Origin of the sequence: Loigolactobacillus bifermentans DSM 20003, assembly GCF_001434575.1 — a bacterium.
In the GTDB taxonomy this organism is placed as follows: domain Bacteria; phylum Bacillota; class Bacilli; order Lactobacillales; family Lactobacillaceae; genus Loigolactobacillus; species Loigolactobacillus bifermentans.
On record NZ_AZDA01000003.1, the window covers coordinates 1 to 56,166 of the forward strand.

Below are 56,166 nucleotides of genomic sequence, written 5' to 3' on the forward strand. Positions count from 1 at the left end.
CTCCGAAATTAGATTTTGCGATAGCAAAATAGACCTTAGAGAACCTAGGAGGTGCCGTTATGCTTGAAAAAAAACGTCAAATTTTAGTTGCCGTTGATGGCTCACCGCAGGCGCAACGCGCGTTTGTAAAAGGCGTCCAAATCGCACGTCAAAGTCAAGGGCAATTACATTTACTCGCCGTACTTGATATTTGGAACCGCGATTATCAATATGACTTTCATCACGATCAAAATCGCGATGATTTTACCACGCAACTGGTTCAGCGAACTGAAAAACAGTTACAACAATTACAAGCTGATGCCCATGATCTGGGGTTAGCTGATTGCGCTTATCACATTCGCTTTGGCAATCCCCGAACGGTGATCGCCCATGATTTTGTGCAAGATCATCAAATCGATTTAATTCTGGTCGGCGCCACTGGAAAAGGTGCTGTGACACGGATGCTGATTGGCTCCACTGCAAATTACATCACGCGTGCCGCGCCTTGTGACGTTTTAGTGGTGCATTCAGCCCTTTAAAAAAGACTGTCAAGCAAAATTACTTGAAAGAATTCTATTGCATTCCGGCAGGCTTTATGCTAAATTTATTCAAGTAAGTGTTTCTTAAGGTGACATTTAAAAGTAATGGCAAGGGAGGCATTTTCGTGGCTAAAGATTATTTAACTGGTCAAGGCACAACTTTTGGTAACAAGCGTTCACACGCCTTGAACCACAGTCGTCGTAGCTGGAAAGCCAACTTACAAAAAGTTCGGATCTTAGTTGACGGCAAACCAAAACGCGTTTGGGTATCCGCACGGACTTTAAAATCCGGTAAAGTTACACGCGTTTAAAACACGAAATAAAAAAAGAGCTAAGCAAAATTTGCTTAGCTCTTTTTTTAGGCGTTTAAATCACAACTTTGAATCACTGCAACCACCCCACTGTTAAAGGAGAACGTCGCACTTTTTTTAGTAAATTGATTACTCGCATACATAATCGGTGCCGCATAATCTTGCAACCATAAATGGTACTTGGTATCGTACAACGTTAGCTTTTCAACCGCTGTCATTGGTGCAAAGCCCACATAGTGCATGCCAGGTGCCTGAACAATCGTGTGCGTCCCAGGTAAATACAGTTGCAACAAGTTTTGTTGATCGACAATTTGGATGCGCGGCACAAATGGCCGAAAATCAGCACGCAATAACATAAAAAGATTATCTAAGAAATGATCCAACCGACCACCTGTTGCACCGTAAATCACGACTTGTGTCGCATGATAGTGATTTAAGGCTAAATGTAACGCTAATTCTGTATCCGTTTCATCTTTATCGGCTACCGCCCATTGCATGTCAGGTACTTGTTGTGCAACCGTCTGCCGCTCCACTGCAGTTAGCGAGTCAAAGTCACCAATCGCGGCTAACGGCTGTAAACCTAATTTTAATAACCATAATGCCCCACGATCAGCCGCTAACCACTGCCCTGGAATCGTTGCTGGGTGTTCTTTTAAAACTGTAGGCCAAAACTGCTTTGGCCCACCCACTAAAATATTAATGCGCGTCATGTTTTGTCACCAAATGGCGCAACGTGGCTAGCTGACGGGCCGGCTCCCCAGCAAAGGTGTAAGAACCTGCCACAAAAACATTGGCCCCTGCTTGTGCACAAGCTGTCGCTGTTTGTTCATTGACGCCACCATCTACTTCAATATTAAAATGGTAATTTTCATTAGTTTGCCGTAATTGATCTAAGCGCTTGACCTTGGTCAACATATCTGGCAAGAAGCTTTGGCCGCCAAAGCCCGGGTTGACGGTCATTACCAGTACTTGATCCACCATTGGCAACACATTTTTAATCGCCTCAAGTGGCGTGCCTGGGTTTAACACAACACCTGCTTGTATGTTAGCCGCCTTAATTTGCTGGATCACACGATAAATATGTGGTGTGCTTTCAACGTGCACTGTTAAAATGTCGGCACCTGCTTTGGCAAAATCAGCAACATAACGTTCTGGTTCAACGATCATCAAATGACAATCCAACGTTAATTTGGTGATTGGCCGTAACGCTGCCACCATCCCGGGGCCAAACGTAATGTTAGGTACAAACTGACCATCCATAATATCAACGTGTAAATAGTCAGCGCCTGCTTGCTCAACCATCTTAACATCATGTTCCAAATTCATAAAATCTGCACTTAAAATTGATGGTGCTAATTTCATTTCGACCGTCCCTCTTTCATATAAACTGGTTTTTCAGCTTTTTTCTCAGTTCGGAATTGTAAATAGTTCTCATAACGACTGGCTAACAGCTCACCCGCTGTTACGGCTGCCTTAACCGCACAACCTGGCTCATGATCATGTTGGCACCCACGATATTTACATTGATCCGCCAACGCCACAAAATCTGGAAAAAGATTGCCTAGGGTATTCAAATCAAGATCCGTTAACGCCAATGACGAAAAGCCCGGTGTATCGGCCACTAAACCATCTGCTAACGGCCACAACTCAACGTGACGTGTGGTATGCTTCCCACGAGAAAGGCTTTCCGATACAGCCGCTGTTTGTAACTGTAGTTCTGGTGCAATATGGTTGATCAAAGTAGATTTGCCTGCCCCAGATTGACCGGTTAATACCGTTAGGCGGTCCTTAAAATGACGGATCAACGCAGCAATATTATCCGCTTGGTAAGGATCAGGTGCCATAAAAACAGGATAACCGATTTTTTGATAATAAGCCAAAGTTGTGGTTAACTTGGCCAATGCCGCTTCATCCAACAAATCTGTTTTCGTTAAATAAATCAACGGTTGAATTTCTTTTGCCTCTAAGATCACCAAAAAACGATCCAATAAGTTACTATTAAAATCCGGTTTTACTGCTGATGTCACCACCACGGCTTGATCAACATTGGCGACTGGTGGCCGCTTTAACTGATTGTGCCGTTTTTGAATCGCTAAAATATAACCATCCGTTGGACTGGTGCTTGAAAACTCCACCCGATCACCAACCAAAGGTGCTAAGCGTCGTTTTCGAAAATTTCCGCGTGCGCGCGTTTGATAAAGCGCGTCACCAGATTTCACATAATAAAAACCACTTAATGCTTTTCTAATTTGGCCAATTGCCACAAGCTAACCCACTTTCTAAGTCTATTCCAATGTTCTAATGCTTAATTATCGCCGATTGCCCCTTTGGAGATCGTTACCGTCACCTGATCTCCTGGTTGGACGTAACTACCAGCAGTCGGTTTTTGCGACATTACCGATCCAGACCGAACGGTATCCGAATAATCGCTTTTAAGCGTCAATTTCAACCCGGTACTATTGGTATATTCGCTGACACTGGCTTGTGACCAGTTGATCATGTTGCGGAAACTAAAGGCATTTGCCCCTGCACCGACTTCTAATTTTAACGTTGTTTGACGCGGAATCACTTCAATCCCTGCTGCCAGACTTTGACGGACGATCTGATTACGGGTTGCGGTGTCCGACATGATCAATTTTCGTTTAACCGTAAACCCTTGCTGTCGTAATTGCTGTGCCACAGCTGTGTAATCCTGGCCCTGATAATCTTTCAGTTTGTACGTGGCTTGTCCTGAGCTCACCACCACCGCAACAGACTGTTGTTTTTTGATTTTTTGACCGGACGTTGGTGTCGAACGGATCACTTTGCCCTTCGCCACAGTGGCACTACTTTTACGGGTTACTTTTCCCAGCTTCAACTGTTGCTGTCGCAGCTGCTTCTGGGCTTGATGGGTGGTTAAATGGCTTAGGCGAGGCACCGTTACCGGCTGTTGTGTTTGCCAAAAAGCAAAGCCGCCACCACCAATTGCCACAACCAACCCCACCGCCAGTACGATCAACAGCCAAGGGGAATGGCGGTGATCTTTTTGTTGCTGTAAGGCTTGATCAGGCTTAATTTCTGGCATCACCGCTGTTTGAGACGTTGCTGTCACTGCTGGTTGTGACGTTTCTGGTGGCTTGATCGGCGCAATGATCTTTGTTTCTTCATCGTCTACTTGCGGACGATATTTCGTTTCACCGACCCGTTCTGGCTGCAAAACAGTTCGCAGATCAGTGGCCATTTCTGCCACAGAACGATAGCGGTCGATTGGTGCTTTAGCTGTCGCTTTTAGCACCACGTTTTCCAAGGCCTGGGGGATCTTAGGGTCGATTTTGCGAACCGAAGGAATATCACTTTGAAAATGTTTTAAGGCAATGCTTACCGCTGTTTCACCTTCAAAGGGCACTTTGCTGGTCAACATTTCATATAAAATAATTCCCAACGCATAAATATCAGACTGCTTCGTCGCCACACTGCCCCGCGCCTGTTCAGGTGACAAATAATGAACTGACCCTAACAATGAATTGGTTTGCGTCAGTGAATTTTCAGACAAAGCAACTGCAATGCCGAAATCCGTAATTTTAATGTGTCCTGATTCATTGACTAAAATATTCTGTGGTTTCAAATCACGATGAATAATGCCATGGGCGTGGGCCTGATTCACAGCCGACAAAATCTCATTCATAATATTGATCACGCTTTGGTAAGGCATCGGATAGTGGGCTGCAATGTATTGCTTCAGGTCCATCCCTTTCACATATTCCATTGCAATGTACTGGATACCATGATCCTCACCTACATCGTAAACCGCCACAATATGCGGGTGGACGAGTTCAGTTGATGCCAACTCTTCTCGTTGAAAGCGCCGCATCGTAGCCGGATCATGCTGTAAGTCTAACCGCAAAATTTTGATGGCAACATCACGGTCTAAAATCAAGTCGTGCGCTAAATAGACGTTGGCCATCCCACCTTCGCCAATTGAGCGCATAATGCGATAGCGGCCATCTAATTTATAACCGATTTCCATCATTTTGCGGCCACCTCACGATCTTCATATAATAGTAGTGCCGTAATATTATCCAAGCCACCGGCCGTATTGGCCATTTGAATCAAATGCTCACACTTACCCGCCAAACTCAGTTGCTGATTGTTGAGAATCGTTGCAATTTCAGTATCGGACACCATATTCGTCAAGCCATCTGTGCACAGCAAAATATAATCCCCATATTGTGAACGGCGCACGGTTACATCGGCATTCGCCTCCGCAGAAACCCCAAGTGTACGGGTGATCACATTTTTCTGGGGATGATGCCGGGCATCTTCAGGACTTAACGCGCCTTGCTTGACCAGTTCATTGACCAATGAATGGTCTTCCGTTAATTGTGTTAGCACTTGCTGCCGCATTAAATAGGCCCGACTATCCCCAATGTTGGCAATAATAAACTCATTTTGAAAATAGATCACCGCCACAAATGTGGTCCCCATTCCGGATAGATCCGGATATTGTTTCGACTTTTTCAAAATGTGTTGATTTTCTTTTTGTAATTCTGTCACCAACCAAGAAATAATCGGTTCAACTTTTTCAAAATTGGTATGCTCAAAATCATGGCCAATGTGTAAGACGGCCATTGCCGACGCAACATCGCCACCTAAGTGCCCGCCCATCCCATCTGCAACAATGGCAAACCGCACCCCTGCTGCATTTTGATAGATGCCCACATAATCTTCATTTTTTGGACGGCGTTGACCGACGTTAGTCCGATACGCAAACTTCATGACTGTTACCCCATTTTTCGTTGCAAACAACAAATAAAGAAACCATCTGTGCCATAATCATCCGGATATAACCGTAAGTATGGTGCGGTTGGCACCTTTAAAGGTTGCTTGGTTTTCACTGTAATCGTTGTAAATTCTGGATGCTGTGCTAAAAATTGTGCCACCACATCCTTATTTTCCTCATCCACAATGGTACACGTACTATAAGTTAAAATGCCCCCAGGCTTCACCTTGCTGGCCACGCTATTTAAAAGCGTCAATTGCACTTTGGCCAAATTTAAAATATCTGCTGGTTGCCGTGCATAACGAATCTCCGGTTTACGTCGTAACAACCCTAAGCCAGAACAAGGCGCATCCACCAGCACCCGATCAAATTGACCGTCTGCAAAAACAGTGGCTACCTGTCGTGCATCTAAGGCCTGCGCCTGAACGACATCCGAAACACCTAAACGTTTGGCATTTTGCCGAATCAACTTCACCTTATGTGGGTGCAGATCCAGCGCCACGACTTGACCCCCAGCAGCCGCTGACAAATAAGTGGCAATATGCGTGGTTTTTCCACCCGGTGCGGCACAAGCATCTAACACCTGAGTAGCTGGTTGTAGCTGTAAACTTGGCGCCACTAACATCGAACTTTCATCTTGAATGGTATATTGACCAGCCGCAAATGCAGGGGTTCCTGCCAAGAAACCGTTACTGGCCACCAAAGCGTCAGGTGTTAATTGGCTGGCTTCAACATCAATTCCTTGTTGCTTTAAATTATCGGCTAACTGTGGCACCGTTGTCAATCGCTGATTCACACGAATTGAAGCCCGTGGTGGTTCATTGATAGCCGTTAGTAAATGACGCGTTTTGGTTTCGCCTAGCTGTTGCAATAATTTTGTTACCAGCCATTCTGGCACACTGGCGGTTAAGCTTAATTGTTTTGCCAGCGGTTGAACTTGCGTGAGGTCCGCCACGCCAACCCGCTGAATTTGTCGTAAAATAGCGGTGACTAAGCCAGCGACCCCACGATTACCACGTTTTTTGGCAATTTCAGTGGTTTCAAAGAAAATTGCCCGCGCCGGTACACGATCTAAGTATTCCAATTGATACAATGCGGTTTGTAACAAAAGGCGCACCCAATGTTCCATTTTTTTCGGTTTTTTAATAAAAGGTGTTAACCAATAGTCCAGGGTCAATTGATGTTGCATGGTGCCATAAACAATATTGGTCAACAGCCCTGCATCTCGTGGTGCAAGTGATGCTTGCTTTAATAATTGATCAAGTGCGACATTTAAATAACTGCCTTGATCGGTTACCCGTTCCAGTAGCGTTACAGCCAGTGCCCTTGGATTTGTACTCTGCTTATTGCCCATCAAATAATAATTGTCCTTCCTTTAAAGCGTGACCCATCCCATTCAGGTAAGCCGTGATCGTCATCCGTGCCTTGCCAGCAGGCTGTAATTCATCAATTGCAAAAATCGTACCATCACCTGCTGCTACCTGCAAGACGTGCTTACCACGCACCACAATGGTCCCTGGTGTCGCCGTTGTCGTCCCTGCTACCGGTGTAACAGCCCACAATTTTACCCGTTGCCCTTGATGCTTAACGTAAGCGCCTGGTAATGGCCGCAATGCCCGCACCTTTTGATCAATTGCAACCGCAGTGGTATTCAGATTGATCACTTCTTCATCGGGTTTAATATTTGCTGAAAAAGTCACTTGTGCTGGATCCTGAGGTTGTGGCGTGATTTCACCTGCTAATAACCGCGGCAGGGTTGCCACCAACAATTCCTCACCAACTTTGCTTAACCGATCAAATAAGGTGCCATTGTCATCCGTTGGTGTAATTGCAAGGGTTTGTTGCGCTAAAATATCGCCTGCATCCATTTTCTTCACCATTTCCATAATGGTGACACCTGTTTCAGCATCACCATTTAAAATGGCGTATTGAATCGGCGCACCACCACGATACTTCGGCAACAATGAGGCGTGGACGTTTAAGGCCCATTTTTGCGCTGCAGCTAACACATTTGTAGGTAAGAATTGGCCAAATGCAGCTGTGATCAATAAATCCGGTTTTAACGCGATGATCTCATCTGCTTCTGGACTACCACTTAATTTTTCAGGCTGTAAAACCTTTAAGTTGTGGGCCAATGCCACTGCTTTAACTGGTGAAGGCGTTAAGCGGTGCTTCCGGCCAACTGGTCGGTCGGGTTGGGTCACAACCGCTAAAACGTCATAACCTTCCTTTAATAAACGTTCTAAAATTGGTGCCGAAAAGGCAGGTGTTCCCATAAATATAACTGATGTCATGTCATCACTACTTTCTTCAATTAAGGCTTAAATAAAATTCAACGGTTCGCGGTCGATCATCACTTGAACGGCCTTGCTACCGCTAGCCTGATTTTGTTGCAAAATCGCTGTTAAGGTTTGCATTAACCGTGGTTCATGACGATATTTAATGACCAACTGATAATAATACCGCCGTTTCATGCGGGCAATCGCACGCGGCGTCGGGCCTAACATAATCGCCTGATCCGACAAAACTGGTTTCAACGTTTGCTGCAGTTCAAAGATTTTTTTAGCCGCTACTGTTTCGTCTTCATCACTGGTGGTGAGCTTAATGGTGAAGTAATATGGCGGGTACTGACCTTGGTGGCGCAACGTCATTTCACGCCGATAAAAACCTTCATAATCATGTTGTCGGGCCAACCGAATGGCATAATGTTCCGGATTATAAGTTTGAATGATCACTTCACCAGGCTTATCCGCCCGGCCCGCCCGACCAGAGACCTGGGTTAACAATTGAAAAGTCCGCTCACTGGCGCGAAAATCAGGCAAGCCCAAGGACGTATCGGCGTTTAGAACCCCAACCAGCGTAACGTCTGGAAAATCTAATCCTTTGGCAATCATTTGTGTGCCCAATAAAATATCACCTTCATGGCGGCCAAATGCTGACAACAAGCGTTCATGCGCGCCTTTTCGCCGGGTCGTGTCAACATCCATCCGAATCACACGAGCTTCTGGTAAGCACTGCTGTAATTCAGCTTCAACTTTTTCTGTTCCGGTGCCATAATACCGAATTTTACGTTGATGACAATTGGGGCAAATTTTAGGAATCGCTTCTTCATGACCACAATAATGACATTTCATCGAGTGTGTCGCCATATGCAACGTTAACGAAATATCACAGTTTGGACACTTCAAAACAAAACCACAATCTCGACACATAACAAAGGCCGAAAAGCCGCGGCGATTCAGCAACAACACACTTTGTTCATGATGAATGACCCGCTGCCGCAATGCCGCCAATAACGGTGCCGAAAAATTGCTTTCTTGTGTCTTTTTTAATTCTTGCTTCATATCGATCACCGTTACAGGTGGCAATGGACGCTGATTGGCCCGTTGCGTCAACCGAATCAATTGATAAACCTTTTTTTGTGCCCGGGCCCGTGACTCCAGTGATGGTGTCGCACTGCCTAAAATCAAGGGGCAGTGATGATAAGCACTCCGCCACTGGGCAACATCCCGTGCATGATACCGGGGCATTTCATCTTGTTTATAGCTACTTTCATGCTCTTCATCCATAATAATCAGGCCAATATGGTGTAACGGGGCAAAAATCGCCGACCGTGCGCCGACAACCACATCTGCTTCTTGACGTTCGATGCGTTGCCATTCGTCGTACTTTTCACCATTCGATAAACCGCTGTGCAAAATCGCCACTTTACTGCCAAAACGCCCTTTGACCCGTTTCACCATTTGCGGTGTCAGGGCAATTTCTGGTACTAACATTAAAGCCGTTTGCTGTTGTTGCAAAACAGCTGCAATCGACTGTAAGTAAACCTCTGTTTTACCACTACCTGTGACCCCTTCAATCAGAAAAGTACGATTTTCATGCGCTTGGGCTGCGACTAAAATTTGTTGAACCGCCGTTTGCTGTTCCGATGTTAACGTTAAGGGCTGCGTTCGCGTAATCTGTTCACCGGCAGTGGGATCGCGATATTCTGCAATGGTCGTCGCCGTTAGCCAACCCTTTTCAATCGCTGCATTTACCACGGCACGAGATACACCGGCCTGCTGGGCTACAGCTGTGATTGGTTGTGGAAGCGTTGGCCGTTGGTCGAGCAAATAAGCTAATAATTGTTGTTGCTTTTTAGCCCGCCCCCCTAATTGTGCCGGTAATGTAGCAAGTTGTGCATATGATTGCGCCAGTTGTACCCCTTGCACCGTTTTCGCATGGTCGCGTTGTTTCACTTGATATTGGATCTGAATGGCCTGTTGCCGTTGTAATTGCCCCAATTGATGCTGCTGCTCTGGGGTTTTAAAATGCTCATACGGCAAGACTGTGGCCTGTTGAAAAACTTGTTGCGCCAACGGGTTTTCAGGTGCCACCAGTACCACATTTTTACTGTAACTGGCCCGCATTAAGCTGGGTAACATGGTTTGAAAACAACTGATTTGAAACGCAAAGGTCGTATCGGATAACCATTGTCCTAACGCCAACAACTCAGGATTCAACACCGGGGTGAGATCCGTTAACCGTAATAAGGTCTTCAGTTTGCCTTGATAATCAGCTTGATCGAAAACAGCCACAATAAATCCTTGGACAGCCCGATTTCCTTTTCCAAATGGGACGACAACCCGCATGCCAGGCATAACTTGATCTTGTAACGCTGGCGGAACGGCGTAATCATACGGCCGATTCGTTTGCAGCGTCGGAACATCAACAATCACTTTAACGAATTCAGCCATTTTAATTCCTACTTTCTCAATGATTCATTTAAGCATTAAAGCGCATTTGCCGAATAATTTCCATAATTTGTTGGGCGATCACGGTTTTACTCGCTAATGGCAATTTTAAAGGCGCTTCTTGTGGCCGCAAAATTGTCACTGCATTGGTATCATAGTCAAAGCCAACATTTGCAGCCGCCACATCATTGGCAATCAGCATATCAGCCTGTTTACGTGCTAATTTTTGAGCCGCATTATCTAATAAATGTTGGGTTTCAGCCGCAAAACCAATCACCAGCTGGTGCTGTTTCGTTTGACCTAATTGCGCCAAAATATCCGGTGTTTCAGTTAAAGTCAATACCAGTTCTTGATGACCTGCCTGTTTTTTAATTTTTTCAGTGGCCGGTTGCACCGGACGATAATCCGAAATCGCAGCTGCCATGATCACCACATCACTGGCTTGAAACCGATCAAAAACTTGTTGCGCCATTTCCTCCGCAGAAGGGGCTTGAACGACCGTCATCCCAAATGGGTTCGGTAAATCAGAGGCTGTGATCAAGGTCACTTTGGCGCCAAGATCACGTGCTGCCACCGCCAAAGCGTAGCCCATTTTACCGGATGATTTATTGGTAATATAGCGGACTGGATCAATTTTTTCCTGTGTCCCCCCTGCAGTGATCACAAATTGTTTGCCTGCAAACGGCAAATTCGGTGCTTGTTGAAGCAAAGCCACTTCCACAAAGTCCGCAATCGTTTCAGGCTCTGGCAACCGGCCCTTTCCTTCATAACCTTCTGCTAAAAAGCCTGTTTCAGGGTCGATCAAGGTCACGCCGTCTGCTTGCAACTGCTTTAAATTGCGCTGAACGGCTGCACTGGCAAGCATATGATTATTCATAGCAGGTGCCACAAATTTCGGTGCTGTGGTCGCCAACAATGCCGTGGTGACAAAATCATCAGTAATGCCATTGGCCATTTTACCAATAACATCCGCTGTTGCAGGTGCCACAATAGCAAGATCACTCCAATCGGCAAGGTCAATGTGTGCCACGTGTTCAGCATCAAATTGTTTAAAGCGGTCTGTATAAACGTCATGTTTGCTGAGTGTTTGAAAGGTTAAGGGTGTCACAAATGCGGTTGCCCCTTGTGTTAACGCCACACGAACCTCCGCCCCACGTTTGATCAACGTGCGTACCAAAGTTGCAGCCTTATAAACAGCAATGCCGCCACTCACATAAAGTGCAATATGCTTTCCCGTTAACAAAAAAACGTCCCCCTTGAGACAAAAATCATGTCATTTTTGATTTAATTTTGTTCAAAAAATAAAGTTATCTTCTCTATTTTATCAAAAAAAACCAGGCCTGTCTGTTATCTCGCCATTGTTTCCACATTCAGTATGGCTGGCTATTTAAGCCGCTACAACAACCTGACTGATCGCGTTAAAAAAAGCCAGGTTTCCCTGACTTTTCAAATCACACTTATTCTTCGTGTTTGTTTTCAGCATCGATTGCTTCGGCTTCACGTTCGGTCATTAAGGATGTTGGATCAATGACCACATCACCCTCAGCAATTTCCTCTAAGGCTTCACCGACGGTTTGTGATGATTTATAGTCGGATAACATTTTTAAAGCACCGGCTTCGATCTCATGAGCCCGCTTAGCTGACAAAACAGCCAGTGAATAACGCGAGTCAACTTTGTCTAATAACTTATCAATTGATGGGTATAAAATCATTAAGCTTGCACTCCAATCATTTTTTCATACTGTGACATCACCCGTTGAACGCGTAAATGTTCGCTTTCAATAATGTTTTGAATGCGTTCAACTGCTAATGGCACCTTATCGTTTACAACAGCATAATCATAATTCTGCATCATTTTAATTTCTTCACGTGCTTGAACCAAACGTTTATCGATCACGCTACTGGCCTCAGAGCCACGCCCCTCTAGCCGTTGACGCAATGCCCCTAAATCAGGCGGGGTTAAGAAAATGAAAACACCATTCGGACATTTTTCGCGAACTTGCATCGCACCATTGACTTCAATTTCAAGAAAAACATCTTTGCCAGAATCCAGTGTTTGATTCACATACTTCAAAGGGGTGCCATAATAGTTGTCAACGTACTGCGCGTATTCTAACATGCCCCCTGTTTTAATTTCATGTTCAAACTCGTCACGGGTTCTAAAATAATAATCCACACCATCAACCTCACCAGGCCGTGGTTTCCGAGTCGTCATTGAAATTGAATAAACAAAGTCCCGTTCTTCATTTGCAAACATGGCTTTCCGAACGGTTCCTTTACCGACACCAGATGGCCCTGAAAGCACAATTAACATTCCACGCGTTGTCATTCACTAAATTCTCCCTTTTACGTATAGATATTACGCTATATTTTGCACTTTTTTTCTGACTTTTTCAAGTCAGTTTGTCTGCATTTTAATCAAGGTCTCACGTAACTGATCTAATTCGTCATTTGAAAGGGTAATGCCCTTCCCCATTTTCGCGTGGTCTGGGGCCCAATCGCGTAGATCAAATTTAGGTGCTCGGCCGTTCCAGCTCACCAAGTTCAACTCTTTCGTCCAACCACTTTTGTTTGTGCTTAATACACCGATGGTCTCAACAATGTCAAATTGTAATGCTGCCATTTTAAATCCCCCCTGTTTCATCATCATACCAGCGTAATGCAAGTTGCGTTAACGCATCTGATCGTTGCCGTAATTGTTTGAATCGTCGCGGCTGTTGCTGAACCGCTTGTAGCAAGGTTTGCGGTGTGTATGCTTGCGTTGGCGTCACCTGGACGGCATGCGCCAAATATTCTAAAATACCAATCAACTGACCCGTAGGTGTTAACTGCCGAACGCGACAAAATCGGCACAACTGACGATACCAACGCTGATTTGACGTTTGCTGGCGCTGAAGCCGCCACGTTTGTTGCCAAGTGATAGGTATTGGCCTCGTCCAAGTGTACCAGTAGCCAAACCAATCCGACCGCAATGCACGCTGCATTTCTAACGCGCCTAATTTTAAATTAACAGCCGCCTGTGTTGCTTGATATTGCGTAAAACCACCTAACGACCAGCGCGATCGTAACCGCAACAAATGTTGGCCTGGTTGGACCCGATAGGCTGGCACCGGGCCCAGGCCCTGACAATCAATGGCAATCAACTGGCGCCCACGTAGCTGTGTTGCCAGTCGAATCGCCAAATCATTGCGGACGCCGCCATCTAAATAAGTGACGCCTGCAATTTTTGTCGGTGTCATGACAGGAAAAAAGCTCGCGGACGCCTGCAACCATTTGGGATTAGCTGGGTCATCAAGCCGTAACAAGTGCGTGACCGAGCGCAAGCCGGCAAATCGGGTGGCTGTCACGGCAACCGCTGTGGTGCGTTGCTGGTAGCGTTTAGGCTGCCAGTACTGCTGAATAAGCTGTGCCAAAGGGGCCGTATCATACGGAAAATAGCGTGGCTGTGGTCGTGTTTGCTGTGCCGGTAGCGTCACAATATTGTGCCAACTCATCTGTTGCCAAAGGACTTGCGCTTGTTGCGAACTCGTGGTTAAATATAACACGCTGTTCAATGCACCGACTGAACTTCCAATGATCAGATCTGGTTGCCACCCTGTTGCGCGTAAAACCTGTAAGGCGCCCCACTGATAACTGCCATGTGCACCACCACCGCCTAAAATCAAAATCTTTTGACGGTAGCAGCAATACCGATAGCGGTAGCCTGCTGCCAATTTTGTTTCACTAAATTTAAAAGAAGTTAAGCTAAAAACGCGCTGTTTGGTCTCAAATTCGATATACTTAAAGTGACCTTTTAAAAGTGTTGCTTGCATTTTAGGCCATGCATGTCGCCAAACTAGTTGCGAAAGACCTTGGTATTGGCCTAGCCAGCACACTTGAAACGTATGTCCCTGGACTTGCCCTGCCACTAACAACCGTGGTGTCGGGCCAGCGCCCCACCCAAAATATTGCAAGGGTTGTGTGTGACGCTTAACCGGCATGATCTGATATTGGTTGCGCCAATGAGCTGGTAGCTGAAAAAGTTGTTTAAATGGCATGGCAATTCTCCCATCACTGGACTTGCATTTTGAAACAAACGTTCGTATAATAAAATAGCAAACAAACGTTCGGAGGCGACATTATGGAATTAAAACGGCATTCAAATCAAATCATTTATCATATCAATCGACCGACATTAGCAACTGTCACAACGCCGGTCACTGTTGCCTCTGAACCGCAACAGTTGACCGTTCAGCCACAGATGCCCGGCTTTCAAATTGACTACTATTTAGAACAAGCGATTGACCGTCACTTTTTAGTCACCGTTCAATTTAACGACTTTGATCACGGAGGACACAACAAGTTGACTGGCTTTTTTGAACGTCATGGTCAAACCGTGATCTTTAAAGCGCAAAAAAGTCATTTGATCCACTTAGTCATGGATCAAGCCATTCGCTATATTCAGCGGGTGGCTGCGTAAAGGCTGTGAAGTTCATCACAGTCTTTTTTGTTGCGCTATTTTGATGACGGCTGTTTAGCAGCCAACCGTTTTTTCTCAGATTTTGCTAAAACTAATAATTCATGGGCATGCTCACGGGTTAACTTTGTGACGGTCGTCCCGGATAGCATCCGTGCCAATTCATCAATTCGTTCAGGTGTTTTCAAGACTTTCAAGCTGGTTCGAGTGCGCTGTTGGACCACTTGTTTCTGAATAAAGAAATGATGGTCACTCATGGCAGCAACCTGTGGTAAATGGGTAATACAGAGTACTTGTGAAAAACGGGCAATGCCACTGATCTTATCTGCAATCGCTTGGGCAACACGCCCACTGACACCGGTATCTACTTCATCAAAAATAATGCTGGTAATGCCTTGACTGCGCATAAAAATCGTTTTAAGTGCCAACATGATCCGAGACAGCTCGCCACCAGAAGCCGTTTTCGCCAGCGGTTTGGCGGTTTCCCCTGGGTTGGTTTGAATGTAAAATTCGACTTCATCCAAACCGGTTTCAAAAAAATGGGGTGTGCCTGTGGTTTTAAAATGAACACTAAAAACCGTTTTCGCCATGTATAAATCTTTTAATTGCTGATGGATGGCCTGGACCAGCTGTTGCGCAGCTGTCTGGCGCTTTTGTGATAGTTTTTGGCCGCTGGTTAACGCCTGCTCACGGGCCGCTGCCACTTGATCAGCTAAATCTGCGGCGTTACTTTCCGTATTTTCCATTTCAGTCAATTCTCGTTTGATTTTTTGACCATATGCTAAAATTTGCGCTTCACTATCGCCATATTTACGTTGCAATTGGTGAATCATTTCCAAGCGCTTTTCAATCTCATCTAACCGGTTTTCATCCCACTCCAACAGATCGGCCTGCTGTAAAATATCCGATGCTGCATCCTGTAACGTATAGTACGCTGACTGAACACTTTCTGACAATGTGCGATACGCCGGTGCTAGATCTGCAATTTGTTGCAATTCGTTCATCGCCCGCCCGATTTGGTCCAAAGGTGCGGTTTCGCCTTCACTGATTGCGGCATAGCTGGTCGCCAAAGCTTGATTGATCCGTTGAAAATTACTAAGCTGTAATTTTTCTTCGGTTAATTGATGGACTTCATCTGGCTGAAGCTGGGCTGTTTCAATTTCCTTAACTTGAAAACGCAACATATCTAAGCGCTGGGCCCATTCTTTTTCATTTGCCAAACGTTTTTCATAAGTTTGGTGCAGCTTTTTATAGTGCTGATACGCTGTTTGGTACTGTGTGCGTAAGGGCACGATCTCATGATGCGCAAACTCATCTAATAAAGCCAAATGCTTTTCGGGATGCATTAATTCTTGGTGCTCATTTTGACCGTGAATATCCACGATCGTCTCCCCAATTTCTTTTAAGGTCAGCGTATTGACCAACTGACCATTGACCCGACAAACATTGCGACCATTACGATGAAGCTCACGTTGTAATAAAACATCTTGATCGGCATAAGCGATGCCATATTGATCTAACAACGCAAAAGTTGGTGCAGCGGCTGGCAAATGAAATTGGCCTTGTAAAACAGCTTTGCTGGCACCTGTTCGAATAAATTCTTGCGAACCACGACCGCCAGCCAACAAACCGACTGCATCAATAATAATCGATTTACCTGCGCCAGTTTCACCAGTTAAAACGGTCATTCCGGCTTCAAATTCAACATTTAAATCCTCAATAATCGCAAAATCATGAATTGCCAACTCTTGTAACAAAGTCCTGCCTCATTTCTCTTATGTTTATCATCGAAAAAGCCTGCTTAATCGTTAAGCAGGCTCGTCATTTTTTCATAAACGGTTTGCGCATCCGCCGGTGACTTCGCAATCATCAAAACGGTATCATCGCCACCGATTGTGCCAAATAAACCGGTCAAATTCAGTTGATCGACTAATGTGGCAATCGCTTGACCATTACCAGGAAGCGCCTTTAAGACAATAAAATAATCTTGAATGGCAATCGAAACATACGCATCATAAAGGGTGCGTTTTAATTTCTTTTCTGTATCGAGTTTCTTTTTAACCGGTAAACTATAACGATAACCACCACTTGGGGCTGGTACCTTGATCAGTTGCATATCTTTAATGTCGCGTGAAATTGTCGCCTGCGTCACAGGGACATTTTGTTCAGCGAGTAAGGTCACAAAATCCTCTTGTTTTTGAATATCGTGTTCAGTTAACAATTGACGGATCAACTGTTGTCGTTCTGACTTACGCATCCCAGCCACCTCTTCAACGTCTCTTTAAAAACTATGATAGCGTATTTTTAAGTGAAGTTAAAGTCAGAACTTTAAGCTTTGGCACTATTTAGCGATTGATAGGCCTTCGTCAAGGTGTCTTCAATGGACACAGTAGGGGCAATAGCCCCTACTTCAGTGGTGGCTAACTGCAAATGGGTAATAAACTCAATATTCCCCTCACCACCGTGTTCGCCACCTTTGATCGGTGAAAAATCAAGGTCTAACACGTTGTAATGGTGTTGACTGGCAAACGTTAAAATCTTGTCGAGCACGGCAACGTGTACTTTGCGATCTCGCACAATACCACCTTTTCCGACATTTGCGGGACCCGCTTCAAATTGCGGCTTGATCAGCGCCACCACATCGCCACCTGACGCTAAAATGGTCGCCAAGTTAGGCAAAATTAATTCTAATGAAATAAATGACACATCAATTGTTGCAAAATCTGGTTGTCCAGCGGTGAAATCAGCTAATTTTGAATACCGAAAATTAGTTTGTTCCATGACGATCACCCGTGGGTCCTCACGTAATTTCCAAACCAATTGGTTCGTGCCAACATCTAAAGCATAACTTTTAGTGGCCCCATTTTGTAAAACAACGTCCGTAAAACCACCAGTAGAAGACCCAATATCCAACACCGTTTTAGCCGTAACATCTAGTTTAAAAACTTTTAAAGCCTTTGCTAACTTCAGACCACCACGACTCACATAAGGCAGATGCTTTCCCTTTAAATGGAACAACGTATCCGCCGGCACTTTACTACCTGGCTTGTCATAACGTTGATCTTTTTCATCATAAACTTCACCGGCCATCACTGAACGCTTTGCCTGTTCTCTAGAATCAAATAGGCCTTGTTGCGTTAATAAAACATCAATTCGTTCTTTCTTCACGCGCATATCCTCATTTTTCTAACCAATCAATAAAATCGTTTAATAATGTTGTATCCGTGCCAACGACCAATTGGCCTAAAGCCTGACGCGCACCGGCTAACGCATCAGTCAGCGCCTGACGCGCACCTTCTAAGCCTAATAAGCCTGGATACGTATTTTTCTCAGCCGCTTGATCTTGATGCGCTGGCTTACCCAGTTCGGCGGTTGTGGCAGTCACATCTAAAATATCATCGCGAATTTGAAACGCCAACCCAAATTGCGTCGCAAACGTGGTCAACGCCGCAGTACGTTGTTCATTGACCGCCGCAACCTTAGCCCCCATTAAGACACTGGCTTTGATCAAAGCCCCTGTTTTACGCCGATGAAGGTCTTGCAGTTCAGGTAATGACAATGTTTTGCCTTGGTTCAACATGTCTAATGACTGGCCGGCAACCATGCCCATTGGTCCAGCTTGAACAGCCAAGGTTTGGACCAAATCAATTCGGGTTTCAGCTGGCAACTGGCTTTCTGCAAGCCACTGAAAGGCCAGTGTCAGTAACCCATCACCAGCTAAAATTGCTTGTGCTTCACCGAACTTTTTATGATTCGTTGGCAACCCACGCCGCAAATCATCGTTATCCATTGCCGGTAAATCATCATGGATCAATGAATACGTGTGCAAGAGTTCAATCGCTGCAGCAGCTGGTAACGCCTGTGGGATAGCTTGCGGCTTAAAAGTTTGGACGACCGCTAACATTAATAATGGTCGTAGCCGCTTGCCACCTGCCATCACAGAATAGGTCATGGCTGCTGGTAAAACAGCTGTATCTGTGGTGCGCTTTAAACGCATTTGTAAAAAACTATCCAAGGCAGGGACCATTTCGGCACGTAATTGCGCTAATTTAGTTGTCATGATTTGCGCCAGCCTTATCGTCAGATTCAAACGGTTGCACTTGGCCTTGATCATCCATCATTTTGGCAAGGGTGGTCTCTGCTTTGCTTAAGGTTCCCTGTAATTTTTGACTTAATTTAACACCTTTTTGAAATTCTGCTAAAGCGGCTTCTAACGGGACATCCCCTTGTTCAAGATCGGTGACGATTTGCGTTAACTGCGCTAAATTTTCTTCAAAAGTTGGTTCAGCTTGTGCTGCCATATTATTCCTCTTCTCTTGATTGCGGCTGAACAGACTTGACGGTTGCTTGAATCGTCGCATCCGCTACGTGAAGTGTTACCAATTGTGCCGGTTTAAAATCTGAAGCCTGCTTCAACACATTTTGCTGTTGATCGGTGACATAACTATAGCCTCGCGCCATGATCTTCAACGGGCTTAAATGATCCAACGATTGAACGGCCTGCTGGACCTGTTGCTGCTGATGCTGCATGTGTTGCTGCATGGCTTGTTGCAATTGTTGCTGTAACATGGCGACCTGCGTCTGCAACTGTTGCAGACGATGATCCGGTGTTTGCTGTTGCAAGCGATTTTGCACTTGTAACAGTTGCTGTTGCTGCCGCTGCACTTGTTGTTGAAAAGCAGTGTGTAATCGTAATTTCAATTGATCCACATTTTGCAAATACCCATCATAAAGCCGTTGCGGTTGGCGGAAAACATAGGACTGTTGTAAATATTCCACTTGTTTGGTCGCCAGATCAATTTTACTTTGCAACGCTTGATACAGGCGCGTTTGGGCTTGCTGTAATTGCAACAATTCATCACGAAGCACGGGTACTGCTAGTTCTGCTGCGGCAGTTGGCGTTGCCGCACGAACATCCGCCACTAAATCGGCGATGGTCGTATCTGTTTCATGACCAACAGATGAGATTGTCGGTATCTGTGAAGCGGCAATGGCCCGGGCAACGATTTCTTCGTTAAACGGCCACAGATCTTCAATTGAGCCGCCGCCACGCCCAATGATCAGTGTATCAAAATCCGAAAATTGATTGACTTGTTGGATCTTGGCCACAATATCAGCTGCTGCCGAATCACCTTGTACCAGTGTTGGAAATAAAATAATCTGTGCAATTGGATAACGGCGCCGGGCTGTGGTAATAATATCCCGAATAACAGCGCCACTCGGACTTGTGATCACCGCAATTTTCTTTGGAAACTTAACCAACGGCCGCTTGGTTTGCTGAAATAAGCCTTCAGCCGCCAATTTCTTTTTCAACTGCTCATAGGCTTGGTAAAAGGCCCCGACGCCATCTGGTTCCATGCGCTCAATATAAATTTGATAGTTTCCTGTCGGTTCATATAACGAGATCCGGCCAACAACCAGCACCTTCATCCCTTCTTCAGGCGTAAATTTAACCTTATCAAAGGCCGAACGAAACATAATCGCACTGATTTTAGCATGATCATCTTTCAAACTAAAGTATTGATGGGCATGCGGCCGCAACCGGAAGTTTGAAATTTCGCCGGTTAGAAAAACCCGATCTAAATAGGGATCGTGTTCAAACTTGGCCTTTAAATACTTGGTTAAGGTCGTAACCGTTAAATAATCGGTTTTAGGCATTGGCTTGGCTTCCTTCTGCTAAGGCAACGATCTGTGTCATTAACATCACATTGGTCATGGGACCAACGCCACCGGGTACCGGTGTGATGGCCCCAGCTTTAGCGGCAACATCATCATAAGCAACGTCCCCCACTAATTGACCTGCTGCATTTTGATTCATGCCCACATCGATCACCACGGCACCTGCTTTCACAGCATTGGCATGTAACCATTCTGGTTGTCCTGTTGCGGCAACGATTAAATCAGCTTGTTGCAATAATCCTGTCAAGTCTTTGGTACGACTATGGGCAAGGGTCACGGTGGCATGCTGATTGGTTAACAACGCTGCAATGGGCTTGCCCACAATGGTACTGCGCCCAACCACTACAGCATTGGCGCCGACTAACGGAATTTGATAAGCCTGCAGCAATTGCATAATGCCATAAGGCGTGTTAGGCAATAAACCAGGCTGCCCTGTTAAAATACGGCCTAAATTTAGGGGATGAATGCCATCAGCATCTTTTGCTGGATCAATGGCCGCAATAATGGTTTGACTGTCTAATTGTTTTGGCAGCGGCATTTCTAACATAATGGCATGAATGGCCGCATCTTGATTCAATTGTTGAATTTGTTGAATCAGTGTTGTGGCAGTCACATTAGCCGGAAAACGAAAAACAGCGACTTCAATCCCTAACCGTTCGGCCCGCCGAACTTTATTCCGCAAATAAATTTCACTGGCAGGATCAGTGCCTGCAATGATCACTGCAAATTTAGGTTGAATCTGCTGTTGCTGTAATGCTGCCACCCGTTGTTTCAAGGTCGTTGTCATTTTTTTTGCTAAAGTTTTACCATCTAAAATCGTCACCAAAGAAAAACCACCTTTTTGATTGAAAAAGAGCGACCCTTGCCACTACGGCTGTACCATAACACCTTACAGTACGGGGTCCACTCTCTCAACGCCTTATTATTCTGAATCAGATGTTGTTTGTTCGCGTAAAACAGCTGATAAAACGCCATTAATAAAGCGACGTGAACGCTCATCACTATATTCTTTTGCCAACTCTAACGCTTCGTTGACAGCTACTTTGCCTGGTACATTATCAACATCAAGCATTTCAAAAATAGCCATTCTTAAAATGGTCACATCTGTTTTCGCCAAACGTTTTAAGGACCAGTTTTGATTTAAATGTTGTGCGATTAAATCATCTAACGTTGCTTGTTTCGCGCAAACACCTTGCACTAACGTTTCTAAATAAACCGGAAGTGCTGTGTCGTCCTCAGTTCCTAATAAAGAATGCATGAGGTTTGCCTGATCAACATCCGGATTTGCGGCAACCGCAAATAAGGTTTGAAAAGCCAACTCTCGAATTTTATGCCGTGTTACTGCCACTATTTGTCACCATCTTCTTTGTCGCCAAATAAATTATCTGGATCAACAACATTTTCCATTTTTTCAGGGACGATGCCCACTACATGAATATTGACTGCAGCCAATTCTAAATCAGTCATAAATAACAACTGCTCCCGAATCGTTGTTTGCATTTTCAAAGCTACCTGCGGTACAGCAACACCATAGTTCAGGTAAGCGTAAACGTCTGCTGTGATTTGGTCATCGCTGACGCTGATTTTAACACCCTTGCCTTGATTTTGGCGACCAAATAAGGCGTTGATACTGGACGTTAATGTCCCGCGCATTTGGTAGACGCCATCCACTTTACGCGCTGCGATCCCTAAAATGATCTCAATCACTTCAGGTGCGATCTCAATGCGTCCTAAGGTTGGTTGTGCTTCATTTGTTAAAACAATATTGGTATCCTCTGCCATATTCAGATCCCCTTTATTCTAAGTTAAGCCCGTGACACGTAAGAACCATCTTGCGTACTAATAATTAATGTTTCGCCTTCATTAACGAAAAATGGTACTTGTACGCTTAAACCAGTTTCCATTTTAGCAGGTTTTGAACCACCTGATTGTGTATCGCCGCGAATCCCGGGCTCTGTTTCAGCCACTTTCAATTCAACTGTGTTTGGCAAGTTGATGCCAATCGTTTCGCTACCATACATCATAATGCTGACTTCCATATTTTCCTTCAAGTAATTCAATTCATCTCGAATTTTATCACCTGGTAAGGATAATTGTTCATAAGTATTCATGTCCATGAACACATAGTTGTCACCATCTTGGTAAAGGTATTGCATTTTTTTGTTGTCAATCTGTGCTTTATTGACCTTTTTCCCTGCCTGGAATGTTTTTTCTTGAACGGCACCGGTCCGAATGTTTTTTAATTTAGAACGGACAAATGCACTGCCTTTACCAGGTTTAACATGCTGAAACTCAACCACACGCCAAAGTTCACCTTCAACTTCAATGGTCAAGCCGGTTTTAAAGTCGTTTACAGAAATCATTTTAAAAAGAAACCCCCTGTTTCAGTCACCACACGCTTTGATACCAGCGGATGCGACTTCATTCCTCATTGGCGGACTAACTCACTCGGTCCCCAATATCATCTTAAATTATAGTTAATGATAGCAATAATACCAGGTGTTTGACAAGCCAGAACCTAAAGACTGATCAATTGTCGTTTTGGTGCCTGTGTCAAATTTTGGCAGCCCGTCACAGTGACCAATAAGTCATCAGCGATTCGCACGCCACCTAATCCTGGTAAATAAATCCCTGGTGCAATGGTGACAATATTCCCCGGCACCAATTGCGCCTGTTCGCCGGCTTGGATCAACGGCCCTTCTTGCGCCGTTAACCCAACACCAAATCCGGTGAGTGGGCCAAACTCTGGGCTATAACCTGATTTGGTCACCACTTGCCGAGCAATTTGATCTAATGCCATTCCTGTCAAACCCGGTTTTAAATTGGCAATTACATCAAGTTGCGCCTCTAACACGATCCCATAAACCTCTTGCAACTGTTGCTCCGGCAACCCAATCGCAAACGTCCGCGTTAAACGCGCAACATAGCCTTGATAGCGACAGCCAAAGTCAACGGTAAGCAGTTCCTGGCCACCGATGATGCGCTGACTGGTCGTCCCTTGTGCTAATGCTGAACGTGTACCACTTAATAACCGCATTGGCAGTGGAAAATCAGTCACACCTTGTTGTCGCATTTCATATTCCAGTTGGTTGACCACTTCAAATTCGGTCATCCCAGGATGAACAATCTTTAACAAACGCTGGTAACCCCAGTCTGCTAATTTTGCCGCCTGCGCCAAGCTGTCGATCTCATCTGTGTCTTTCACTTCTCGTAATGCTTCGATCATCCCTGTAACCGGAATTAACCCGATATCAAATAAATCAGCCAATTCATCATAAAGGTTAAACGACACATCACTGGCCTCAAAACCCAAATTTGTTAAATTTTTAGGTGCGACAAGTTGTTGCACCTTTTCAAAAAGCGATGGTTTGCCCTCAAGTACAATAAAATGCTGTGGCGTAACCTGTTGTTGCGCCTGACGCATTAATTGCGCATTGGTAACAAAGAAAGCTTCTGTACGCGTAATCAACGCCACGCCAGTGGACCCTGTAAAGGCCGTTAAGTAACGTAAATTATCAGACTGGGTGACCAATAAACCATCTAATTCAATGGCCGCCATCCGTTCACGCAGACGCCGTAATCGATCTGCCAAAGACTCACCCCGCATTCGTGATTTCTTAAAAAGCTAAGCCTATTATAACAAACTTACGGCCTATCTGAAATATCACAGTCATTTTGTCAACCAGACAACACCCTGGCTAACCACTACGATCACTGATCCGTGCATTAAAAAAGACCGGGGAATCCCCGGCCTATCAAAATAGCCTATTTAGCTGCTGCTTCAGCAGGATAAACAGAAACTTTTTTATCTTTCTTGCCTAAACGTTCGAAACGAACAACACCATTTGCCTTTGCAAATAAAGTATCGTCGCCACCGATGCCAACGTTTTCGCCAGGATGAATCTTAGTACCGCGTTGGCGGTATAAAATTTGACCTGCTGTAACGGTTTGACCATCAGCACGTTTGCTTCCCAAACGCCGACCAGCAGAGTTACGACCGTTTGAAGTCGAACCACCACCTTTATGGTGAGAGAAGAATTGTAAGTTCATTTTCAACATAATCCGTGTACCTCCTGTTTAGAATGGGGTCACTGACTCATCGATTGTCACCGTTAAATATTTTGCATAGGTTTGCGCAATATCTTGTAATGATAATCGTAAGCTTGCTAATAATAATTGGGCTTTGTCAAATTGTGTCTGGGTTAAATGATCACTTAACCAAAACTCAATATGACCACCGTTTTCTTCATCCAAAGTCACTTTGGGGTCAAAATCGGCTAAAGCCTCAATACTATTCAACGCGCCAATCGTAACCGCTGAAACAGCGGCACAAACGATATCACTGCCATAAGGACCTGAATCAGCATGACCCGTTAAACGAAAATAACGAATCACTTGCGCTGAATCTTGCTTAAAAACGGCTTTAATCATGAGCTCACTCGCCTTTAATTATGCATTGATTGCATCAATTTTTACCCGTGTGTATGGTTGCCGATGACCAGTCTTTGTATGACTGTGCTTCTTAGGCTTGTACTTGTAAGTAACAACTTTCTTTTCCTTGCCTTGCTTTTCAACTGTACCTGTAACAGTTGCATCAGCAACAGTTGGTGTACCGATCTTAGCAGCACCTTCACCGGCTACAAGAATAACATCAGAGAATGTTACTGTTTCGCCTTCTTGGGCATCTAATTTTTCAACCCAGATTTGTTGGCCTGCTTCAACCTTCAATTGCTTACCGCCTGTTTTGATAATTGCGTACATAAATTCGCACCTCCTTAACATCTTAGACTCGCCGAAGTAAGCGTTCATCGAGAACTTAAAGGCTCACCTCGAGCGGTTGTAGCTGTGGAAGCCACAAATACAACGTTCATATGATAGCAAATTTTCGAACAAGTCGCAAGTCTAAATGCTAAATTTCTACCATAAATTTAGGCCAGCAATAACCGCTGATGTTGCCGATCGATCCGGTAACCAAATAAAGGATGACTGGCTGCCCCTAGCTCGATGTAACAAAAACGTTGTCCCTCTGCTTGCGCCAATAGCAATACCAGCTCCCAAACTGTAATCGGTTTTGCATTAGGATTGATCTCCAAATACAATTGTTGTGCGCCTGTCTGATGTAACTGACGAATGGGCTGGGGGTGTGTTTGATCGACGATTCCCGTTTTCTTGCCATGCTGATTGGCGCCTTGTTCATACCAAACCGTATACTGGCGGTTAATATTACCCAGCATCACTTTTAAATCAATACATTGCATTTTATTGCCTCACATGAAAAGACCTCAGTCAGTGACTGAGGTCTTGGTTTGATTTAACCGACATATTTACCAACCACGTCTAATTTTTCAAGAACGGTTTTGCCGTGTGGTGCGTGAATGATCACATCTGATAGGTCTTGACCTGCGGTTTGACCATGATGTTTACCACCAGCCCATGGCTTCACGTTTGACACGTCATAAACCGTCCCATCAATGGCCACATAAGCTGGTTTACCTGCTGCACCATCAAATTCAGCTAATTGTGCTTTTGTAAAAGTTTTCTCGGACATAATACGACCTCCTCAATACCTTACGCAAACTTCGCATTAACAACCTGTGTAAAGGATTCTACACAACCTATAAAACAAGGCGTTTCTAGCTTTGATCTGCTGAGAGCGCTTCATGTTTTAACGTAAATTCATTGTAGCATGCCCGATTCCATTAAGAAATCTATTTGCTTCTAAATCGAACAGTAATTGACAGGCCTCCCAGACTTCTTTATAATAATGAGCGTTATGTCGCAGTAGCTCAGTTGGATAGGGCAACGGTCTTCTAAACCGTAGGTCGTGGGTTCGAACCCCACCTGCGACAGTTATAAGTGCTAAAAAAGCTGTTCATTGCTAAACGCTAGTTTAACAATGAACAGCTTTTTTTATTTTATATCAAATTGTTCCACTTGCAATCGATCAGCTGCTGTTACAGGGCGTAATACCTGGCAAGGACTGCCAACTGCGACAACCCCTGCTGGAATATCGCGATTCACAAAACTATTGGCGCCGATCACACTACCAGCACCAATGGTCACCCCACCGGCAACCACCGTGTTGGCCCCCAGCCAAACATTTTCTGCGAGTGTGATTGGTGCACTGGTGCTAACCCCTTGAGCGCGTTGTTCGGCGACTAAGGCATGACCGGCACAAGCCAATACGACACCAGGTGCCAAAAATGCACCTGCGCCAATGATCACTGGCGAAGTATCCAAAATTGTACAATTGTCATTCACATAGGCAAACCCTTGAAAGTGAATGTTAAAGCCGTAATCACAATTAAAATTCGCCATCACAAACGTGTTTGCTTGCACGGTTCCAAATAATGTGGTCATCAGTGCTTGACGTGCGGTTTGGCATGTTGGATCCAACTGATTCAACTGCCAGCATAAGTGCTTGGCCTGTTGCTGTAATTGTTGCGGCGCTTGCTGGGCATTGGCCACATAAGGAACTTGTTGCTGCATACGTTCTAAATAAGTCATTTTTCACCTGCTGATGCTTCAAAAAGTTTGCTTAATCGACTGAGACTGACTTGAATTTCTTGACTGCTTGGCAGCTGTTGGTAAGCCAATAAATAGTCCAACAAGCCTAATATCACGGATTCCATAACTGTTTGCTCCAACAAACTAGGTGCAGTTCCGAGTAAGGTTTTAACCACCTGCGTAATGCGCTGTTTCAACGCCTGCTCCAAATCTAATTGCGGCAAATGAATCGTGCGTAACGCCAGCATCGGTCGCCGATAACGTGCCAGTAATTGGGCTAAATGTGGTCGTAATCGGTTGATGATCTCATCTAGGGTCAATGACGCTTTTGCTAAGGCAATTCGTTCTTGGCCTAACTGATCGTACCACTGTAAAATGGCATCACTCATTTGCGTTGCTAGATCGTATTTATCCACATAATGTTTGTAAAATGTTTGGCGGTTGATCATGGCACGTTCTGCTAATAAACTGATGGTCACATGTTGAAACCCAACTTCCAATACAAGCTCTATGAAAGCATTTTGAATCAAACGCTGCGTCCGTTGCACCCTTAAATCTGGCATTTAGGTCACCTCTTTTTGACATTACTTTTATTATAGCGCAAAAAACAGCCTCCAACATCGAGGCTGTTTCAAGGCTTTATTTCAAATAAGCAGCGGCTTGATTCCCCGCTTGACGACCAAAGACAATGATCGCACAAACAGAGTTCCCGCCGATTCGGTTATAGCCGTGTAAACCACCCACGACTTCACCTGCAGCATATAAACCAGGAATGGTTTTACCAGACTTCTTCAAAACCTGTGTCTTGGTATTGGTCTTAACCCCACCCATGGTGTAATGAATCCCAGGTGCAATTGGAATCGCATAGTAAGGCCCTTGGTTCAACTGATGATCCATCCCAGTTGTCCGACCAAATTTATCTTTATGATCCGTAACTGATTTGTTCCACGTGGTCATTGTCTTTTCCAATTCAGTAGCTGGTACATTAATTTGCTTGGCTAACTCAGCAACCGTGTTGCCCTGCTTCGTGAAGCCTTTTTTAATGTATTGGTTGATGACTGCAGAACGTTTTAGAACACCGGCATCAAAGACAACGTAGGCCATTTTACCGTCTTGCTTATTAATGGCAGCTGAGACTTTATCCCGGGTCCCCATATCATTGGTAAAACGGTCGCCTGCTTTGTTAACCAAAATACCGCCTTCACCACGCGTTGCCTCACCGATCAAATAAGGTGGTTTTTGGTAAACCGTTGGGTGAATTTGAATTTGATCTAAGTTAGTGGTTGCCCCGCCTAACTTCGTGATCATCTTCAACCCATCACCTGTACTGCCTTTTTGGTTGGTTGAGACATAATTGGCTAAATCGGGACGATATTTTTTGATCATCTTTTTACTAGCCCCGTAACCACCAGTGGTCACGATTACGGCTTTAGCCTTGACCGTCTTGGTTTTTTCTTGGTTCATCACAACTTTGACACCAGAAACTTTGTTGTCTTTTTCATTAATTTTAGTCACATCAGCATTCACAAATAATGGGATCTTTTGTTGCTTCACATTCCGTAACAAGCCGCTGGCTAAATAAGTGCCCACGGCAGACCCATCATGTGGTCGATGCGTTCGCTTCACACTCATCCCACCAGAAATGGTTAACTTGTCCAATTTCATGCCCATGCTATCCAACCAATCAATGGCTGAGGCAGAGTTGTTTACCATATAATGAAGTAACGCTTTATCATTTTTATAATGGCCGCCTTTTAAGGTTTCCTCATAAAACTGCTTGTTGGTATCTTTAACGCCATTCTTCTTTTCAACTTTTGTTTCCGAGGCATTCATACCAGAAGACGCTTTTAACGTGTTCCCGCCAGCCGTTGGCATTTTCTCCAAAATCACTGGGTTTAAGCCCTTTTGCTTGGCTGCCAGTGCCGCAGACATACCGGCCCCACCAGCACCAACAATGATCACATCATATTTCTGTTTTAATTCCTTAGCTGGTGTGTACTTTGCTTTTGAAGCACTGGTGGTCACATCAGCTTTTTTGCTGGCTGCGCTAACACTGCTCACCATCCCTAAACCACTCGAAACAACTAACAATGCCGCCGCAAATGTTGTAAAAAGTTGTCCTTTCTTCATCGATTCTTCCCCCTTAAATTGTGTGGTTGCCACGCCCTTTTTGAATACGTCATTTATTATATCGGTTTGCTCATTCATGTGCAATACAAACCTTAAATTTACCTTAAAACAGAATCTAGTTAGAAACGCCTATATATCAATAATATAAAAATAAAGTCCGCCATTTTTTCGCCATTAGCATCTGGGCTAGGCTCTTTTGAAAGAGAAAAATGAATAATTTGCATAATTTGAAACAAGAGGAATCTAAAGCACATTTAATAGGAGGAAAAACACTATGGAGAAATTTATCGTTTTCGAAGCCAAGTCTGGCTCAATCGACGTTGTTGAGGTTAGGGACAACAAAGTACGCACCATGAGCTATGATAGTGTCGGCGGTTATTTTGACCACGTACAGACGTTTGAAGACGCCAATCAAGCGCATGCTGCGGCATTGGCGCTCAACGAGATCAACAAACAAACGCTAGATGATGATGCCGAGGGTATTGGATTTAATGACGTTGACATGGACAAACCGCCATTCAGCTAACATAGCAAAACCCCGTCACAATTAAGTGGCGGGGTTTTCAATTGCTTCAACTAATCTAATTGAAGAACTTATGTTTTGGATCAATTCGACAAATCACAAAGTAATTGTCTTCATTATAGTATCCGTGAATTCTAAACTTTGTTCTATCCTTACCTAAATGAAACATTTTTCTTTCTGTTTCATTAAAGACTTCTAAATTTTTAGCCCCATGCGGACCGGTTGTTCTAACGAAAAGTTTGGCAACATCAGTTATCGTTAGTCCCTTATTTACAGTTTCATTTATAAACTTAAAAAAGGTTCTACACTCATCAGGCTTTAGGTCTTTAAACATATAGCCATTATCTAGCTTTTCAGATATTGCTAATTTGAACTGTACCGTTCTGTTGTCCAGATCAGTTAGCAGTTTAGAACTTTTGGAACTATTCGTTTTAGTTTTGCCGGTAAGTTGCTTATCTTTTCTTTTAGTCACCGTTATAAATTCCTAAGTAAAAATCATGCATAATTTTATCATCTAATTGCTTATTGCTACGTTCACCTGGCATAACGCCTGTTCTAGCTGTTCTCCATGGAGTCTCTCTATGAGTCAATGCCTCAAGCTCATCAGCGTTCCGATCCCCATAAGTAGCCCATACTGACTCCAATAGATCAACTATACTCTTATCTTCAATTGATTTTGCGTTTGTGAATTTGTCTTGTGGAATGTCAGTCCAGCCGTATTCTTTACACTCTTTATACAGCTCTGGGGAGACCGGTCCATGAGCCCACGCTTCAAACTTGCTGTCACTAATTAGCGGCCTGTTTAATAACGCCATTCCCCATGCATAAGCATAGTAACAAAGTTTTTGTAATTTTTTATCACTCATTGATTCTTGCCTTAAAAACCAATTGGCAACATCAAAAACGCTTAAATTATTCTCCATTTTAGCACCCTCCCTCAACAGTCTGTTTACTCCAATATCCGAACAAATTATAACATGGATTGCTGAGCAAGTGTCAATATCTAATCTCTATTTATCTGTAATCAGCTGCATTCAAGAAACGATAAGAAGCAACAAGAAGCCATGAAAAAAATATGTGTAATGTACTGTTGTGAGCTGTTGCACCTACGAGCCTTCTAAAAATCACATTACACGAACTATAAAGTGTTTCAAACGTTAATAGTACGTTTTTTCATTAATTAGTCTTTTGAAATAAAAAAGCCCACTCCAAACGGAGTGAGCAGGAAAAATGAAAGAAAGAAAAAAGGGGAGACTTTTCACTTCCTTCTATATAAATTTGTTGATTAAACAAAAGTGTTGAGCTAGAGATTTCGGTGTTGAGCTACTCAACAATCAATGGCACCACCACCTTTCTAAACTGGTCGAAATCGACCAGTTTAAACAGACCTCACAAAAATAGCGGTCTTTACATGATCTGTAATAACCACTATTTCGAGAATGTGCCCCAAGTGCTAGTACGCTTGCCACCACTGTATTCACCACTGACAAGATAGCCAAATTTGTCGCCGCGAGGCTGACGTAGCCAAACATAGCCGTCATGGATAGAGTACGCATCATACTCGATTACGGCACCCTTGTTGAGTAACGCAATGAGTGTTGAGCTAGACTTAGCACCCCAGCGCAAGTTGATGTTTTGAGTCAGCTTGAAATGACCTTTTTCGGCGTACCAGGTGTCACCAACGCTGTCTTTCCAGCTTTTAGCAACACTTGCAGTTTTTGCAACAGTTTCCTTTTTGGAAATAGTTGGTTTAGCAGCTGGTTTCGACGCTGGCTTAGCAGCAGCCTTACTCGGGTTGGCAATCGCATGCCACTGATCTGGTGTCAGATAGAAAATTGACCGATCTAGCTGGCCTTCACTGTCGGTAAATTGCCAAGCAGTAACCACCTTAAACGGCCCGATATTGTAGATAAATTTAGGCACTGACCAGCTGGCCCGTAAGTCGGGATAGCCAGCAAACCATAATGGCGAGTATGGCACCAATGCGGCATTTTGCTTAACGCCATCACTGCCGGTATACAGCATAATCCAGACGCCGGTTAAATCGTGAATGCGCTTGGCAAATTGGAAACACCATTGAGTATTGCCCCAAGCAGCATTTTGCCCCTTTTCCCAATCCAAAATCAGAATAGCATCACGAACATAGCCCTTAATGTTGTTATAGAAGTAATTTGCTTCTGACACAGGATTGCCGCCCGCAGCATAGTGATAAACGCCTCGCAATTTACCAGCTTTTTTGGCAATCTGATACTTAGCGTCACAAGTCTTGGCAACAAAGCTAGTGCCCTGAGTAGCCTTTACGATAACACCGTCGGCACTATCCATAGCGGCGGTCTGATTAGTTTGATAGTCGGAAATATCAATTACTTTTAAACTCATCATTTGCCCTCCTTATCAGTCACACCAGGGGTGTTAGGGTTAACAACAATGCCCAAAACCGCCAAGAGCACAAAGGCCGCATTAACTACTGCAATCAGTTTTTGAGATAGCCCAGCTACATCAATGGTGTAGCCAAACGCAGCGGCAATTGTCTGTACCAAAAGCAATGCGGCCGGAATCAACGCTACCCAAAACACTTTGTTACTAATTTTAGTTTTCCAATTCATAAGATCACTCCTTATCATTATAATCGTGTCCAAAATACTTGCGAGCCTTGGCCTCTAATTCGTCGTTTAGCCATTTTAGCAGGCCAACTGGAAAGTATTTATCCCAGCCGAGCAAAGCCAAGTTAGCCAGCAACGAATATAGGTTATGGTGCATAAAAGCCAGAGTAATAACGAAAAATAGAAAAGAGCCTGTATGCATAGCATCATCTAAAAGGCTGGCGGCTACGCACATGCCAATGATGATCACATCACGAATCAGGCTGTTGTTTTGATGTGTGCTCTGTCGCTTATTAGCCTTATGGGCCAACTGCGAACCGGCCAACCAATCAAAAAAGATGATCAACACCAGCACCACGATAAACTCATTATGATGCACTTCCCATTCTTCGTGCTGAACCCATGTCGGAATCATCAATGTGACGCTCCCCACCGCACCAACCACCCACGAATGGTCAATTTTCATCTTACTAAGCGTCCCCAACAACTCCGATAAATTCACCCTCAACGCTCCCTCCTCTCCTACATCATGCTGATAAACATGCAAGATACAGCCGCCTCCTTAATTGAACTAAAATAGCGTCTACTCATCAGCAGACGCCGTGGCTGTTTCTTGATATTCTTGCCCAGTAATTTCTTTGTACTGGGCCTCTGTCAGCCCCACACCAACAAAAACTCGGTAGTAATCTGGGTCATTTTGGCCCCAACTCTTAAATAGCTTGCATTGATCGTAAACCGTCATTAGCTAGCACTCCCTTTCGTCAATAAGGCAACCTGTTGAGCCTGCGCCATTACCATTTGCTTGAGCGAGACGTTATCAGCGGCTTGCGCCATAATCATCTGCTGCATTGGGCTCGGTGTCGGGTCAACGATCGGTTTCTGTGTGCCGAGCCAGTCATAGTGCTCAGACCCCGAGGCTTGGCGCCAGGCACCGTCTTCAAATCGCGCATCTAGGTCATAATCGTTTGGCAGTGGCACGTCCGTATACGCTAGTTTACGATCAGTTGGCTTGGCCCACTTGTCGTTTTCCGCCGCGCCAAAAAACAAGTGCGTGTCAGCATCAAAATAATAAAGCATTTAATCCCTCCTTTAAGGTGTCCAACCATTCGGCGCCCACCACATGAAATGAAAATGAAATGGCATAGTTGCCGTTGGGCTTTCGGACAACGAATCAACGCCGAATGTTGGTGCTGCTCCTGAATAAGTTGTCCAGTTGGCCGTATGATATCCACCATCGCCGATTTCTTGCACAAATGAATTCAAGAATGAGCTAGTTGGCCAAGGCACATTAGCAGGCAGCGAGAACATTGCCTTATGTGTGACCGTGAAGCCCATAATAGATCCAGTACATGTAATCAGATAGTTCTTGCCAACCTTAACGATTCGATATCGTCCAACTTGCGCGACATCTGTGCCAGACCATTTTCCACCATTTAAAAGCGTAATTCCGGCTGTAACCTCACCCGAGTCATACATGTCGGCCTTTAGCGCCAAGGCGTTTGACATGTTGGTGTTAACCCACTGCTGGGTGGCAACTGCTTGATTGTTAGAATAGACGCCGCCAGGTGCCCAGAAAGCACCGTTGGTGTCCAGTCGAAACTCTTTTGCCGCTGTATCATTATTTTGAAAATTGGTAATAATTCTGGTAGCAGAATCAGACGCCATGATAAGAGTTTCATCTTGAACACTAGTAACTGCGGTCAAATTTGAAGGCATTGTTTTACCTACAACATCATTAAGATATGTGAGGGCAGCCTCTCCTGCGCCGACAATTGTTAATCCGCCGCCGGCTCCGTATACAATTGCATCGCCGTTTGCGTCAGAACCAGCTACAGCAACAATTGGACTCTTTTGCCCATTGCCAACGTCAAATTGCGTAATAGCACGTGGTGTCGTGTTTTTTGCCAATGTGGTTTGTGGAGCTTGAGCAAATATCTGCTTGCCTGTAAACGTTTGATTAGCTTCCAACTGAGCAAAACTTTGCCAAGCAGTCCAAGTACCTGAAATCAATTCGCGAAACTGCGTTCTTCGAGACCCAGAGCTGTACTCTACTAGAAACTGGAATATATCTGCTAATTTCAAAACCGTTAAGCCTAATGTTCCCGTTGCAAGAGGGCAGTTCTTTAACGTTGGGGTTACCGCAGCAGATGACGAATAAAAGCCAACCGTCTGCACTGCATTTAAATCAGTATTAGCCGCAATAGCACTTGCCCCAGCGGTCACCTTTCCGTTAGCTGTGCTCTGCGCATTATTGGCGGCTATCTGGGCGTTGCTCGCTGCTGTCTTATTAGCAGTAATCTGTGACTGTAAGCCCGCATCAGCTGAACTTCTAGCGTTAGTCTCAGCCACAACTGCATTATTGCGCGCCGTGGACTCAGCAGTAACTGCCGCCTTAGCACTAGCGGCTGCCGAGTTTGCCGCCGTGGTACCAACACCAGCGGCACTAGTTGCTGCACTGGCCGCATAGGACTTAGCCGCCGTACTAGTAGCCGCAATCGCCGAGGTATTAGCAGCTACGCTTGAGGCTAGCGACGCGTCTGCTGCCGATCGTGCAGTGACCTCAGTTGTATCAGCTTTAGTCCTAGCAGCCGCTTCTGCCGCAACAGCCGAATTAGCCGCTGTTGAATTAGCAGTGATTGCGGCTGCCATTGAAGCTGCTGAGCTATTGGCAGCAGATAAATACGTGTTAAATGTCGATTTGTTGTTAGTGATTTGCGTTGCTAACGAAGCAGCTGCTGAGCTTGCCGCAGTGCTATTCGTCGTGTCTGCCGCCGCTCTCGCCTTAACCTCAGCAGCTAAAGAAGCACTCGCAACACTATCTGCGGCGCTACGAGCCGCTGCCTCACCAATATTAGCCGCAATGGCAGCGGAACTCGCCGCCGCCACTTTAGAATCCGTGTACGAATTGGCTGCTGCACCTGTATCTTTACCGACCTTGTCTGTGTAGTCATGCAACCGATTATAGTCATCAACCGTTAAGGTTCCGGCACTATCGACTGTAATGTCCACATGATCGGTATTCGCAATTTTAAAACTACAATTGACCTGTAAGTTAACAGCCTCGTTGCCATCATAGGCATTCATATACTGGGCCTGATTGGCCTTTAATGCTGCAAAAAGGTGGTCTTTGCCATCAACTGTCGCCAAAATCAAAATGGTATTGAGCTGATAATCAGCCTTGACGTTGCTACCGTCTAGCACCAACTCGGTGGCAATCGTCGTTTTATCTTTACGCGTCACATTACTGACGTGACCGTCCTGATTATGGCTAGCACCAGTGATTGTTGCATCATCAAGCGTAGCCAACTGGTCGGCGGTATAAACCGTGCTGGACCCGATCACGCGCAAAAATTGCATTTTGGTGTTGTTAACAATGGCCTGATTAATCAAATCAGTACCAACCGTTGTCACAGCGCCCTGAAATTTATTAGACACCCAATCACTCCTTTCTACTCAAACGGAACTTCATTGTGGTAGATGATAGCCGAGTTACTGGCTACAACTGTCTTGACGACAATGCCTGCAACGTCGATAAATTGAAAATAATCAATTCTGACACCGGCAGCTACCACACTTTCAATCCGCCTGATCAAGTAATTTTGTTCCCATTCCGTACTGGCAATTTCCAGCGGAATATTGGTAATCCTAATTGCTAATGGCTCTTTTGACATGTCCAATTTACTACCGAGCGGGTGGCGTAATGACTCAACTTTAATGCCGTTAACGTCAACACCTAGCGAACTTTGAACAGCTCGCAAAACACCATCTACCGTGGCATCACCAGCCCGAATGATAATCTTTGACTTGATCATCACGCGATAAAAAGCGTCATCAGCCTGACCACGTTGCTCGCCGTATTTAAGTCCGAGAGCGTCCAGAGCCTTACCATTCGCGTTGTCTACACTCCGAAAAGCGTCAACCGTATGGTAGAGGTCGCTCACGTCTTGCAACGAATCAGTAAAGAATCGAATCAGTTTACGAATATTGGTACCATACTGGGCCGCAATTGACCCAGGAAACTTTTTGACCATGTCATCAAATAGACTCATGCGACCACCACCGTATCTGTCGTGATCGTTGCCCGTTGGATATCAGTCAGCGGAATATCAGCCGCCGTCAAATTATCTTTATCCGTGCCGATTTTAACGTCAGCGACGTCTAAGCCGGTGATATTGTCATACAGGTACTTGTATAAATACGAGTAATGGATTGTGCCGCCCATGCCGACAGACCGCACATAATCGACCACGGCTTGCTGAATCTGTGCGTTGCCGTCCAACGGAAATGCTTCATTTGTGGTAGCTGCCACGCTGGCAAAAATCTGAATCGCTGTCGGCTGATCGTAGTAAACGCTATGCGTGCTACCGCCTATGTCTTTGACATAGACCTCGATTGAGCCATAAGTTTGAATACCCGCAGCAATTGAGTCGAAAATAGCGGCACCAATGTCATCTTGGTTGCCGCCATCTACGTAAATATGGAGTGTCTTGGCTGGATTACCCGAAGCATCTGTGTCCATGGTGTCATTGACAACGATCTTAGCTGAGCTAACGCCAACCACATCACGGACCGCCGACATAACCCCGTTGTAGGGGCTAGACGGCGCTTCCTGACTGGCCTGCTCTAACCGATCGCGTAAGGCGTCATCATCTTCTAGGTCAGCACCACCAGTAATTTTACCAACTTCAACTAGCAAAACTTCTTCGACTGGCATCAACTGCTGGGCGATATAATCGCCGATTACACCCGGCTTGTTGTAATTGCTTCCCGTGCCATTGGCGTACAAGACTGTACTGGTACCCAGCCCGATATTTTTGTCATTATACTGTAAGACGCCTTGACCTAAATCACCAGTATCAATTGACGTTTTGCCTTGGTCAGCTAGAGTAATGTCCTCACTAGTCACATAAATCAGGCCATCATCAGTCTGAAATAGTGTGCCAGCTGGTACCACATACCCAGCAACGCCATAAATCTGCACCTCGCCGATTGCTGCTTGTGGTGCTTGCCGTACCAAACCGAGGTTAGCGGCTAGTTGATCGAGTGTGGTTCCCGTAGCAGAATCAGCAAACTGGGACTGATACACGAGCTCGGCCAGTTGATAAATTTGGTTGAGAAAAAAAGCAAGAACGCGAATGAAAATGCCGCCCACCGAATTAGGTGCTACGTTAGCATTCTCACCAAATAGTTCTTGCCATTTTTGTATTAAAGTCTGAATCAACTCGTCATAAGTTGGTCGTGTAAATCCATTTTCATCAAGCACCGATTGCCACCTCCATTCCGGTTTGAATTGTTTTGTCGATTGTAAAAGAGATTGTCGCGTTTAGATGACGTGATAGATGGTCAAGCTCTAAGTTGACTTCTCCCACTGCTGTAACTCGTGGGTCTTCGAGCAAAGCGTCTGTAATGGCCCCTGCGGCATAGAGTTCCTTGTAAGAGTCGCCAATCAGATAGTCCCAATCAAGCCCCATTTCAGCATCAGCAAAAAACTCGCCTTTACGGGTCCGCAGGGTCAGCGCAATGTTCTGTTTGACTTCCTCAACGTCCGAAACGACTGCAATGTCAGCGTCCTCAATTGCTAAATCTCCGCTACTATCCAGTTTTAAATCAATCAAATTAATACACCTCGATTACAAAAGCATCATTGACGCTATGTGTCCGATCACTAGCTAAATAGTAGTCTCGGTTACTGCCATCCCAGTTTTCCGTTGATCGGTCTATAAACGTAACCACCACAACGTCACCGATTTTTAACTCATCTCGCAATAATCGGCCGACATGGACATTTATTAATAATCCTCTCTTATTCCCAGACTGGGTTCTGGCCAGTGGCTGTACATCAACTTTTGAGTGATCCTTATTTTCAAATCTCGTCACGCGGCAAAGTTGTGCCACATTGGTAACAATGCCAAAATTGCGCATAAGCATTTTAATGAATCGAACATCTTGATCGCGTTTGCTCATGATTTTTGCACCGCCTCAATGCTGGTCGTCGGTTGCTCGCCATCAAAACTGTGCTCGCCGCTGATTACCATCACGCCTTGATTGACGTACTGGGTTTTGAGGTGCACATAGGCAAAAGTGGTTAGATGATAATTTAAAATGCTGTTGGCCGACCAGGCAAAGGCCCCTAATCCGTCGTCGTCGTCATAGTCGGTCCAATCGTCGTCACGGTCCTCACGTGTTGGGCTTTCCAGTAGGCCGGTGTTATAGCCAAGCTCGAACGAGTCAGCACCATTACCGTCATAGACGTACCGTAACGTTAATTGACCTCTCAAATAAAATAGGCTGGTCTTACAATCATCCGCAATCTCGCTTAGTACATCAAACGGGTGATCATCAGCCGTATAGCCGTCATCATAACGTTTATTGTCTTTGAGTGAGATATAGGTCAGATTGATACCAGCCTTACTAGCAACTGATTTAATGATGTCACTGGCATAAGCACCCTTACCAAATGTCAAGTTAACCTTTTTCATTTTGGTGTAATCCTGGCCTTCCAAGACCCGCAACACATAGGCCGTGTCGGCGTCCTCTAAGTACGGGATTGTTGTGCGGTAGATCGTGCCTGACATCAGCAGGCCAACATCTCCGGCATAGCCAGCATATAGAGAAACCTTGTTTCCCTTTTTGATGCGGTTAAAATCGGTCGGATTCATGTTATAAACCGTGATTTCACTGATATTCTTCTCGGCTTCGTTTGAAAATGGCACTGTAAAATGGATTTCCAGCCAGTTAGACGTCTTATTGTACTCATAAATCAATTGACCGCTATCGGTATCAACAACGACCTTGATGTAAAACTTGTACTGCGGTTTGCTCGCCATTTTCTCACCTCCTAAACCGTCTCATCAACCAAAGTATCAATGTACAAAAATACCGTGATACCAAAATTAGCCTTGGCCACAGTGCTCTCCTTACCAGATTCATCCATCGGGATAAGGTCAACAGCTGGGACTCGCGGGTCAACCGATCGGCGCCAGACACGTTTGCCGTATACCAGTTTTTCGCCCATAATAATTGGCTGAAACTCTGCATCATACAGGTCAATCGTGTAAAAATCGCCGATCTCGTTGTAATTAATGCCGATATAAACGTCGTCATTGCCAAATGTGGTTTCAAACACAAACGGCGCGTCATAATCTAATTCAAATTTCGAGCGGATAGCCATTAAGCAACCCTCGCTTTCACACCAATCGGAATACGCCGGTCAGGCCATTTATTCCAATTTCGCAGTGTCTGGATAGGCGTGCCATACTTTTGCCACCAACCCCAGTAGGTGTTGCCGGCCACAACCGTGACGTACTTGCCAGGGCTTTTTGGCTTGGTTGGCGCCTTAGCACCAACATGTTTCGCTTTGACGAAACTGGTATTAGCAATCCGAATATTGGTCAATGAGATACTAAACTTAACAGCGTTTGAATAGCCGCCCTCATCATACGTTTTCTCAAGGTGAGAAATAATCAAGTTTGGGTGGTGAATCGCACCGTTGTAGCTTAAAATCACGCCTTGTTCCTGCCACGTTAATAGTTGTGTAAATTTGTTATCAACCAGATGCTGATTGCCAGCCATGATTTTGCCTTCAAAATCCCACGTTTTGCTCTCCCGCTGTGTGTGGTCAATCATGGGCTGACCACGTTGTACGGGGTGCTGAGCAATGATGTTGTCAATCATTTCATGCTCGGACTCGACAAACAGCTCTAACTTCGTTTTGCCGTCACTTAATACACCCATCTCTATGCCTCCAATGTTGGAAAAATTTGTTGCCATTTCTCACCGATAGCATTAGCAATCTTGTTCGCCAACTTAGTTGGGTCCCCGTTGCCTTCGCTACCACCAGAAATGTTGATTGTGATATTAAATACCGGCTTCATACTGCCACCGGATTTGTGCTGCTTCTTTGGCCGCTCGGTAGTTCCACTGCTTGCCATGTTGCTTTGGGCGGATGGTGTACCACGTTTAAGCCGCGGATACTTCTTTTTCGTGTCAGTGGCATTCAGTACTTGCGTACCTTCTGGCAGCGACACGTGAAGATTACGCTGTGCAGGGAAAACACCAACTAAACCGTTTGGCAATTTAAACGCTTCACGATAATTGGCACCCTGCTGATCGTTAACAACGTACATGCCGGCTTTGACCCCACCGTTATTGGCCCAAGTAGGTGTCCCGCCAGCCAAATGGTCAAATGCAGCAGGTGCGCCAGGTGATCCAGTTGCAATCTTGCCGGCGCCTTTACCCTTGACATTTACCGTTAAGGTGATTGTCTTGGATTTCAAGGCAGCGATAGCACTTTGTAATGCGTTGACCTTGCCGACTGCACTTGAGGCAGCGGCCCCAATCTTGCTCATTGACGCAGCAATCCGACTAACTGCTGCTTGTGCCGTGCTGGCCATTTTGTTAAATGCTGACTGCATTGTTGAGGTGGCCTTAGCCAACCCCGATTTAATCGCCGCAGACACTGCATTCATGCCGCTTGTAACGGCGGATTTTGTTTGATTCATGCCAGACTTAGCAGCACTAGACAACTTATCAAACTGCGACCGTGCACTGCTGGCTACGTTGCTTAATCCAGATTTGACCGCACTAGAAATAGCCCGTGCGCCAGATGAGGCGGCGGACTTTGCTTGGTTCATGCTCGATCGTACTGAGCTGGCTAGCTTGGACATAGCCGATTTAGCTGAGCTGCTGACCTTGGACAGGCCCGACTTGACTGCTGTTGCAATGCCACGCGCACCAGATGAGGCCGCACTTTTAGCTTTGCTCATGGCCGATTTAACGCTACTGGCTAGTTTGGACATACTAGATTTTGCAGATGTGCCGACATTTTTAAGACCGGATTTAACTGCCGTTGAGATGCCTTTGGCACCTGACTTAGCCGCTGATTTGGCTTTAGTCATCCCAGACTTAACGTCCTTCGATAACGATTTAAAAGCTGTCTTACCAGCCTTGCCAACATTCTTGAGACCCGATTTGACCGCCGTGGCAATTCCTTTTGATCCAGACTTAGCCGCTGATTTAGCCGACTTCATGCCGGATTTAACATCCTTGGTTAAGCTCTTAAAGGCCGTCTTACCGGTTTTGCCAACATTTTTGAGGCCAGATTTAACTGACTTCGCAATACCTTTAACACCGGATTTGGCAGCTTTTTGAGCTGTCTTCATGCCGGACTTAACTGATTTAGACAAAGCCTTAAAAGATGACTTGCCGGTTTTTCCGACATTCTTCAACCCTGACTTAAGCGATTTAGCTATGCTCTTAGTACCGGATTTAGCAGCCTTAGCGGCACTCTTCATCCCTGACTTAACGCCTTTACCAAACTTTTTAAAGGCTGACTGAGCAGACTTGTTCATGTTTTTAAATGCCGACTTCTGATCTTTAGCCATAGACTTAAGCGCTGACTTTTGTCCTTTGGTTTGAGACTTCAAAGCCTTCTTTAAATCGCTGCTCTGGTTCTTCATGGATTTGAGTGTTTCTTTAGCCGCATCTTTTTGAGCTTTAACTGAGTCTTTGGCAGCCTTTTTAGCGGCTTTGGAATGCCCTTTGTAAGCCTCTTTACCAGCCTTTTTAATCTTTTCAGACGCTTCTTTAGCAGACTTCGCCTCAGATTTATGCGCCTTGGATGATTCTTTGGCAGATTTTTTAGCTTTAGAAACGGACTTATTCCCTAATGAAACGCTGTCCTTATCCGCCTTATTAGCCTTTTTGCTTGCCGAGGTTGATTTTTTCTTATCAGCACTCAATTTACGTTGTGCCTTGGTCAACGCGTCATAATTGTTGGTTGCTTTTGCCAACTTTTTAGCATTACTTACTGCCTTTTGATCAGCAGTCACACGTTTCTGAGCACTAGCCGCAGACTTCGCATAATACTTAGCGGTATCTTTAGCGGCCTTAGCTGCATTCTTTTGATAGCTAGCATAGTTGCCGTTATTCAAATCTTGTTCGGCCTGGGCAGCGGAACGTTGAGCGCTCTTACTTTTGATTGAGCTAGCCTGACCTAATGCCCGGATTTGAGTATTAGCTTGAGCGGTATTCTTGGCGCCTTTATTTTGCACAATCTGTTTTGCCATGGCGGCTTGTTGTACGGTAGCTTGTGCTTCTTGCTGGTATGAACTAACTGATCGCGTCTTTTTTGGCTTACTGCCGCCAAATAGACCACCGATTTTGCTACCAAGCCAGTTGCCAGCTACACCACCGGCAACACTACCGCCGACTGTTCCTAGAGGCCCAAGCAATGAGCCAAGCATACCGCCGGCAATACCGCCAATCGTTGAGCCGGCTGCGCCGCCGACTTTTTGATGGCGTGCCAGTGAGCCTTTTTGAGTTGTCATAAAAGCACTGGCGACGTCTGCCGCACCCAAAACTGCTTGTAGTGGCCCACCTGTTTTACCAAATAATTTGCCGGCTTTACCAAAACTAGCGCCAATTTTTCCAATAAAAGAGCCACCAATTTTGGTGGCAATTCCTTGTAATCCTGAGGCGCCTTTCATAATTACATTTCCGACTTTGCCCATAAGGCCGGACTTTTCGGACATAATCGCGCCTTTGTCAAACATTTTCGTTAGCATACTGGCGTTTTTAAGCGCACCAGCCGCTGTAATTTCGAGGCCTGAGCCTAATACATTTTTATCCAGCATTGATGGCAACTGTGCACGAGTAAGTGCAGCTTCCTCAGCCGCTTTACTGCCAAATGCACTTGTTGGGTCTTTGCTAGCCCCCGCCATTTTGTTAGCAGCAGATTGCATAGTGTTGGCGGCGGACATCATCTTACTGCCGGCCGTATCTTGCTTAGGCTTAACGCCGGTAAGTTTGCTGATAACGTTACTTAAAAATCCGCCAACGACTGGCAATCTGCCGATTAATCGAGTGATTGGTGATACCAGTCCTTCTACAACTCGTCCCATTGCTGGGATTTTGGACAATCCCCGCAGTGCCAGACCAACAGCGGCAATCTTACCAACTACCTGCCCAATCCCATCAAGTGAGCCTTTCGGCATGATCGATGAGATTTTAGAGGCCACGCCTTTGATCATGCCGTACGCGGATTTAACACCACTAGCAATTCCTTTAACTTCGTGTACAAACCCTGTGGCAAAACCGCCACTAAAGGATTTAAGCGCGGGTGCAATAGATTTAGCCAAGCCTTCCAATCCCGGGCCGGCGCCATCTAGCAAGTCCTTAAATATTGGCGCAATACCTTTGCCAATTTTTTGAAATGCTGGGGCTACCGCGCTAACCAGAATTTTTCCGGCGTCTACACCTGACTTTCCAACTTTACCAATGCCAACAGCTAAATCGCTAAGACGATTAGCAGCCTTATCAGCTGCACCAAAAACCTTATCTTTGCTGGTGAAAAAGCTTGACATCTTGTCAAATAGTCCGCCTTTGCCACCAAATGACTTGCTCACATTTTCGGCAAACTTCTTTTCGAATTGACTCATTCCGAGGCTGAGGGCCGATTTACCAGCCCGAACCATACCGCCAAGGGTGCGGTTATAGCGTTCTGACGCTTTACCAATACCACCTGAATTGCCGTATTTGTCTAGTCCTGCATAAGCAGTTGCAGCATCAACTTTCGACCAGTCATAGCCACCCATTTTGTTCTTTTCGAGTTCATGACCAGTACGTTTTTTATACTCTTTACGAATGGCACGGGTCATCTTGCCATCAGCTAAATTAAGACTTTTGGCGATATTCCCGTTCATTTTGCCCATATCACCAATATTACCAACAGCTGTTCGCAGGTTTTGCATTTCGTGATTGGTGAGGGCGTTGGCGTCTTGGATATTAAACATCCCTTTGACCAACGAATTCGTTTTTTTGAGATTGCCTGAGTATGATCCGGCATCAGATGAGTACACCTGCTTTGCCATGGCATTGGCTTCACTAAAATCATTACCGGCTTTGAGTGCCGTACCAATGATCATATTGTTGGCTTTAGCGGATTGCCGTGTCAGTTTGCCACCTGTAACGTTTGGGTGAGCATCTTCGATAGACGTTGCCCACATGGCTTCGCCTTGTTGTCGCTCTTTGACGGTTTCATAGCCGCCTTTAAAAGCTGACTTTACAGCTTCTTGAGCCGACATAACGGCACTCATGCCGAGCTGTCCAACGGAAAACATGGCGAACGAGTCTTTTAGAGCTGACCCGATTTTGCTGGTATGTGTTGCTGTCTTAGCGGCGGCCGCTTCTTGCTTCGTCCAAGCTTCACCGGCACGAGTAGCCTGCGCTGCCTGTTCACGATAAGCGCTTGATCGGCGGCTTTGAGCAGAATTAGCCTTACTCTCAGCTTCTGACAGCTTTTGAGCGGCGGCGGCCGCCTTTTCTTCGCTACTTGCTACCTCTCTCGAGCTGTTAGACAGCCCTTCGGACGAGCTTTTAGCTGAGTTTAATTCGCTAGTCAATTTGTTGACGGCCGAAACAGCCTTATCCATGCTTTCGGCTAGTTTGTTGGCACCAGTCAACTCGCCCATGGCAGCCTTGATTTTTTCAGCATTACCGACTAACTTCTCGGCGGCAGAATTGGCCTTGTTTAGGCCTTCAACTAATGAGCTACCAATCTTAACGCCCTCAAATGCAGACTTGATTCGGTCAGCACTTTCAATCAGTTTATTGGCGCTTTCACTGGCCTTGGTCAGTTCTGACGCCATTTTGCCACCGAAGCTGGCCTTACCTAGGCCGCTGGCCGCTGATTTGAGCTTATCGAATGCCTCAGACGCTCGGACAAGATCGTCGACACCACTGACGTTAATCTTGGCTGAAATCGTGGTTTCGTTAGCCACTACCAATCACCTCCCGAGTTGTCATAACTTGGTTGCATTAGGTCAAACTTTCGCTTAGCAACTTCATTCAAGATGTCAATTTCTTCTTGATCAGCAACGTCCATTTCTGCCCGGGTGGCGATTCCCATCATGACTGGATTCCAGTACCACGCCATATCATCAACTTGCTTCTTGATAATTAGGTCTGGTTTAGATTCCCTGTGCTTTGACAAGAAACGTGTCAACTTTGTCCATAACCTGAGCCAGCCCAGGACGGTCGTTAAATGAGTCAATTGTTAACCCAGCAGGCGAAACAACAACGTATTTCAAGTAGGCATCATATAGTTTTGACGTGCTCCGACCAGCGTCATCAATCATGTCGTATAATTCACGCATCCCTGGAAATTGCACTTCATAAGGCCATTCGTAGCCGTTCTTGTCGGTGTACACGAAACTGTCGTGTTTTCTGAGTAATTCCAGCTTGACCGGGACAGGTGCAGGGTTCCCAGCTGGTGTTTCTGGTGTTGGCGTTTGAGTTGTTGCGACAGGTTCCAACGCTTGAGCTGATTGCAAAACTGGTGCGGCTTGTGGTTCTGGTGTAGCTGCTACTTGTGCTGCTTGAGTTTCTGGTGTATTTAATTCGGTCATGTTAGACCCTCCTATTTTTTGTAAGTGTAATTTTTGTCCATAAACAGAAAAAGAGGGAGCAAGGGATTTGAACCCTCACTCCCTCCGAAAATCCGTGCTATTTAACTTCTGTGATCATGCTTAACAGCTCAATTGTGTAAGCACGCTTAGGCGTATCTTTGCCAAATGCCACTGGCGCTGGCTTGCTGACAAACGCTTGAGCCGCAGTGATTTTTTCCAGGTCGGAATCACATACGAACGGCACACATTTGTGGCTGTTCGCCAGATCATTAAGAAAAGCAATATCTGATGAGTTACCAGACATGTTGATTGTCGCGTCTGCCAACTTATTGTTGTTGATTGCAACGCTAGCTTCGCCCTGTGCGTCAACTTCGGTTGTAATATTGGCTTCTTTTTGCTGGATTGAGATCATGTCACCGGTTTGGAATCGAGTTAGCACTCGCCCGTCGAGTGAGATGTGGACGCTTTTAGCGTCATATAATTTAAGATCATCTGTTGATGCCATCTATCGTTGGCCTCCTTTACATTGAAACCGTGCCGTGCACAGTAATTGAATGAATAGCGCCTGCTCGTGTATAAGCGAATGAGGCACCACCGTAATGACGAGTCGCAATATCATCAGCAGACACTTCTTCTCGCGACTGTGTGGTCACTGTGTAAGTGCCTTTGCCAGAGCCGTCATCTAAAATGATGCCATTGGTAGTTGCTTGCATTAAAACGTTGGTGATAGTCGCGTCGATTTGCGCAATACCGTTAACGTCGTAGCCTAATTTAGCCGTATTCGTTAATAGCTTTTGCAAATCAGTCTCAATGCTAGCCTTGACCCAATCATCCCCGTGCAAGGCGTCAATAAACTCACCTGAAACGGTAAAGCCTTCGGTCGTTTGATCAATGCCCGCCTTGGTCACGTAAGTGAAAATGTGATTCTTATGCAACGTGCCGACTTGTGCAACGCTCAAATCACATGGCTTTAAGCCAACTAACGTCTTAAATTTCCAAGTGACTGACCCAACAGTTTGGTTACCCAAGGCACCGATCAGAGACCCGATACCAGTGGCAGCTTCCTTATCGTCGGCACCATAAGCGAACAAGATAGTCCGATCGTTGCCGAAATAAGTTTGCGTCGTCGTTGCAGCAGCGTTGACTGTTTCAGCCGTTGCGGGTAAGCCAAAGATTGCAAAACGCTCTGATTTAGCCTCAATGTAGTTTGCTAAGGTCAATTGGTCATTTGAGTCTTCAACTGCGTCAACGACTGTTGCAAATTCCCACGCATCAGTGTAGTAAGCATCTAAGGCCTCTTGCATGTCAACGTAGTCAATGACTAGCAACTGCTTAGAGTGCCCCGTTTGTGCAAAATAGCCTGTCGCAATAGCCTGGATCTGTTCGCTATCTTCACCAGACTGAACATCTTCCAAGGCTGTATAGGACTTCTTAGACATTTCAGTGCCGTGCACAAAAATAGCCAGGACACCAAGATTAATCGGCACCGCTGGCTGTAATACGTTGAGCACAACATTAACGTCGCTCAAAACATCATCCATTTATCAATTCGCTCCTTTACTTATAAAATCAACTTTCGTGATCGTATCCATATCCTCATCAGCAAACGGACTGTGTAACCGTAGCATCACGTCAAAGCCCACCATAGCTGCCACAGACGCCGTTTCTTGAATGTAACGAATATTCGTAGCCATTCTTTCGACCACCACCACGTCGGCGGCTTGCAGGGCGATTAGCACGTGCTGAGTGTTCAGCATGTCACGCCACTTCTGGGCCAAATTCAAGGCCTCGACTTTCGATTTGGCATATACCGTAAACGACACTGCCGCTTCGAAAGCGTTAGACTCATCATTTTCATACTCGTTGATCGGGATATTTGGACTGATCACATCAAATGCAATATACGGCGCCGGTGGTGGGCTACCGTTGCTGTTTAGTTCAATCTGGGTCAGTCCCATGTACTGGGTCACCAGGTCACTAAACGTTTTGTAAAGCATGCTCCAGTCATAGCTCGCCATTCTGCTGATTCTCCTCTGCCTCGAGATAGTAGATAGACACGTTTGAGTAGTTTTTCAAGTCCTTGACGTACCGGACTAAGTACCGTTTACCACGGTGCTCAACTACTGTGTCAATCGGATAATCGCCTTTCGAGATCCAAACAAGTTCGTACCGGATTTCCACACCAGTCTCTCGAATCAACGCGTTAAGCGAGTACAAACCCACTCGCGAGTTAGGTACAACTGGCTCTTTCAGGTGTACAGGTTCAGCCTGCACCGGCTCTTGCCAAGCACCGTCCACCCATTTACCTGGTTCTTTTGGCTCTGGTGGGTAAACTGTCACATCAACGGCAAAAGTAGCGAGTAATGAGGTTAAATCAAGATAAAATGCCATGATTTACTCCTCCCTGAAAGAAACAGCACCGTACATACCGCCAGTATCAACCAACGGTTTAGAACTGCCTTTACGCTGAATCGTTGCTGGTGCCAATGGCGCGAATCCACCGCCATCAATCGTGGCATGAATATCATCAACCATTTTCTTGCCTAATTCAGGCATGAAATTAGCACCGCCACCCTCTAGTAGAGCAACAATTTTGGGCCCAACAAAAGCCGACCACGAAGCCGATTTTTGGTATAACGTATTGCGTAAAAAAGGACGTGACGGAATTCCTCGAGACGTCCCATACTCTTGCCACATGGCTTTCTTTTGCGCAAAGCCGCCGAACAATCCAGCGGTTACCTTTTTACCGTCAATCTCTTTCAGGCGGCTGATCATGCCGTCAAAGTCGATATTGCCCTCGATTGAGGTCTCAAAGCCAATTTCCACATGATCATCCCCTAATAAAATTTGATGGTAGTGGCGCCGTCACCCAAATCATCTTTGAGCCGTAAGTACTCGGCCAAGTAGTCATCTGAGCCGCCACGATCAAAGAAATCCTGCTCCAAAACGTCGGCTTTCTGTTTCGAGACGTTGTCATTTTTATTAAATGCCATTGCAGCGAAATGCGTAGCCAGCCATCCAGTAGCGATCGTTAAAACGCCATCCTTGAATCCGTCAGCGGTTGCCTGGATAAAGGCGTCTTCAGCGTAGGCCTTGACGTCATCATCTGGCACCTCGTCAGCAGTCAGTTGTGGCGCGTTCCGGCGGACACGGGCGACCATAGCCGCTAAAGCTGTATCGTCCATCAGAGCCACCCCCTAGGACACCTCAATGTCGAATGTGATTGTCCGACCTGGCTTGAGTGTAAAGCCAGAAATATTGTTGACGTAGCGTAACCAGCCAACGGACACACCGTGGGCAGTTGCCACCTTGGCAATATCGTCGCCAGGCTGAACAACGTACTTTTCAGGCTGTTGTGGTTCTGGCTCGTCAATTGTGACGTGAGCTGTCGCTGTGATATCGCCGTCTGTGGTCGTAAATTGCACGTCAAAGCCGCCAGTTGCGCCAATAGCTACGGTTACAGCACCGTCTTCAACAATTGCCAAGCTGGTATCTGATACTGACCAGGTACCGCTTGTATCCTTAGCATCAGCAGGTGTCACTGTTTGAGTAAATTTAATTGTCGAACCAGCAGTCGTGTGCACGTCTGTTTGGTCAAGCGTTACGCCAGTCACATGGACGACTGGGACTGTTAAGGCGAGTAAATCATCAACAGTCGTTGCACCTGCGTGATCAATCCCTTTTGCGTCCAGCCAGGAGGTAATTTGAGCGATAGAGTTGGATTTAGTTGGGGTTACCAGCTTATCCAATACCACTGCCGCGCTCCAGGCGGTACCTTTAACCGTGGTATCAGCATTGAGCGATTGAGCCTTGGCAATGTCATCAGCTCCTGTCCCAGTCTGACCATATGCCTGCACGTAGAAATAGAGGCCGTCGGCGTCTGTGTGCTTTGGCACGTCAGCAGCTGCTAACGTCCAAGCCGTTGTCTCGGTGTAGCCCATGTAAATGGCCTTTTTAGGGTCGCTAACATTGGCATCACCATAATGGACAACGTAAGCCTTAGCGTTGGTTGCTGCATCCCATGACAGTTTGACACCGCCATCTACGTTGATTACACCGACCACATTAGTCGGCACTGTTAAATCTGTTGCCATTTAGCTATCCCTCCTTAATCCGCTGGTACTAACGCTAACAAATCAGCCTTAACGGTCTTACCCGTATGGTCAATGCTATGAGCGTCCAGCCATGCAGTAATGTCAGCCACCGTGTTGGCATCAGTTGGCTTAACATCACCAGCTGGGTCAAACGTAGATGCCGCACCTTCTGCGCTAGTTGGGTCGTCGCCGCCAGCTTCATCACCGGTTTGTGCTGGTTCTTGACTAGACGCAGGCGCCGCAGAGCTTTCAGCTCCAGAATCAGCCGGTGCTCCTGAGTTAGAATCAGCAGCCGAGCTAGCCGCACCGGATTCTGGCACGGCCGAACTATTTGAGCCGCCACCGTTGTTAGGTGGCGTTACGCTTTTGGGTTGAAAGCGTCCAAGATGTATACAGAATCAATCTGTTCATAAGATACAGAATATTGTTGAGACACCTTGGTTTCCTTGGTAACTGGGTCGGAATGCGGTGTTGTGGTAATTGCCACACCTGTATCGGCGAACGATACGTCTGCAACCTTGCTCAAGGCTAAGTCTGTCTCTTCTGGTGTTGGTGAGAAGACAGTATTGCCTAACGCCACGCCAGGCATGAACACAACCTTGCCGTCTGGAATGAAGTAATTGAACTTGCCAGTTACATCAACATAGCCCTTTTCGTAAACAACAACTTCCAGACCAAATTGATCAGATAAGTAGCTCAATAGTGCAGATTTAGGCAGTGCCATAGCTTGCGTGTTGATGTTAGTGGTGAATAAGGTCGCCTTGATTTCTTCATCGCGTAATAGTGCGTTGAACGTCTTTTCATTGACCAGCATGCGAGTCAATGTGACACCCTGTTCTGTGCCAATTAAATCTTTTGCGGCCTTAATATCATCAGTAGGGCTTGAGCCAGTTTCGCCCCATTTACCAACAGCTTGAGCTAGGTGGCTAGCTTGCATATAGTAATCATCCGAGAATACTTGGCCATTGCCCTTAATCTCATACTTACCAGTGAGCAATACCTGCATACGCTGAATTTCACGACCTAATGCCGCACCACGCATCAGTTCGCCTGTGTCGTCAAAAATACGCCGGATAATAATATCGCGGCGTGTTTGATCGGCAGAACTAGCTAACCGACTTAATTCCCGGCGTAAGTTTTCGTCCAAATATTTACTTTCTTTGTAGAAATTAGTTTGAGTGGTGATTTTGTTAAAGCCTTGCCGATCACGAACAATCGCTTGAGCGTCCAAAGCTGATGGATTTAGCGCCTTAGGTGCACGAGTCAAACCACGATAGAAGGTAATGACATCACTGTCTTGCTTGACGTTTGGAAATAACGTTTCACCAAGATAAGGTGCTTCTTTCTGTTGTAATGTTGTCCAATAACTAGCGATATTAGCGCTGGTCAAGTCTGCAAACATACTAATTACTTCTGGATTCATATTTTGCTCTCACTCCTTTTCTCTAGGCGTTACGTTTGAAGAACACAACGCGGCCAGCTAATGCCGTCTTGGTTTCGTCAGTGATAGTGACGTTTTCAGGCAAGCGGTTTTCGTTGATGTAGCCGTTAATGATCAATGTGCCATTGCCTTGTCCGGCAGTCACATCAACTTCATGTTCGAGCACGCCTTGTGCCGTGCCGTCAGCTACGACCTTTAAAACGGCTTGTTCATCGGCCAGCGTGGATGCGTCTCCGCCAACTGGGGTACCAGCTGGAATCACTTTGCGACCAAGAGCGTCAGCATCAACGCCTTCGTCGCTTAAAACGACACCTAGAGCCACTTTGTTAGCGACAAACCCTAAGACTTGCTTGGTTGCGCCAAATGTTTCGATTTTTGCCATTCTTTAATTCCTCCTATTTCTTGAAATACGGATTAGGTCGCTTATCTTCCAACGTAGACTGCGCCAACCGAGCGCCAAATGAACCGCCACCGGCATCAACGCGATTGCCATCTTTATGGGGCGGATTGCCTTGAAGCAATTCGGCCTCAACACTTTTACGAACACGAGCTGCGAAATCAATCAACTTTGCAACGTTGACTTTGGTCGTCTCGGCATCAGAAGCTGTAATCAGTTCAATGTCTGCCGCGGTAGCTGCTACCTTGGCTTCTTCCAGCATTTGCCGAGCTGTGCCCTGCATCTGGAATTTAGCCAATTCGTTTTGAGCTGATTCGGCGGCCTGTTGGGCTTTTTCAAGCTCGTATTGACTCTTTTGGTCGTCATTCATTTTCCGCAGTTTCTCAGCTTCGGTTCGCTCGTGTTCAGCTTCTGCTTCCCACCGAGCACGTTTTTGATTGATGATTTTATCAACCTCGGCGTCTGTGTACTTTTTAGCTGGTTCAGGCGGGTCAGTTTTGTCATCATCTTTCGGCGGGTCTACCGGATCAGTGCCACCTTCTGGTGGATCAGTTGGTTCAGCAAAAAACTGGAGTCGCATAGGCAAAAACGGCTTCTTAAGTGGTGTCTGCGTTGCAAAATTAAGCTTGTTTTCCATGTGTCATACATCCTTTCCATAGCTTTTAAAGTGAGTCCATGCCTGCACGTCCGTAGCTTTTAACGACCTCCACGCCTGGTCAAATCTAAAAAAGTGCATAAAAAAATAGTGCCCACCAGGATTGGCAGACGCTATTAAATTTTTCCAAACAAAAAGCACTCAACTGTTAGCTAAGCGCCCTAATATTTATCCCAGTCAAACGAAACATTGAATCTTTTTTCTAATTCTTCTTTTTGATGATCAAAAATATCACGAATTTGTGGATCGTATTCATAATATCTAATTTGAAACTCGCTTAATTCATAATTAAAATGACTATTAAAATTATCAACAAACTTCTTAGCAATTGCAGATTCCATTCCATATTTCTCTTCGATTTCTCTATGAGCTTTTGAAAATAATATCTCACGATAATCATAATCTAATTCGCTGAACTTCATCTTGCAATCACCAACTTTCCTCTGTTAACAATAACAACCTTATTTCCCTTAGAATTATACCATCCGTCAACACCAGATCCAATAGCCACAGCATCAAACAATAATGTTCCGTTTGCAGGATTCATAAATAGTTCAGGATAAAAATCGTGCACTCTGTCCATTACAGCCTTTTGGAAATCAGTTTTATCGACTAGCACGGTATCAGAACGTAAAGCTGCATTCACCAGTCGATTATCACCATCCAAATATTTATTTTGAACGTCTGACAAACTATCCGAGAAATAAATTCCCCGCCCATTAAGGGAACTTCCTTGAATTGAATACTCTAATTCACCATTTATTAATTGCTCATCTCTATTGGTGCCACGATAAATTTTAGCTTCGTTTGGTATTCTATCAAACTCATCCCGTGTCATTTTGGCAGGTGACCTGTCATAGCCGTGCTTTTTGGCAAAATCAATCATATTTTGCCGATAATTATCATTAAATGGATATTTATTAGCCTCAGAGAGCGGCTTATTTAGCATTTCAATATATGAATCAATATCATGTTTAGTCAATCCTTTTACATTTTCAACAGGGCTATTGCTGACCAAATCTGAAACTTTCCCACTGTTAATATCAACAGATAGATAATCATTTATATCCATTGCCGGCACTTTGCCACAACGACAATTAGGATGCGTGTCGTCAGTAATCTTAGGCGCTTCATCAAGTAAATAAGGGCCACCGGCTGAAATCGACAAGCACTTCTTGCAAGCGTTAGGCTCACAGACAAAATTAACGTACTTAATACCATTTTTCTTGTAGTAATAATCGTTGGTTCTGTCTTTCATCCGAGCTGATTCTGATCGGATCAAGCGGTCAATAATGTAATTTTGCTGTCTGAGGCGGTCAGCCATGCTCTTGGACGGGTCAAATTGGTCTGGGTTGACGTGTTCACGTAGTGAGTCGCGTAAATCCTCTAGACTCATGTTGCCTTTCAGCATATCCAGCAGCATATTTTCGAGATCATTCATCATCTGGTCGCCGTCAATCCAAAGCCTGTTGCTGACAGTTGGTCGGTCTACCTCTTTTGGTTCCTCAGACGTCTTTTTAGCCGGTTTAGGCTTTTCCTCATCAGAATTGCCATCACCGGTTTGTTGTGGTTTATTCGACGAATTAGAGCTGTTTTTAGGCTGATTATCTGGTTCTTTGGCCTTTTCTTTGCTAGCAGCCTTGATAATTGCCTTATCAGCCTTTTTAGCATCAATGCCTTTGTTACCAATCAACTTGCCCATGCGGTCCATTTCGTCCTTGCGGTCAATAGTAGCTCGATCACTAATCAAATTAATACGCTTATTGACCATATTAATGACGGCCATCCCAACAATTGCGGTCATCATAGACTGGACGCTGATACCGGCGATAATGCCGATTGCCTTAGCCTTTTTCTTGGCCTCAGGCAGCCAATCATCCGTTTCCAGTTCATCAATGCAGACCTGCCACTGGGCTAAATCCCACTTTGAAACTCGTTGATTAACCTGTGTCAGTGTCAGATTGTTAGCAACAGCATAATGCGCAAAAAACTCAGTTAAGTGATTGCTGATATAAGCTAGCGCCTCGTCATAGTACTGATCACTTTGCTTGCTCGATTTGTCGTCCAACTTTATCAGTTGATTTATCCGCTTTTGCTCCTGTTCCACCGTTATCGTCGGCATTAGTCACACCTGCTTTCTGTTGGTCAGTCTGTGCGGCTAACGCCTGCTGGATAAGTCCGGCAGTAGCGTTTTGGTTTTCCTGCTGCTCTTTTTTAATCAGCTCTAATTCGGCGTCAGGATCATCAATAAACGGTAGTAGCTTGAAAAGCGTGTGATTTGAAATCTTGCCGTAAAGCTGATTGACGATCTGTGCGTCTTCGGTCAAGTTTTCCGGCACTGATTGAGTGAATTTGAACTGCAATTCTTGCCAAGCCGTGTCACTCACGCCGGTTGAAATGGCAAATACACACTCAAACACTTGACGTAGCGCTTTTTTGAACTTCAACGACTTGGACTGGGCCATGTTGGCCATTGCCTGGAATTTCAGTTTGAGCGAAACACCGCTAGGATTGCCGGCGAACTGGTCATCATTGAGGTTGGTCACACTGGCAATTTGGTAAATATAGTCAACCAGGCGGTCAACTAAGTGTTCTTGCGTCGCGTCAGCGTCAGGTTTAGCTAAGAAACCAATATCGACAGCACCAACACCCTCGCCAGTAGCATTAATCACACGGTCATCCCGCATAGTCTTGATGTCTTTTGGATTCATGTGCGCACCAATCAATTTGAGGTAGGCGTCAGCAAAGTAATCCACATCGTTAGCCTTCTCGCTCATGGCCTTGTCCAGGGCATCAATCAGGCTCATGATGTCCTCACACAAAGCCATGCGCTCCTCGTTTTCCGGTGCTTCGATAATCGGGACAATCGGGTAAGGATTTGCAATCACAGTTGACTGGTCCAGGTAGGCAGCAGTCGTTGCATCAATCAATGTCCGCTGGTACTTGTCGCTATACAGCGTGATTTCGAGCTTATGCTCATAGTTGTAGCGGTAAGTAACACCATATTTGACGTGTTCGCCTACTGTGTCGTCGTAGATTAGAAAGGTGTTGAGTGGGCTAAGTGGCGTCACGCACGGGTGCCCATCTTCATCCTGGTAAACAAAAAAATAAGAACGACCATACATGGACGCCTGCTTAGCAACTTCGGCACTGACGTCATCGAAGCTGTTGGCGTTACACCACGCCTCAATGACGTCATCTGTAGCCTTGTCCTTGTGGTCAATCTTGACCGGATTACCGATAAAAAATCCGTTAAACGTGGTAACTGCCTTTTTCGGGAAATTGACAATCAAACGGTTATCGGGCTTATAGCTCTCTTTTGCCGGTATCTTTTTCAGTTTCGTGTGATCGCCAGTAAAGTAGCGATAAGCCTTGCTGTACTCTTTCCTATAATGGTCACGGTGATAATCGACCAGATTTAGCAAATCGCCGGTTGAAATCTCCAGTTCAGCTGGGTAAAAAAACGTGCCATTGTTGGAAATTCGCGCGTATTCAATAAATCGGTCGTCTAGTAGTGGCGCATTAACCTCTAAAACCATGCTTGGCCTCCTCTCTATAATTTGAATGAACTGAATTCGACTGGTTTGTGCAATTGTGAGTAGATGGCATAGCGGACAGCGTCCACCACATCATCATTCTTCTTAACTGGTTCGCCAGACTTCTCATCCCAAACATATTCATAAATCTCATCTAAAAAGTGGCTATCTTTTTCTTCGGTCACATCTCCGACCACAAAAAAATGGCCTTGCTTCATCAGCTTAGCCACTTCTTCAATGCCGGATAATACGGCTTTATTTGCGTTTCGGCAGTCGAGACCCTCGTTTTGAAATCTTGCAACGTGTTCCGGCCGAGCGGAGTCAGCCCAATAGATCACATTGCCGTATTTTGCTCTAATCTTTTTGGCTACCTCGACCCAGTAGTCAATTTCTTTGTACTGGCTGGTGTGCTCCTCAA

The 56,166-nt window shown here is 45.4% G+C and carries 69 protein-coding genes, 1 tRNA gene and 1 other annotated feature (1 of these 71 only partly in view); of the genes, 5 read left to right on the forward strand and 65 right to left on the reverse strand.

Annotated features, from left to right (window positions below):
* The first annotated feature begins 59 nt into the window (after window positions 1-59).
* Window positions 60-518 carry a universal stress protein gene (locus FC07_RS00525; protein WP_057903181.1) on the forward strand — a complete coding sequence of 153 codons (459 nt, stop codon included), beginning with the start codon at window positions 60-62 and terminating at the stop codon, window positions 516-518.
* A 125-nt stretch (window positions 519-643) separates the two neighbouring features.
* A complete protein-coding gene (gene rpmB, locus FC07_RS00530) occupies window positions 644-829 on the forward strand; it encodes a 50S ribosomal protein L28 (RefSeq protein ID WP_057903182.1) in 186 nt (61 codons plus the stop codon).
* A gap of 47 nt (window positions 830-876) precedes the next feature.
* On the opposite strand, the gene FC07_RS00535 is transcribed toward rpmB, so the two are convergent.
* The 13 genes from FC07_RS00535 to FC07_RS00595 form a co-directional block, all read right to left on the reverse strand.
* Window positions 877-1,539 carry a thiamine diphosphokinase gene (locus FC07_RS00535; protein WP_057903183.1) on the reverse strand — a complete coding sequence of 221 codons (663 nt, stop codon included), beginning with the start codon at window positions 1,537-1,539 and terminating at the stop codon, window positions 877-879.
* Entirely contained in the window at window positions 1,526-2,191 is a 666-nt protein-coding gene (gene rpe, locus FC07_RS00540; protein WP_057903184.1) for a ribulose-phosphate 3-epimerase, read from the reverse strand. Before rpe ends, FC07_RS00535 begins: the two co-directional genes overlap by 14 nt.
* A complete protein-coding gene (rsgA, locus tag FC07_RS00545; RefSeq protein ID WP_057903185.1) occupies window positions 2,188-3,093 on the reverse strand; it encodes a ribosome small subunit-dependent GTPase A in 906 nt (301 codons plus the stop codon). The genes rpe and rsgA overlap by 4 nt, the downstream gene beginning before the upstream one ends.
* A gap of 41 nt (window positions 3,094-3,134) precedes the next feature.
* On the reverse strand, window positions 3,135-4,838 hold the full coding sequence (pknB, locus tag FC07_RS00550) for a Stk1 family PASTA domain-containing Ser/Thr kinase (protein ID WP_057903186.1): 1,704 nt from the start codon (window positions 4,836-4,838) through the stop codon (window positions 3,135-3,137).
* The gene (locus tag FC07_RS00555; protein ID WP_057903187.1) at window positions 4,835-5,584 is read right to left on the reverse strand and encodes a Stp1/IreP family PP2C-type Ser/Thr phosphatase; all 750 of its coding nucleotides are present in this window, start codon (window positions 5,582-5,584) and stop codon (window positions 4,835-4,837) included. Before FC07_RS00555 ends, pknB begins: the two co-directional genes overlap by 4 nt.
* A 5-nt stretch (window positions 5,585-5,589) precedes the next feature.
* Entirely contained in the window at window positions 5,590-6,942 is a 1,353-nt protein-coding gene (gene rsmB, locus FC07_RS00560; RefSeq protein ID WP_057903188.1) for a 16S rRNA (cytosine(967)-C(5))-methyltransferase RsmB, read from the reverse strand.
* A complete protein-coding gene (fmt, locus tag FC07_RS00565) occupies window positions 6,932-7,882 on the reverse strand; it encodes a methionyl-tRNA formyltransferase (protein ID WP_057903189.1) in 951 nt (316 codons plus the stop codon). Before fmt ends, rsmB begins: the two co-directional genes overlap by 11 nt.
* 27 nt (window positions 7,883-7,909) lie before the next feature.
* The gene (gene priA, locus FC07_RS00570) at window positions 7,910-10,324 is read right to left on the reverse strand and encodes a primosomal protein N' (protein ID WP_057903190.1); all 2,415 of its coding nucleotides are present in this window, start codon (window positions 10,322-10,324) and stop codon (window positions 7,910-7,912) included.
* Window positions 10,325-10,352: 28 nt separating this feature from the next.
* Window positions 10,353-11,564: a bifunctional phosphopantothenoylcysteine decarboxylase/phosphopantothenate--cysteine ligase CoaBC gene (gene coaBC / locus FC07_RS00575; protein WP_057903191.1), complete on the reverse strand. Its 1,212-nt coding sequence runs from the start codon at window positions 11,562-11,564 to the stop codon at window positions 10,353-10,355.
* A gap of 214 nt (window positions 11,565-11,778) precedes the next feature.
* Entirely contained in the window at window positions 11,779-12,033 is a 255-nt protein-coding gene (gene rpoZ, locus FC07_RS00580; protein WP_057903192.1) for a DNA-directed RNA polymerase subunit omega, read from the reverse strand.
* Complete coding sequence (gmk, locus tag FC07_RS00585; RefSeq protein ID WP_057903193.1) at window positions 12,033-12,650, reverse strand: guanylate kinase; 618 nt, start codon at window positions 12,648-12,650, stop codon at window positions 12,033-12,035. Before gmk ends, rpoZ begins: the two co-directional genes overlap by 1 nt.
* Window positions 12,651-12,719: 69 nt before the next feature.
* Complete coding sequence (locus tag FC07_RS00590) at window positions 12,720-12,944, reverse strand: YdbC family protein (RefSeq protein WP_057903194.1); 225 nt, start codon at window positions 12,942-12,944, stop codon at window positions 12,720-12,722.
* A gap of 1 nt (window position 12,945) precedes the next feature.
* Complete coding sequence (locus tag FC07_RS00595; RefSeq protein ID WP_057903195.1) at window positions 12,946-14,358, reverse strand: patatin-like phospholipase family protein; 1,413 nt, start codon at window positions 14,356-14,358, stop codon at window positions 12,946-12,948.
* 83 nt (window positions 14,359-14,441) lie between these two features.
* Between FC07_RS00595 and FC07_RS00600 the strand changes: the two genes are divergently transcribed.
* The gene (locus FC07_RS00600) at window positions 14,442-14,780 is read left to right on the forward strand and encodes a hypothetical protein (protein WP_057903196.1); all 339 of its coding nucleotides are present in this window, start codon (window positions 14,442-14,444) and stop codon (window positions 14,778-14,780) included.
* 35 nt (window positions 14,781-14,815) lie between these two features.
* Here the strand turns inward: FC07_RS00600 and recN are convergent, their stop codons facing one another.
* From recN to FC07_RS00680, 16 genes are all read right to left on the reverse strand, one after another.
* On the reverse strand, window positions 14,816-16,534 hold the full coding sequence (recN, locus tag FC07_RS00605; RefSeq protein ID WP_057903197.1) for a DNA repair protein RecN: 1,719 nt from the start codon (window positions 16,532-16,534) through the stop codon (window positions 14,816-14,818).
* Between the two features lie 44 nt (window positions 16,535-16,578).
* On the reverse strand, window positions 16,579-17,034 hold the full coding sequence (gene argR, locus FC07_RS00610) for an arginine repressor (protein ID WP_057903198.1): 456 nt from the start codon (window positions 17,032-17,034) through the stop codon (window positions 16,579-16,581).
* A gap of 71 nt (window positions 17,035-17,105) precedes the next feature.
* On the reverse strand, window positions 17,106-17,951 hold the full coding sequence (locus tag FC07_RS00615; protein ID WP_191981075.1) for a TlyA family RNA methyltransferase: 846 nt from the start codon (window positions 17,949-17,951) through the stop codon (window positions 17,106-17,108).
* Between the two features lie 4 nt (window positions 17,952-17,955).
* A complete protein-coding gene (locus FC07_RS00620) occupies window positions 17,956-18,837 on the reverse strand; it encodes a polyprenyl synthetase family protein (protein WP_057903200.1) in 882 nt (293 codons plus the stop codon).
* Entirely contained in the window at window positions 18,827-19,078 is a 252-nt protein-coding gene (locus FC07_RS00625) for an exodeoxyribonuclease VII small subunit (RefSeq protein WP_057903201.1), read from the reverse strand. The genes FC07_RS00620 and FC07_RS00625 overlap by 11 nt, the downstream gene beginning before the upstream one ends.
* A 1-nt stretch (window position 19,079) precedes the next feature.
* Complete coding sequence (gene xseA, locus FC07_RS00630; RefSeq protein ID WP_057903202.1) at window positions 19,080-20,435, reverse strand: exodeoxyribonuclease VII large subunit; 1,356 nt, start codon at window positions 20,433-20,435, stop codon at window positions 19,080-19,082.
* Window positions 20,428-21,282: a bifunctional 5,10-methylenetetrahydrofolate dehydrogenase/5,10-methenyltetrahydrofolate cyclohydrolase gene (locus FC07_RS00635; protein ID WP_083483142.1), complete on the reverse strand. Its 855-nt coding sequence runs from the start codon at window positions 21,280-21,282 to the stop codon at window positions 20,428-20,430. The genes xseA and FC07_RS00635 overlap by 8 nt, the downstream gene beginning before the upstream one ends.
* Window positions 21,283-21,378: 96 nt before the next feature.
* Window positions 21,379-21,804 (reverse strand): transcription antitermination factor NusB, encoded by a 426-nt coding sequence (gene nusB / locus FC07_RS00640; protein ID WP_057903203.1) that lies wholly within the window; start codon window positions 21,802-21,804, stop codon window positions 21,379-21,381.
* Window positions 21,804-22,238, reverse strand: a complete 435-nt coding sequence (locus tag FC07_RS00645) for an Asp23/Gls24 family envelope stress response protein (protein WP_057903204.1) — start codon at window positions 22,236-22,238, stop codon at window positions 21,804-21,806. The genes nusB and FC07_RS00645 overlap by 1 nt, the downstream gene beginning before the upstream one ends.
* Window positions 22,239-22,261: 23 nt before the next feature.
* A complete protein-coding gene (gene efp, locus FC07_RS00650) occupies window positions 22,262-22,819 on the reverse strand; it encodes an elongation factor P (protein ID WP_057903205.1) in 558 nt (185 codons plus the stop codon).
* A 155-nt stretch (window positions 22,820-22,974) separates the two neighbouring features.
* Entirely contained in the window at window positions 22,975-24,048 is a 1,074-nt protein-coding gene (locus tag FC07_RS00655) for a M24 family metallopeptidase (RefSeq protein ID WP_057903206.1), read from the reverse strand.
* A 173-nt stretch (window positions 24,049-24,221) separates the two neighbouring features.
* Entirely contained in the window at window positions 24,222-24,515 is a 294-nt protein-coding gene (gene rpmA / locus FC07_RS00660; RefSeq protein WP_057903207.1) for a 50S ribosomal protein L27, read from the reverse strand.
* A gap of 18 nt (window positions 24,516-24,533) precedes the next feature.
* Window positions 24,534-24,887 (reverse strand): ribosomal-processing cysteine protease Prp, encoded by a 354-nt coding sequence (locus FC07_RS00665; RefSeq protein WP_057903208.1) that lies wholly within the window; start codon window positions 24,885-24,887, stop codon window positions 24,534-24,536.
* Between the two features lie 18 nt (window positions 24,888-24,905).
* Window positions 24,906-25,217, reverse strand: a complete 312-nt coding sequence (rplU, locus tag FC07_RS00670; protein WP_057903209.1) for a 50S ribosomal protein L21 — start codon at window positions 25,215-25,217, stop codon at window positions 24,906-24,908.
* Window positions 25,218-25,231: 14 nt separating this feature from the next.
* Window positions 25,232-25,305, reverse strand: a sequence feature (ribosomal protein L21 leader region).
* 79 nt (window positions 25,306-25,384) lie between these two features.
* A complete protein-coding gene (locus FC07_RS00675; RefSeq protein WP_057903210.1) occupies window positions 25,385-25,714 on the reverse strand; it encodes a hypothetical protein in 330 nt (109 codons plus the stop codon).
* A 53-nt stretch (window positions 25,715-25,767) separates the two neighbouring features.
* Entirely contained in the window at window positions 25,768-26,004 is a 237-nt protein-coding gene (locus FC07_RS00680) for a cytochrome b5 domain-containing protein (RefSeq protein WP_057903211.1), read from the reverse strand.
* A 227-nt stretch (window positions 26,005-26,231) separates the two neighbouring features.
* On the opposite strand from FC07_RS00680, the gene FC07_RS00685 reads away from it, so the two are divergent.
* Window positions 26,232-26,305 (forward strand) — tRNA-Arg (locus tag FC07_RS00685).
* A gap of 61 nt (window positions 26,306-26,366) precedes the next feature.
* On the opposite strand, the gene FC07_RS00690 is transcribed toward FC07_RS00685, so the two are convergent.
* The 3 genes from FC07_RS00690 to FC07_RS00700 all read right to left on the reverse strand — a co-directional run bounded on the left by FC07_RS00690 (window position 26,367) and on the right by FC07_RS00700 (window position 29,093).
* Complete coding sequence (locus tag FC07_RS00690; protein ID WP_057903212.1) at window positions 26,367-26,963, reverse strand: sugar O-acetyltransferase; 597 nt, start codon at window positions 26,961-26,963, stop codon at window positions 26,367-26,369.
* Window positions 26,960-27,526 carry a TetR/AcrR family transcriptional regulator gene (locus FC07_RS00695; RefSeq protein WP_057903213.1) on the reverse strand — a complete coding sequence of 189 codons (567 nt, stop codon included), beginning with the start codon at window positions 27,524-27,526 and terminating at the stop codon, window positions 26,960-26,962. Before FC07_RS00695 ends, FC07_RS00690 begins: the two co-directional genes overlap by 4 nt.
* A gap of 76 nt (window positions 27,527-27,602) precedes the next feature.
* Window positions 27,603-29,093: a flavocytochrome c gene (locus FC07_RS00700; RefSeq protein WP_057903214.1), complete on the reverse strand. Its 1,491-nt coding sequence runs from the start codon at window positions 29,091-29,093 to the stop codon at window positions 27,603-27,605.
* Between the two features lie 274 nt (window positions 29,094-29,367).
* Here FC07_RS00700 and FC07_RS00705 point away from each other — a divergent pair, with 274 nt between their 5' ends.
* Window positions 29,368-29,619 (forward strand): hypothetical protein, encoded by a 252-nt coding sequence (locus FC07_RS00705; protein WP_057903215.1) that lies wholly within the window; start codon window positions 29,368-29,370, stop codon window positions 29,617-29,619.
* A 55-nt stretch (window positions 29,620-29,674) separates the two neighbouring features.
* On the opposite strand, the gene FC07_RS00710 is transcribed toward FC07_RS00705, so the two are convergent.
* The 33 genes from FC07_RS00710 to FC07_RS00860 all read right to left on the reverse strand — a co-directional run.
* Complete coding sequence (locus tag FC07_RS00710) at window positions 29,675-30,088, reverse strand: MAG6450 family protein (protein ID WP_057903216.1); 414 nt, start codon at window positions 30,086-30,088, stop codon at window positions 29,675-29,677.
* A complete protein-coding gene (locus FC07_RS00715) occupies window positions 30,081-30,539 on the reverse strand; it encodes a Panacea domain-containing protein (RefSeq protein ID WP_057903217.1) in 459 nt (152 codons plus the stop codon). Before FC07_RS00715 ends, FC07_RS00710 begins: the two co-directional genes overlap by 8 nt.
* Before the next feature lie 505 nt (window positions 30,540-31,044).
* Window positions 31,045-31,995 carry a GH25 family lysozyme gene (locus FC07_RS00720; protein ID WP_057903218.1) on the reverse strand — a complete coding sequence of 317 codons (951 nt, stop codon included), beginning with the start codon at window positions 31,993-31,995 and terminating at the stop codon, window positions 31,045-31,047.
* On the reverse strand, window positions 31,995-32,222 hold the full coding sequence (locus tag FC07_RS00725; RefSeq protein WP_057903219.1) for a phage holin: 228 nt from the start codon (window positions 32,220-32,222) through the stop codon (window positions 31,995-31,997). The genes FC07_RS00720 and FC07_RS00725 overlap by 1 nt, the downstream gene beginning before the upstream one ends.
* Before the next feature lie 4 nt (window positions 32,223-32,226).
* Entirely contained in the window at window positions 32,227-32,766 is a 540-nt protein-coding gene (locus FC07_RS00730; RefSeq protein ID WP_057903220.1) for a phage holin family protein, read from the reverse strand.
* Window positions 32,767-32,802: 36 nt separating this feature from the next.
* The gene (locus FC07_RS15750) at window positions 32,803-32,961 is read right to left on the reverse strand and encodes an XkdX family protein (protein WP_155797735.1); all 159 of its coding nucleotides are present in this window, start codon (window positions 32,959-32,961) and stop codon (window positions 32,803-32,805) included.
* Entirely contained in the window at window positions 32,961-33,296 is a 336-nt protein-coding gene (locus tag FC07_RS00735; protein ID WP_057903221.1) for a hypothetical protein, read from the reverse strand. Before FC07_RS00735 ends, FC07_RS15750 begins: the two co-directional genes overlap by 1 nt.
* 12 nt (window positions 33,297-33,308) lie before the next feature.
* Window positions 33,309-35,654 (reverse strand): pyocin knob domain-containing protein, encoded by a 2,346-nt coding sequence (locus FC07_RS00740; protein WP_057903222.1) that lies wholly within the window; start codon window positions 35,652-35,654, stop codon window positions 33,309-33,311.
* Between the two features lie 14 nt (window positions 35,655-35,668).
* A complete protein-coding gene (locus tag FC07_RS00745; protein WP_057903223.1) occupies window positions 35,669-36,268 on the reverse strand; it encodes a hypothetical protein in 600 nt (199 codons plus the stop codon).
* A complete protein-coding gene (locus FC07_RS00750; protein WP_057903224.1) occupies window positions 36,265-37,482 on the reverse strand; it encodes a baseplate J/gp47 family protein in 1,218 nt (405 codons plus the stop codon). The genes FC07_RS00745 and FC07_RS00750 overlap by 4 nt, the downstream gene beginning before the upstream one ends.
* Complete coding sequence (locus FC07_RS00755; RefSeq protein WP_057903225.1) at window positions 37,475-37,834, reverse strand: DUF2634 domain-containing protein; 360 nt, start codon at window positions 37,832-37,834, stop codon at window positions 37,475-37,477. The genes FC07_RS00750 and FC07_RS00755 overlap by 8 nt, the downstream gene beginning before the upstream one ends.
* 1 nt (window position 37,835) lies before the next feature.
* Window positions 37,836-38,183, reverse strand: coding sequence for a hypothetical protein (locus FC07_RS00760; RefSeq protein WP_057903226.1), 348 nt, complete (start codon window positions 38,181-38,183; stop codon window positions 37,836-37,838).
* On the reverse strand, window positions 38,180-39,046 hold the full coding sequence (locus tag FC07_RS00765) for a phage protein (protein ID WP_057903227.1): 867 nt from the start codon (window positions 39,044-39,046) through the stop codon (window positions 38,180-38,182). The genes FC07_RS00760 and FC07_RS00765 overlap by 4 nt, the downstream gene beginning before the upstream one ends.
* Before the next feature lie 11 nt (window positions 39,047-39,057).
* Window positions 39,058-39,390 carry a phage baseplate plug family protein gene (locus FC07_RS00770; RefSeq protein ID WP_057903228.1) on the reverse strand — a complete coding sequence of 111 codons (333 nt, stop codon included), beginning with the start codon at window positions 39,388-39,390 and terminating at the stop codon, window positions 39,058-39,060.
* A complete protein-coding gene (locus FC07_RS00775) occupies window positions 39,390-39,953 on the reverse strand; it encodes a LysM peptidoglycan-binding domain-containing protein (RefSeq protein WP_057903229.1) in 564 nt (187 codons plus the stop codon). The genes FC07_RS00770 and FC07_RS00775 overlap by 1 nt, the downstream gene beginning before the upstream one ends.
* Window positions 39,954-39,955: 2 nt before the next feature.
* On the reverse strand, window positions 39,956-44,998 hold the full coding sequence (locus FC07_RS00780; protein ID WP_057903230.1) for a hypothetical protein: 5,043 nt from the start codon (window positions 44,996-44,998) through the stop codon (window positions 39,956-39,958).
* Window positions 44,998-45,153, reverse strand: a complete 156-nt coding sequence (locus FC07_RS16050) for a hypothetical protein (RefSeq protein WP_170206660.1) — start codon at window positions 45,151-45,153, stop codon at window positions 44,998-45,000. Before FC07_RS16050 ends, FC07_RS00780 begins: the two co-directional genes overlap by 1 nt.
* A gap of 34 nt (window positions 45,154-45,187) precedes the next feature.
* Complete coding sequence (locus FC07_RS00785; RefSeq protein WP_057903231.1) at window positions 45,188-45,625, reverse strand: hypothetical protein; 438 nt, start codon at window positions 45,623-45,625, stop codon at window positions 45,188-45,190.
* Between the two features lie 97 nt (window positions 45,626-45,722).
* Complete coding sequence (locus FC07_RS00790; RefSeq protein WP_057903232.1) at window positions 45,723-46,130, reverse strand: phage structural protein; 408 nt, start codon at window positions 46,128-46,130, stop codon at window positions 45,723-45,725.
* A 16-nt stretch (window positions 46,131-46,146) separates the two neighbouring features.
* Window positions 46,147-47,166 carry a DUF3383 family protein gene (locus FC07_RS00795; protein ID WP_057903233.1) on the reverse strand — a complete coding sequence of 340 codons (1,020 nt, stop codon included), beginning with the start codon at window positions 47,164-47,166 and terminating at the stop codon, window positions 46,147-46,149.
* A 3-nt stretch (window positions 47,167-47,169) separates the two neighbouring features.
* On the reverse strand, window positions 47,170-47,643 hold the full coding sequence (locus FC07_RS00800; RefSeq protein ID WP_057903234.1) for a phage neck terminator protein: 474 nt from the start codon (window positions 47,641-47,643) through the stop codon (window positions 47,170-47,172).
* Window positions 47,630-48,016 (reverse strand): hypothetical protein, encoded by a 387-nt coding sequence (locus FC07_RS00805; RefSeq protein WP_083483146.1) that lies wholly within the window; start codon window positions 48,014-48,016, stop codon window positions 47,630-47,632. The genes FC07_RS00800 and FC07_RS00805 overlap by 14 nt, the downstream gene beginning before the upstream one ends.
* Window positions 48,017-48,019: 3 nt before the next feature.
* Window positions 48,020-48,451 carry a hypothetical protein gene (locus tag FC07_RS00810; RefSeq protein ID WP_057903235.1) on the reverse strand — a complete coding sequence of 144 codons (432 nt, stop codon included), beginning with the start codon at window positions 48,449-48,451 and terminating at the stop codon, window positions 48,020-48,022.
* Window positions 48,452-48,462: 11 nt separating this feature from the next.
* Window positions 48,463-48,810, reverse strand: coding sequence for a DUF4054 domain-containing protein (locus FC07_RS00815; RefSeq protein ID WP_057903236.1), 348 nt, complete (start codon window positions 48,808-48,810; stop codon window positions 48,463-48,465).
* 12 nt (window positions 48,811-48,822) lie between these two features.
* Complete coding sequence (locus tag FC07_RS16335; protein WP_083483147.1) at window positions 48,823-49,719, reverse strand: Ig-like domain-containing protein; 897 nt, start codon at window positions 49,717-49,719, stop codon at window positions 48,823-48,825.
* A 14-nt stretch (window positions 49,720-49,733) separates the two neighbouring features.
* Window positions 49,734-50,039, reverse strand: a complete 306-nt coding sequence (locus FC07_RS00825; RefSeq protein ID WP_057903237.1) for a hypothetical protein — start codon at window positions 50,037-50,039, stop codon at window positions 49,734-49,736.
* Between the two features lie 38 nt (window positions 50,040-50,077).
* On the reverse strand, window positions 50,078-51,142 hold the full coding sequence (locus FC07_RS00830; protein ID WP_057903238.1) for a major capsid protein: 1,065 nt from the start codon (window positions 51,140-51,142) through the stop codon (window positions 50,078-50,080).
* A 22-nt stretch (window positions 51,143-51,164) separates the two neighbouring features.
* Window positions 51,165-51,542: a hypothetical protein gene (locus tag FC07_RS00835; RefSeq protein WP_057903239.1), complete on the reverse strand. Its 378-nt coding sequence runs from the start codon at window positions 51,540-51,542 to the stop codon at window positions 51,165-51,167.
* 13 nt (window positions 51,543-51,555) lie between these two features.
* Entirely contained in the window at window positions 51,556-52,194 is a 639-nt protein-coding gene (locus tag FC07_RS00840) for a DUF4355 domain-containing protein (protein ID WP_057903240.1), read from the reverse strand.
* 179 nt (window positions 52,195-52,373) lie between these two features.
* The gene (locus FC07_RS00845; RefSeq protein WP_057903241.1) at window positions 52,374-52,634 is read right to left on the reverse strand and encodes a hypothetical protein; all 261 of its coding nucleotides are present in this window, start codon (window positions 52,632-52,634) and stop codon (window positions 52,374-52,376) included.
* On the reverse strand, window positions 52,631-54,334 hold the full coding sequence (locus FC07_RS00850; protein WP_057903242.1) for a structural protein: 1,704 nt from the start codon (window positions 54,332-54,334) through the stop codon (window positions 52,631-52,633). Before FC07_RS00850 ends, FC07_RS00845 begins: the two co-directional genes overlap by 4 nt.
* On the reverse strand, window positions 54,252-55,751 hold the full coding sequence (locus tag FC07_RS00855) for a phage portal protein (protein ID WP_057903243.1): 1,500 nt from the start codon (window positions 55,749-55,751) through the stop codon (window positions 54,252-54,254). Before FC07_RS00855 ends, FC07_RS00850 begins: the two co-directional genes overlap by 83 nt.
* A gap of 14 nt (window positions 55,752-55,765) precedes the next feature.
* Window positions 55,766-56,166, reverse strand: partial view of a PBSX family phage terminase large subunit gene (locus tag FC07_RS00860; RefSeq protein WP_057903244.1) — the final stretch only. Its footprint extends 832 nt past the window's final position; only the last 401 of its 1,233 coding nucleotides appear in the window; its start codon lies off the right edge, out of view — the gene reads right to left on this strand; it ends in the stop codon at window positions 55,766-55,768.

What these genes read in the sequence shown, in the direction of transcription:
- FC07_RS00525 (WP_057903181.1), top strand. Translation starts at nt 60, where the DNA reads ATGCTTGAAAAAAAACGTCAAATTTTAGTTGCCGTTGATGGCTCACCG.
- FC07_RS00535 (WP_057903183.1), bottom strand. Translation starts at nt 1,539, where the DNA reads ATGACGCGCATTAATATTTTAGTGGGTGGGCCAAAGCAGTTTTGGCCT.
- rpe (WP_057903184.1), bottom strand. Translation starts at nt 2,191, where the DNA reads ATGAAATTAGCACCATCAATTTTAAGTGCAGATTTTATGAATTTGGAA.
- pknB (WP_057903186.1), bottom strand. Translation starts at nt 4,838, where the DNA reads ATGATGGAAATCGGTTATAAATTAGATGGCCGCTATCGCATTATGCGC.
- FC07_RS00555 (WP_057903187.1), bottom strand. Translation starts at nt 5,584, where the DNA reads ATGAAGTTTGCGTATCGGACTAACGTCGGTCAACGCCGTCCAAAAAAT.
- rsmB (WP_057903188.1), bottom strand. Translation starts at nt 6,942, where the DNA reads ATGGGCAATAAGCAGAGTACAAATCCAAGGGCACTGGCTGTAACGCTA.
- fmt (WP_057903189.1), bottom strand. Translation starts at nt 7,882, where the DNA reads ATGACATCAGTTATATTTATGGGAACACCTGCCTTTTCGGCACCAATT.
- priA (WP_057903190.1), bottom strand. Translation starts at nt 10,324, where the DNA reads ATGGCTGAATTCGTTAAAGTGATTGTTGATGTTCCGACGCTGCAAACG.
- rpoZ (WP_057903192.1), bottom strand. Translation starts at nt 12,033, where the DNA reads ATGATTTTATACCCATCAATTGATAAGTTATTAGACAAAGTTGACTCG.
- gmk (WP_057903193.1), bottom strand. Translation starts at nt 12,650, where the DNA reads ATGACAACGCGTGGAATGTTAATTGTGCTTTCAGGGCCATCTGGTGTC.
- FC07_RS00590 (WP_057903194.1), bottom strand. Translation starts at nt 12,944, where the DNA reads ATGGCAGCATTACAATTTGACATTGTTGAGACCATCGGTGTATTAAGC.
- FC07_RS00595 (WP_057903195.1), bottom strand. Translation starts at nt 14,358, where the DNA reads ATGCCATTTAAACAACTTTTTCAGCTACCAGCTCATTGGCGCAACCAA.
- FC07_RS00600 (WP_057903196.1), top strand. Translation starts at nt 14,442, where the DNA reads ATGGAATTAAAACGGCATTCAAATCAAATCATTTATCATATCAATCGA.
- argR (WP_057903198.1), bottom strand. Translation starts at nt 17,034, where the DNA reads ATGCGTAAGTCAGAACGACAACAGTTGATCCGTCAATTGTTAACTGAA.
- FC07_RS00615 (WP_191981075.1), bottom strand. Translation starts at nt 17,951, where the DNA reads ATGCGCGTGAAGAAAGAACGAATTGATGTTTTATTAACGCAACAAGGC.
- FC07_RS00620 (WP_057903200.1), bottom strand. Translation starts at nt 18,837, where the DNA reads ATGACAACTAAATTAGCGCAATTACGTGCCGAAATGGTCCCTGCCTTG.
- FC07_RS00625 (WP_057903201.1), bottom strand. Translation starts at nt 19,078, where the DNA reads ATGGCAGCACAAGCTGAACCAACTTTTGAAGAAAATTTAGCGCAGTTA.
- xseA (WP_057903202.1), bottom strand. Translation starts at nt 20,435, where the DNA reads ATGCCTAAAACCGATTATTTAACGGTTACGACCTTAACCAAGTATTTA.
- FC07_RS00645 (WP_057903204.1), bottom strand. Translation starts at nt 22,238, where the DNA reads ATGGCAGAGGATACCAATATTGTTTTAACAAATGAAGCACAACCAACC.
- efp (WP_057903205.1), bottom strand. Translation starts at nt 22,819, where the DNA reads ATGATTTCTGTAAACGACTTTAAAACCGGCTTGACCATTGAAGTTGAA.
- rpmA (WP_057903207.1), bottom strand. Translation starts at nt 24,515, where the DNA reads ATGTTGAAAATGAACTTACAATTCTTCTCTCACCATAAAGGTGGTGGT.
- FC07_RS00665 (WP_057903208.1), bottom strand. Translation starts at nt 24,887, where the DNA reads ATGATTAAAGCCGTTTTTAAGCAAGATTCAGCGCAAGTGATTCGTTAT.
- rplU (WP_057903209.1), bottom strand. Translation starts at nt 25,217, where the DNA reads ATGTACGCAATTATCAAAACAGGCGGTAAGCAATTGAAGGTTGAAGCA.
- FC07_RS00675 (WP_057903210.1), bottom strand. Translation starts at nt 25,714, where the DNA reads ATGCAATGTATTGATTTAAAAGTGATGCTGGGTAATATTAACCGCCAG.
- FC07_RS00680 (WP_057903211.1), bottom strand. Translation starts at nt 26,004, where the DNA reads ATGTCCGAGAAAACTTTTACAAAAGCACAATTAGCTGAATTTGATGGT.
- FC07_RS00690 (WP_057903212.1), bottom strand. Translation starts at nt 26,963, where the DNA reads ATGACTTATTTAGAACGTATGCAGCAACAAGTTCCTTATGTGGCCAAT.
- FC07_RS00695 (WP_057903213.1), bottom strand. Translation starts at nt 27,526, where the DNA reads ATGCCAGATTTAAGGGTGCAACGGACGCAGCGTTTGATTCAAAATGCT.
- FC07_RS00700 (WP_057903214.1), bottom strand. Translation starts at nt 29,093, where the DNA reads ATGAAGAAAGGACAACTTTTTACAACATTTGCGGCGGCATTGTTAGTT.
- FC07_RS00705 (WP_057903215.1), top strand. Translation starts at nt 29,368, where the DNA reads ATGGAGAAATTTATCGTTTTCGAAGCCAAGTCTGGCTCAATCGACGTT.
- FC07_RS00715 (WP_057903217.1), bottom strand. Translation starts at nt 30,539, where the DNA reads ATGGAGAATAATTTAAGCGTTTTTGATGTTGCCAATTGGTTTTTAAGG.
- FC07_RS00720 (WP_057903218.1), bottom strand. Translation starts at nt 31,995, where the DNA reads ATGAGTTTAAAAGTAATTGATATTTCCGACTATCAAACTAATCAGACC.
- FC07_RS00725 (WP_057903219.1), bottom strand. Translation starts at nt 32,222, where the DNA reads ATGAATTGGAAAACTAAAATTAGTAACAAAGTGTTTTGGGTAGCGTTG.
- FC07_RS15750 (WP_155797735.1), bottom strand. Translation starts at nt 32,961, where the DNA reads ATGACGGTTTACGATCAATGCAAGCTATTTAAGAGTTGGGGCCAAAAT.
- FC07_RS00735 (WP_057903221.1), bottom strand. Translation starts at nt 33,296, where the DNA reads ATGCTTTATTATTTTGATGCTGACACGCACTTGTTTTTTGGCGCGGCG.
- FC07_RS00745 (WP_057903223.1), bottom strand. Translation starts at nt 36,268, where the DNA reads ATGAGTCTATTTGATGACATGGTCAAAAAGTTTCCTGGGTCAATTGCG.
- FC07_RS00760 (WP_057903226.1), bottom strand. Translation starts at nt 38,183, where the DNA reads ATGAGCAAACGCGATCAAGATGTTCGATTCATTAAAATGCTTATGCGC.
- FC07_RS00765 (WP_057903227.1), bottom strand. Translation starts at nt 39,046, where the DNA reads ATGGCGAGCAAACCGCAGTACAAGTTTTACATCAAGGTCGTTGTTGAT.
- FC07_RS00770 (WP_057903228.1), bottom strand. Translation starts at nt 39,390, where the DNA reads ATGGCTATCCGCTCGAAATTTGAATTAGATTATGACGCGCCGTTTGTG.
- FC07_RS00775 (WP_057903229.1), bottom strand. Translation starts at nt 39,953, where the DNA reads ATGGGTGTATTAAGTGACGGCAAAACGAAGTTAGAGCTGTTTGTCGAG.
- FC07_RS16050 (WP_170206660.1), bottom strand. Translation starts at nt 45,153, where the DNA reads ATGGCGTGGTACTGGAATCCAGTCATGATGGGAATCGCCACCCGGGCA.
- FC07_RS00785 (WP_057903231.1), bottom strand. Translation starts at nt 45,625, where the DNA reads ATGACCGAATTAAATACACCAGAAACTCAAGCAGCACAAGTAGCAGCT.
- FC07_RS00790 (WP_057903232.1), bottom strand. Translation starts at nt 46,130, where the DNA reads ATGGCATCAACAGATGATCTTAAATTATATGACGCTAAAAGCGTCCAC.
- FC07_RS00795 (WP_057903233.1), bottom strand. Translation starts at nt 47,166, where the DNA reads ATGGATGATGTTTTGAGCGACGTTAATGTTGTGCTCAACGTATTACAG.
- FC07_RS00800 (WP_057903234.1), bottom strand. Translation starts at nt 47,643, where the DNA reads ATGGCGAGCTATGACTGGAGCATGCTTTACAAAACGTTTAGTGACCTG.
- FC07_RS00805 (WP_083483146.1), bottom strand. Translation starts at nt 48,016, where the DNA reads ATGGCATTTTATCTTGATTTAACCTCATTACTCGCTACTTTTGCCGTT.
- FC07_RS00815 (WP_057903236.1), bottom strand. Translation starts at nt 48,810, where the DNA reads ATGGACGATACAGCTTTAGCGGCTATGGTCGCCCGTGTCCGCCGGAAC.
- FC07_RS16335 (WP_083483147.1), bottom strand. Translation starts at nt 49,719, where the DNA reads ATGGCAACAGATTTAACAGTGCCGACTAATGTGGTCGGTGTAATCAAC.
- FC07_RS00830 (WP_057903238.1), bottom strand. Translation starts at nt 51,142, where the DNA reads ATGAATCCAGAAGTAATTAGTATGTTTGCAGACTTGACCAGCGCTAAT.
- FC07_RS00835 (WP_057903239.1), bottom strand. Translation starts at nt 51,542, where the DNA reads ATGGCAAAAATCGAAACATTTGGCGCAACCAAGCAAGTCTTAGGGTTT.
- FC07_RS00840 (WP_057903240.1), bottom strand. Translation starts at nt 52,194, where the DNA reads ATGGAAAACAAGCTTAATTTTGCAACGCAGACACCACTTAAGAAGCCG.
- FC07_RS00845 (WP_057903241.1), bottom strand. Translation starts at nt 52,634, where the DNA reads ATGAAGTTCAGCGAATTAGATTATGATTATCGTGAGATATTATTTTCA.
- FC07_RS00850 (WP_057903242.1), bottom strand. Translation starts at nt 54,334, where the DNA reads ATGCCGACGATAACGGTGGAACAGGAGCAAAAGCGGATAAATCAACTG.
- FC07_RS00855 (WP_057903243.1), bottom strand. Translation starts at nt 55,751, where the DNA reads ATGGTTTTAGAGGTTAATGCGCCACTACTAGACGACCGATTTATTGAA.